Source organism: Amycolatopsis sp. NPDC004368, from assembly GCF_053602515.1.
The window spans coordinates 1-57671 of sequence record NZ_JBSGDT010000034.1; the positions used below are offsets into that span (position 1 = coordinate 1).

Below are 57671 nucleotides of genomic sequence, written 5' to 3' on the forward strand. Positions count from 1 at the left end.
CGCCACCAACGACGACGAACACGCCGTATCCACCGTCACAGCAGGACCCTCAAAACCAAACGAATACGCCACCCGACCCGACAACACACTCGACAACTTTCCAACCAGAGGGCTAGTGCCAGGCTCACTGCCGTCGTGTGGCAAAATCGGGCGGTATTCCGAGTTCATTGCGCCGATAAAAACACCGGTCCTACTTCCGGAAAGTGATAATGGATCGATTCGGCCGCGTTCCAAAGACTCCCAGGCCACCTCAAGTACCAGGCGCTGCTGCGGATCCATTGCCAGCGCCTCATGCGGCGAGATACCAAAGAACCCAGCATCGAAAAGATCCGCTCCCGAAAGGAACCCACCTTGATCGGTTGACAAGGAATCCGACTCACGGCTCCGCAATTCCGCGAGGTCCCAGCCTCGATTCTCAGGCAAGGGTCCGACCGCATCGCGGCCGTCGGCGACCAGATCCCAGAGCTGCTCCGGCGACTCGACACCACCCGGAAAGCGGCAAGCGATCCCTACTATTGCGACAGGTTCTTTCTGCCGGTATTCCACAGACTTCAGCTTCCGCCTAGCCTCGTAGAGCTCGGCAGCAGTCTGCTTCAGAAAGTGCCGCAGCTTGTCGTCGTCATTCATTGTCGCCTCATTCGATAACCTCGCGCCTCGACCTGGAGGCGACAGCAGTGCTCATAAACTCAGGAAATGCCAAGTTCTTTCCCAAGGAAGTCGTACATCTCGTCGTCGGAAGCCCCCGCCAGCCTGTCGGCGACCGCCGGCCCAGGGGCTGCCGCGTCTCCCTCAAGCGCAGCAAGCAACGACGTCAGCCTGCGGATCACTGCGGGCCGTTCCTCGGGGGCAAGTTTTCCGGACGTGACGGCGGTTTCCACTGAAGCCAGCCCGACGTCCGCGGTCACCTGCCGCGGCCCTACAGCGCCGGTTCCGGCGGTGGATTCGATCAGTAGATACCGAGCCAGGGCCGCCGGGTTGGGCTCGTCGAAAAGGAGCGTCGCCGGTAGTTTCAGACCGGTCTCGGCAGCGAGCCGGTTCCTAAGTTCTACTGAGGTTAGGGAATCAAAACCCATGTCGTGAAAAGACCGTCCATGATCGATCACGCTGTCGCCGGTGTGACCCAGCACGACTCTCGTTTGGTCGGCGATCAGCTCGAGCAGAGCGTGGCGACGTTCCGGTTCTGACAGCTCGGTGAGTTTCTCCATCAACACACCGCCACCTGTTCCGGTAGCCGTCGGCCGACGCAGTGAGCCCGATGGCAAGAGGCCGCGCAGAACGAGCGGAGCGTGCTCCCCTCCGGCACGCAACACCGCCGAATCGAGCTCCATCGCGACTACGGTGGCAGTTTCCGACTGCAGCGCGGAGTCGAACAAGGCGAGTCCTCGCTCGTCGTCCAACGGCGACATACCCGATCGGACTGACCGCTGAACGTCGCGGTCATTCAATGAGGCCGTCATCCCCGTCGGCTGTACCCAGAGTCCCCAAGCGATCGCGAGTGAGGGCAAGCCGAGCCCGCGCCGGTACTCGGCAATCGCGTCCAAGCCCGCGTTGGCAGCTGCGTAGTTCGTTTGGCCCGGAGTTCCCAAAGTGCCGGCAACTGAAGAAAACATGACGAAAGCGGCCAGATCCAGATCCGCTGTCAACTCGTGTAGATGCCAGGCCGCATCGACTTTGGGACGTAGCACAGTATCCAGGCGCTCATCGCTCATCGACGCGACCACGCCGTCGTCGAGCACACCGGCGGCGTGAATCACCGCAGTCAGTGGATGCTCAACCGCGATCGTGGACAACAGCCTCTCTACCTCGCGTCGTTCTGCCAGATCACAGGCAATCACTGAGACCTCGGCCCCTGCGCCTCTCAGCTCGGCTACGAAGTCGGCGGCACCTTCTGCCGTGTCACCGCGGCGGCTGGCCAACACAACGTGACGGGACCCGTGGTGATCGACCAAATGCCGCGCGATGACCCGGCCCAGCCCACCGGTGCCACCGGTGATCAGCACCGTGCCCGCAGAGTTCCAAGAACGAGAGTCTGGCCTCGGCCGAGGTAACCTCGCCAATCGGCCAACACGGACTTCCCCACCTCGGACGGTCAATTGCGGCTCACCAGAGGCCATGGCTTCGGCCAGAACGTCCCGTCGCAATGACTGGGCTGCCGATTCGGGTTCGGTGTCGATCAGCGTGAAACGACCCGGATGCTCGGCTTGAGCGGCGCGAACCAGGCCCCAAACCGCTCGGGCCGCGATACGGGCCGACGAGCAGCCCTCATCCCCGCCGATCGCGCCTTGCGTGAGAAAGGCAAGGCGCGAGCCGCTGAACCGCTCGTCAGCCAGCCAAGTCCGGAGGTGGGCCAACACACGCGTAGTGGCATTCCGCACTGCCTCGGAGATTCCTCGGTCACCTCCGCCCTCGACCGGAATGAGCACCACTTCTGGCGGCTCTCCGTCCGTGCCGAGCACCGCCTCCAGCTCGCTGAGACTCGCCACGGTCCGCGCCCCAGCGACCGCGACGGCGCGGCCGGGAAGCCGAGCGTCGACGACGACCCACGGCGCTCGCCGGTTTGCACCCCACGCGGAGCGAGATGCGCCGTCACCACGGAATCGGATCCACTGCAAATGGAAGAGCTGATCCTGACTGTACTGTGCGGCCGCCAGAATTCGGCGAGCCTCGAATTCTCGGGTAACCAGTGAATCGATCGACGCCACGAGGCGGCCATCAGCGTCGGTCATTCGCACCGCGACCGACCCGGTCCCGTCAGTGCTCAAGTGCACACGCAGAGCAGTGGCGCCTTGGGCGTACAGCCGGACTCCATTGAAGGAGAACGGCAGGTGCCGAGCCTCATCAGCTGTCCCGGTGAGCAAATGTACCTGGAACGCCCCGTCGAGCAGAACTGGATGCAAGCCGTACCGCGAGGCACTGTCTTGCTCTGTCTCAGGAAGTCGCACTTCGGCGAACACGTCGGAATCGGCGCGCCAAACTCGCCGCAGGCTTTGGAAAACCGGGCCGTAAGTAAGCCCGACAGCGGCGAGATCCTGATAGCAAGTATCGAGTGGAACGGCTTCCGCACCGACCGGCGGCCAAGGCCCTTCCTGCGGTCCGAAACGCGTTGCGTCCACCGCCGGCAGTTCCTGCGCGAGCACACCTGTGGCGTGCTCGATCCACTCCGAGGTCGACCCGTCGGTGTCCGGTCGGGAATGTAGACGCATAACCTGCCGACCCCGCTCATCCGGACTTTCGAGCACGATTCGCAGAGACAGGCCGCCCTGATGCGGAATGATCAGCGGCGCCTGGATCGTCAGTTCTTCGATGCCCGCGCAGCCGAGCTGGTCACCAGCCCTGGTGACCAGCTCGAGAACCCCTGCGCCGGGTAGCACGACCACACCGGCCACCACATGATCGGCCAACCACGGATGAGTCGCGAGCGACAACCGGGCAGTGAAGACGATCTCGTGCCGGCCCGGCAGTTCGACTGCGGCGTCGAGAAGCGGGTGGTCCATCGCCGTCTGACCGGCGGCAGTCACGTCACCGGCGCCTCGGTCGGTCTCAGGCCAGAACCGCTCGCGCTGAAACGGGTACGTCGGCAAGTCGACCCACTCGGCGCCCGCGACGGGGTCCAGCTCGCCGAACAGCGCCGGCCAATCAATGTCGGTGCCCAGCACGTGCAGCTCGGCGGCCGACTGCAGCAAACGATCCAGCCCGCCGCGCCCGCGCCGCAACGTTCCGACGACACTCGCGACCGCGCCGGCCTCTTCGATGGTCTCTTCCAGCGCCGAGGTCAAGACCGGGTGCGGGCTGACCTCGACGAACACCTGGTGCCCGGATTCCAGCAGAGTCCGAGCCGCCTGGTGTAAAAGAACCGGCTCCCGCAAATTGGCGTACCAGTAGTGTGCGCCCATCTCGGCGGGCTCGATCGGCGCGCCCGTGACCGTCGAGCACAGCGCGGTTCGAGAACTCCCCAGTGACACCGATCCCAACGCCACGAGTAGCTCCTCGCGGATGGCGTCCACCTCTGTTCCGTGTGAGGCGTAATCCACCGCGATCTTACGCGCTTCAACTCCTCGTTCGTTCAAGTACTCGACCAGCTCTTCGACCGACGGAGCGTCGCCGGACACCACCGTGGAGTCGGGGCCGTTGAGCGCCGCGACGGCTACCCGTCCTCGCCATTTCGCCAGCAGCTCCACTGTTTCTTCGCGACTGAGCCGCAACGAAGCCATCGCCCCGCGCCCGCTCAAGACAGTCAACGCCTGCGAGCGCAGCGCCACGATTCGTGCTGCTTCCTCAAGGCTCAAAACGCCTGCCACACACGCCGCTGCAATCTCACCCTGTGAATGTCCCATCACTGCATCAGGACGAAGCCCGGCCGACTGCCATAACTCGGCCAGGCTCACCATCATCGCCCACAGCGCGGGTTGCACCACGTCCACCTGCTGCAGTGCTACCGGATCAGCCAGCACCTCACGCAACGACCACGACACCCACGGGCTGAGTGCACGCTCGCAGGCCTCCAGCGCCATGCGGAACACCGACGAGGACTCACAAAGATCTTCGGCCATACCAGCCCATTGCGAACCTTGCCCCGCGAATACGAACACCACCCCGCTCATCTCACGGGCAATTCCTGACACCACTCGCGCGTCAGGCACACCCTCGGACAGAGCGGACATCCCTTCCACCAGGCCATCCCGATCATGAGCCAGGACCACCGCACGATGTTCGAACGCAGAGCGCTCTGTCACCAACGCACGCCCGAGATCCGCCAAGCCGAGGCTGTCGTGCTCCACGACATGTTCGACGAGGTGCGCTGCCTGAGCTCTCAACCCTGCCGGCGACCGAGCCGACACCACCCATGGCACCGCGACATCCGTGCTTCGGTCGGCGTCGAAGCGCTGGCCGGTCCTGCTGTGGCCTTCCGGCCGTACAGCCGCGAGAGCCGGTGGTTGTTCGATGATCACGTGGGCGTTTGTCCCGCTGATACCGAACGAAGAAACGCCGGCACGACGCGGGTGGTCGGTGCTGGGCCAAGGCACCGTTTCAGTCAGCAGCCGGACGTTGCCAGCGGTCCAGTCGACCTGCGACGTTGGCGTGTCGACGTGCAAGGTTCGGGGGACCAAGCCCTGCTCCATGGCCATCACCATCTTGATCACACCTGCCAGACCGGCCGCGGCCTGGGTGTGCCCGATGTTCGACTTCACGGAGCCCAGAAGGAGAGGACGATCAGCCGGCCGATCCTGCCCATACGTCGCCAGCAACGCCTGAGCCTCAATCGGATCACCCAATCGAGTGCCCGTGCCGTGGGCTTCGACTACGTCGACCTCAGCCGCGGAAATACCCGAGGCGGAGAGGGCCGTCCGAATCAAGCGTTGCTGTGAAAGCCCGTTAGGCGCCGTCAGCCCGTTCGACGCTCCATCCTGGTTGACCGCCGAGCCCCGGACCACTGCCCGAACCCGATGGCCACGCCGTCGAGCATCGGACAGTCGCTCGACTACGAGCACCTCCACGCCCTCCGACCACGCGGTGCCATCCGCCTCCTCCGCGAATGACTTGCACCGGCCGTCGGCAGACAGCCCGCCTTGCCGGTCGAACTCGACGAACATGCCCGGCGTGGACATGACCGCGACCCCGCCCACCACCGCCAGATCACAGTCACCCGAGCGCAACGCCTGACCCGCCTGGTGCAACGCCACCAACGACGACGAACACGCCGTATCCACCGTCACAGCAGGACCCTCAAAACCGAAGACGTAGGCCACCCGGCCCGACAAGACACTAGGTGAGATACCGGTCAGGACAAAACCTTGAGAACTCCCCGCAGTCTCGAGTCTCGGTCCGTATTCCTGCGGGCTAGCTCCGATATAGACACCCGTCGAGGTTCCACGAAGCGATTCAGGCTTGACTCCCGCCCGTTCCAACGCCTCCCACGTGGCTTCAAGAAGCAAGCGCTGCTGCGGATCCATCGCCAGTGCCTCGCGCGGCGCGATGTTGAAGAATTCCGCATCGAAGGTAGTCGCGTCGTAGAGAAACCCGCCCCGCCGCGCAGGAGCGGTCGCGCCGGCCAGGTCGTACACCGAGTCCAAGTCCCAGCCCCGATCCGCTGGAAATTCGCCGATCCCCTCGCCTCCTGCGGCTACCAGCTGCCACAGTTCCTCTGGGGACGAGACCCCACCGGGAAGCCGACAGGCCATGCCCACGATCGCCAGGGGGTCGTCTTCCGCCACAGCAAGGGCGTCTCCCGGTGCGCGCGGGGCTTCATCACCGCCGTTCGGCCCCGCAAGCTCGCTGAGAACACGGCCGGCCAGGGAAGCTATGGTCGGATTTTCGAAGACCACAGTTGCCGGCAATTTCAACCCGGTCGCCGCGTTGATGCGCCCGCTCAGCTCGACGGTCATGACCGAGTCGAAGCCCAGCTCTTTGAACGCGGTCTTCATCTCGACGAGTCTCGCGCTCGTGAATCCCAAGATGACAGCTGCTTCCTCACGGAGCAGATCGACCAGAAGCGCTTCTTGTGCTTTTCGGCTCATCCCGGTCAGCCGCGCCTTCAGGCCGTCGGTCTCCGGCAGGGGATCGTCGTGCGAATCACTCTGACGCGAATCCGGTACGCTGACGGCGGTGGGAGAAAAGTCGCGATTTGTTAGAGGCTTGTCCGACCAATACCGTTCACGCTGAAAGGCATAAGTCGGTAAGTCCACCCACGGTTCACGTCCGGACACCTCGGGCGCCGTCAACACAGCGGTCCAGTCCACACTCGCACCGTGCACGTGCAGCTCAGCCAGAGCGCTGAGCACCGTCACCGCGTCGTCGCGATCTTTGCGCGCGACCGGAACGACCAAAGCACCATCGATGCCACTCTGCTCGATCGTCTCGGTGGTCAGCGCCGACAGCGTGGCATCCGGACCCAGATGCACGAACCGAGTGACGCCCTCACCGGCCAGAGCGCGGATGCTGTCGGCGAACCGCACTGTGGCCCTGACCTGCCCGACCCAGTAGCCCGGATCCGACAGGTCCGCACGCCGTCCGGTCACCGTCGAAATGATCGGCAGAGCGGGAGTTTGGAACGACAGCTGTGATACAACGTCGCCGAATTCCTGGAGCATCGGTTCCATCAACGGCGAGTGGAAAGCGTGAGAGACCCTCAGCCTGCGAGTCTCGAATCCACGAGCAGTAAAATGCGCTTCGAGCTCATCGACCGCGGTTTGCGCGCCAGACAGCACGACCGCGCTGGGGGCGTTGACCGCTGCGACGGACACTTGATCCGCCCGCTCGGCCACCAGGTCTGCCACAGCCCGTTCATCGGCCCGAACCGCAAGCATCACCCCTCCGGTCGGCAACTTCTGCATCAACCGACCCCGGGAAACCACCAGCCGGCACGCATCCGGAAGCGAAAGCACCCCCGCGACATACGCTGCCGAGATCTCACCGATCGAATGCCCGGCCACAAAGTCCGGCGACACGCCCCATGACTGCAGCAAGCGGAAAATCGCCACTTCAAACGCGAACAGCGCAGGTTGCGCGAACTCGGTACGACCCAGGGTGGGAGCGTAAGCCGCATCGCCGAACATCAGCTCGCCGAGCGGTCGCGGCAGCGCTTCGTCGACCAGACGGCAGACGCTGTCGAAGGACTCGGCAAAGACCGGGAACCTGGCGTGCAGCTGGCGGCCCATCCCGATCCGCTGTGAACCCTGCCCCGCGAAGACGAACGCGACAGCGCCCGCGTCATAGGTAACCCCGGAAGCAACCCGCGTGTCGGCCTTACCCTCGGCCAAAGCCGACAATCCCGACAACAGATCGGCACGATCGCGGCCTACCACAACCGCCCGGTGCTCGAGTGTCGAACGCCTGGTGACAAGTGCCAAACCGACGTCGACGGGATCCACCGCTGAATGCCGTGTCACGTGTTCAGCCAAAGACGCTGCCTGTCCTCGCAACCCGGCTTTCGACCGCGCCGAGATCACCCACGCAGAGACTCGGCCGCTTACAGAGCGGCCGAGGTTTGCCGTCGGCGCAATTCCCGGCTCCACAACCTCTGCCTGCGGCCGACTGGATACCACAACGTGGCAGTTCGTACCGCCCATGCCGAAGGACGACACTCCCGCCAGTAGTTCGCCGGTGCTGCCGTTCTCGCGGTACGGCCAGGCTTGGAGCCGATCCGCAACGCGAAGATGCCATCCGCCGAAGTCGATACCGGGGTTCGGCTGCCGAAAGTTCAGGCTCGGTGGAACGGTGCGGTGGCTTAGGGCCAGCGCTGTCTTCACCAGCCCGGCGACACCCGCCGCGCCCTCCAGGTGACCGATGTTGGTTTTCACCGAACCGACAAGCAAGGGGCGGCGCGGATCGCGCCGAGCGCCCAGGACCGCACCCAGCGCGCCTGCCTCGATCGGATCTCCCACCCCCGTTCCGGTTCCATGCAGTTCCACGTAGTCAACCTCGCACGGGTCGACTCCGGCCCTGCGGTAAGCCTCTCGCAAGACCTCCCGCTGAGCATCCAGGCTCGGGGTCAGCAGACTGTCGCCGCCGCCGTCGTTGTTCACTGCGCTGCCCCGGATCACGCAGTACACTCGATTGCCGTCTGCCATAGCCTGAATCAGCGGCTTCAATACGACGAAAGCACCCCCCTCGCCGCGGACGAAACCGTTGGCCCGTGCGTCGAATGTGTAGCACTGCCCGTCCGGCGACAGGCCACCCATCCGGGCCAGCGCCAGTGTGCTTTGGGGAATCAGGTTCAGATTCACGCCGCCCACCAGCGCAAGTCCGCAGTCGCCGGCACGCAAACTCTCCGCAGCCATGTGCACGGCCACCAGGGATGACGACTGCCCAGTATCGATAGTCAAGCTCGGACCGGTCGCCCTCAGGAAGTAGGATAGACGGTTGGCGATCATGCCACGACTGATGCCGGCGGCACTGTGATGCCCGATGCTCGAGCCGCCCTGCGCGAAGGTCAGCGCGGCATAGTCGTTCCCCATCGAGCCCACGAACACCCCAGCCCGCTCACCGCGCAGGTTGGCAGGAATGATGCCAGCATCTTCGAGAGCCTCCCAGCCCAGTTCCAGAACCAGGCGCTGCTGCGGATCCATCTCCGCCGCTTCGCGGGGTGAGATACCGAAGAAGCCTGCATCGAACCACTCGAGGTCATCGACGAATCCGCCCCACCGCGCATGCAGAGGCTCCGACGCGAACAGGTCGTCGCCGAAAGAACCGACCATCTCCCGTCGAGACTCGGGAAGCAAGCCGACCCCGCTCATTCCTCTGCTCAGCAGGTTCCAAAACGCATCAGGACGGTCCGCTTTGGGCAACCGGCACGACACACCAACGACAGCGATCAATCCACGATCAGAGGAAGAGTCAGAACGAGGCAACATCACACTCACCTGAAGGTTCGACAGCAGCGGAGCCGAGAACACGATACTTGCGCTAAAAGCACATTCAAACAGAGAACCCAAAATGAGCCATTCCCCGATACGCATGACCCATTTTTACCAGCACCGTGTTTTTGCTTTAAGATTTCACATCTTCCTGTATCCGAAATAGTGACGCGCACATATTACCAATATTCCCATTATGCATGAAACCGAAAGTTTCCAACCACCAACTGTGACTCAGATCACCGGGGATATTTGGTGCAAAATCTATTACAAATTCGAATGACAAGTTCCAACCCTTATGTCAAGGGGATTATCGTTCAATTTTTCTTGACCGATAGATCAATCTTCTCGGCCCACCAGCAATCGCCCACCACAGCTGACGGTGTCACCCGGCCGTGGTTCGAGAGCGGCAACTTCAGCTGCCGGCCGGCGTTCGCCCATCTCATCGCACGAATCAAACTCCACGACCAGAGCCTGGCGTCTCCGCGCCCACCGAGCGGATAGCCCCCAGCAGAGCTATCGGCACCCACCAGCGTCGATCACACACCCCGGCCATCGTTTCAGGCTGTCACCCGCCGCGTACCGAGGTCACAGATGACGAAGCCGCCCGAACGGCAGTCTTGTCGACGAAGGTGCGGAAGGCCGTCCGCATGCGGCGTAGCATCGGGCACACACGATCAGCCGGAGTCGTGGCGGCAAACCTCGACCAAGCCCCATTGGGTTGTTTTGGTGTTGTAACGGGGGAGTGGTGGCGGGACGGGGTGGTCTTGCTGGGTATGGGTGAAGCCCTCGGCAAGATCGAGATGTGGGTCAATCACCCGCCGAGGGCTTCGAGCCTCTTTCCTACCAGGTGAGTCTTCCCCTGTCGCGGCAGACCCTGTCCATGGTCGCCGAGCTGATCCGTGTTCACCGGGGCCGGGTGCGCTCACGCTGGCGCAAAGCCAGCCCGGGCGGGCAGGCGCTGGTGGTGCTGGCCGTGTTGCGTCACGATCCGCGTCTGGCCGACCGGGGTGGCGGCATGGGGGTGTCGGCCTCCACGGTGCGGCGCTGGGTGCTGGAAGTCATCGGCCTGCTGGCCGCACGTGCCGCACGGATGGCCCGTGTCCTGCGCCGGCTGAGCGGCCAGGGCGCGGCCGTGGTGCTGGTGGACGGGACCCTGATCCGGACCCGTCGCCGCACCGGCCGGGCCAACCGCGCGAACTACAACGGCAAACACAGACACCACGGCCTGATCGCCCTCGCCCTCACCGACGAGAACGGCCGCCTGTTGTGGATCTCGGCCGTGCTGGCGGGCAAGACCGCCGACATCACCGCCGCCCGCCGGCTACGCCTGCGTGAACGCCTCCACCACCACGGCCTGACCCCGGCCGCGGACAAAGGGTTCCCGGGCTGGCACAAAGACGTCCGCACCACCCGCCACTGCCCCATCTGCGGTGGGGTCGCTCAGCAGATCGTGCTCACCCCCTACAAAGCCGAAGCCCGCCGGCCGCTGACGAGAGCGCAGAAACAGGCCAACACGGCGTTCGCCGCGATGCGGTGCGCGGTCGAAGGCGGCTTCGCCGCCCTCAAACACTGGCGCATCCTCACCAAACTCCGGATGGCACCACGGCATGCCACCACATTGCTACGCGCTCTGCTCGTGCTCACCCAGCACGAACAAAACGTCCGCGATCGCGCCCGGGCCAGGACAGTCTGACCACTACCACACCCAACCACCCCACCCCGACCAGCCCAAACCACGATGAAAAACCCCATTGCCGGTCCGCGAGGGCGCCGCGCGAGGGCAAGCCGGCCTGCCTGGCGGTGCCGGCGATGGCCACCCACGAACCGTTCTACGCCTTCAAACCCCCGTCGAGAGCAAGTCGATCCTTACCCTGGCAACTCGCAGAGAAAGCCAGCTTCGGCATCGCGAGGCGAGTCCCCGCCGGCCCGCCGCGTGACCAGTCCAGCCGAGGCCGATCACCTTCAGCGGCCGTCGCACCGGCCTCTTCGGCCCGACGACCTGACCGATAGCCATGCCGCGCCGCTGCAGTACCAGCAGATCGATTCACCTCTGCTACAGCGTGTGGCACCGCGCTGCCCCAGCCCGCCGGCGAGACTCCCCGCTCGGAAGCGGACCTCTGCCAAAGGCGCCACAGGCGGACGTTATCGGCCACGAACGTCGAATGCGGGGACAGGCTCACGGGCACAAGCCGGGGATCAAGTCGAGCGGCGAAGCTGAGCCGGCCGGCACGATCTGCGTCCGCTTCGGCCGAGGCAAGGCCGCCCCGTCCAGGACTGCCTTCTCCGGGGCGCTGAGCCCCGGGGCGCCAGAGTGAGCCCGCAAGCTGATCACCGAGGACTGCCGGTGCCCGCGCAGTGGGCGTCCTGCCGCGTCGGCACCAAGCTCAAGGACTTCCGACGGGAATCCGTTCGCTACCGTGCCTCACGCCCGCGAGGCGATTCCCGAACTGATCGCCGCCGGAATGGGACCCTCGTGCCGCGTATCGGAATCACCGGGCGCCCCACCCTGGCCGAGGCGGCAATCCCCGTCGTCGCCGACGGCATCAGCAACGCCCTCACCGACCATCGGCCCGAAGACACCGTCGGAGTGACCTGCCTGGCCCCGCGGAGCCGACCAGGTCTTCGCCCGCGGCGTGCTGGAGCTCGGCACCTCGAGGTCGTGTTCCCCGCCGCCGGCGACCGCGAACGCAAGGTCAAACCGGACAACCTCGCCGAGTTCGGCGAGCTCCTCGCCAAGGCCGACACCGTCACGACGCTGCCGTTCGACGAGCCCAACCGAGCCGCGTACCGCCAGCGAACACGTCCTCGACACCGTCGGCAGCATGGTCGCGGTCTGGGACGGCGGCCTCTCCGGCGGACACGGCGGCGCCGCCGTGAAGGTGAGGAGGCCCCGGCACCACGCGAACCTTCACCGCGCGTTGTCGTACCGGCAGCTATCCGATATCAATCGCGTCGCTTCGACCGGAAACGACCCGCATCTCGATGCGCTGTCGATCCGCCTCCACACGCCAGACGCTTGCCGCCGCGGTGAAGCTCCGGCCCCTGCGAGCGATCGATCTCACTCACGCGGACTGCACGGCCCGGCTGTACGAGAGGGACGCCTCCAGCCGGAACAGCCGGGGTCGCCCAGACTGCTGGCCGCTCTGGCCGAGCACACCGCACAGCGAAACCCTGACGGCAATGGCGGTGAACGGCTCCTTCGCGCACGCAGGGGCACACCGATGCAGAGCTCACGTCACGAAGCCCTGTGGTCACGGCCGGGCCAGCACTTGCCCTGGATCGGCGCAGCCGGGATCACGGCGCACTGGCTCACCTGCACCACGTTGACCTGGGTCGAGCGCAACTTCGGCGACCATCGAGGAGCTCGCGGCCGCGGTGGCGGCTCTGACCGGTGAGCCCCACCCGCTCGCACTCTGCCCCCTTGAAGGCCCGCGTCCACGCCTGGCGCGAACCATCATCGCGAGCCTCGATCGTCAGCCGTCGTCGCTGTCACGACGCCACGCGGGCCTCCTGGGCACCTCGAAGCGGCGCGATCTTCTGGCTTCGAATGCGCCGTAGACATCCGATCAATGTGTGCAGTTGGCCCCTAGCCGACCCTTCACACCTACCTCTTGTCGCCCAATCTTCGGGCGACAAGAGGTAGGTGACGAGCGCCCAATCGAGCCACCTCCCTCGGGTCCGCAGCTTGGCGTCGGCTAGGCTTCCTCGTATGACATCCCCGATTCGGGGATCTATCACCGGATCTCTCTACAAAGCGACTGCTTAGAATGCAGGGTAACGGCGATCCGACGAGACTCAAGTCCGCGGCCCGGAGAGACCGGCTGCGCTGCTCTGCGCGCCCGGCGTCAGCGCGGCAGCACCCGCACCAGCCCGCGATCGGCGTCGACCTCCACGAGGTCGCCCGTGGTGATGTGGGTGACCGGGTCGGCGTCGAGGTCCGTGACGGCCGGGACGCGGGTCACGATCGCGCCGAGGGCGGCCTTCGTGGTGAGGCGGGTGAAGACCATGGCCAGGGGTGCGGTGCCGAGCAGGCGCGTCGACTGGAAGAAGCCCGACCAGCCCGAGGAGCCCTTGGCGCCGGGGAACACCAGGACCTTGCCGGTGAAGCAGACGCCGAACAGTTCGTGCCGGCGTTCGATGATCGTGCCGGTCGCGGGGTCGATCCCGCCCCAGCCCGAGATCGTTTCGTGCGACACCAGCGCCTCGCCGAGGACCCGGCCGGGCACGATCCCGCGGCCGCGGAGCACTGCCCCCGCCGCCGTCATCGGCCGGCCTTCGCGAGCGAGCCGCGCCACCGGCCGGTGACGGCGGCGTCGACGCATTCCTCGAGCGTGCCGAACCACGCCTCGATCCCGAGGATCGCCGGCAGGTAGTGGGCCTGCTTCGCGGAATCGGTCGCGAACACCCTGGTCCCCTTCGGCGCCACGCGCGACATGGCCGGGCAGGAGTCGGTGAGGACGCGGCCGCCGGCGCGCCGGATGGTGTCGGTCCAGCCGTTGCGGTCGGCGACCGTGCGCAGCGCCCGCGGGGTCATCAGCCACAGTTCGCAGCTCTCCGACAGCGTCCGGCCTTCGAGCGCGCGGGCGACCCGGCCGATCTGCTCCAGGGAGGCGTGCGGGCAGCCGATGAGCACGAAGTCGACGTCCTCGCTCTGCCCGATCGAGTTCAGCGACTCGTACACCGCACGACGTTCGGCTTCGCCGTAGCGGATCGGCTCCGGGATCGGGCCGCCACCGAACGCGGCTTCGAGCGTCGGCGCGTCGGGGGTCCGGCCCGGCAGGTGGTACATCTCGACCCCGCCCGAGGACGCGGCGGCGGCACCGAAGTGCTTGAGGTCGGCCAAATCCGGAGACCCGAGGTCGCCGATCACCACGGGCCGCTCCTCCTGGACGACGTCGCCGGCGAAGTAGCCGAGCAGCCCCCAGTCCTGGAACCCGTCGAGGGCCAACGTGGTCTCGATCAGGTGCGTGCCGAAGCGGTTCTCCCGGTGGTGGTTGCCCCAGCACGGGATCCGGCCGGTCAGGCTCGCGGCACCGGTCGACGCACCGCCTTCGCAGTTGGTGCGCGCGCCCAGCACGGAATTGGCGTAGACGACCGCCGAGGACTCCATCCACGCGATGTGCTCGCCGTAGGTCGGGAGGTTGCCCACCTGGTACGGCGTGCAGGTCGCCAGCACGTTCACCCCGCGGCTGGTGGCGAACGCCTCGGCCTCGGCCTGCAGGTCGATCTTGTGCTCGGGGTAGGGCATGATGCCGCGGGCGTCCTCGCCGAACCCGTGCTGCAGCTGGCAGGTCGGGACCGCCATCGGCGGGATCTCCAGCTCGTCGTCGCAGTCGAGGCTGATGACCGAGAACGCCTTCGCCCAGCCCCCTTCGGCCACGAGCTTTTCCTTGGCCGGTGAGGGTTGTGTCGTCGTGCCCGCGACATTGCGGGTCTCGCACAGCCGCTCGGCGCCGAGCGCGTCGGCGTACCGGATCAGCAGGTCCATTGCCGCCGCGACCGCGCCGCCCTCGGCTCCGTCACGCATCCGCTTCTCTTCGTCGGTCAGCCACACCACCGCTCAGCCCTCCACGTTGTCGCGGATGCGGTCACGCAACGCCGCCAGGTCGACGTCGTGGACGTCGCCACCGAAGGTCAGGTCCAGCGCGTGCGCGGCCGCGCTGCCCATGGCCGAGCACGGACCCATGACCCGGACACTCGACAGCGCCGCCGCATCGCCGTCGACGCACCGGCCGGCCGCGACCAGGTTCCGGGCGTGCGGCGAAGTCAGGCTGCGCAGCGGCACGTAGTGGACGTGGTCCGGCTCGAACGTCTCCCACGCGTAACCCGACGCGCGGTCGTGCAGCTCGACCGGCCACGCCGTGCGCGCCACCGCGTCCTCGAACGCGGTGCCGGCGCGGACCTCGTCGAGGGTGAGCTGGTGGTCGGCGGCCAGCCACCGCGTCTGCCGGCGGCCCGGAAACCCGTACGCCAGCACGGAAGCGTCCTTGAACGCGGCCGGGAACTCGGTGCGCAGGAACTCCACGACCCGGTCCGCCTGCGCCCGGCCGCGCAGCTGCGCCTCGGTCGCCTCGACCGCGCTCAGCGGCGCCTCGACGTGGGTCATGTTCATCACGGCGGTGTTGCGCCCCGGGAAGAAGAAGGCAAGTCCGTCCCGCCGGATGAGGCCGTACTCGTCGGCCTTCTCGTCGATGCGGGCGACCAGCTCGGCCGGATCGGGTCTGGCCGACTCGACGAGCCCGGTGAGCCGGATCTGCTGCGAGCCCCACACGGTCCGCTCCGGCACCCGGCACGGCAACCCGGCCTCCCAGGCCAGCGCGGCGTCGCCGGTGGCGTCCACAAAACCCCGGGCGCGCACCGAGACCGGGCCGTAGCGGGTCGCGAAGTCCACCTGCTCGATCACCTCGCCATCGAGTCCGACCGCGCTGATCGACGCCCCCAGCACCACCCTGATCCCCAGCTCCGACACGAGGTTCTCGAACCAGCGGCCCAGAGCCACCTCGTTGTAGGGCACGGTCTGGGTGTGCGTGCGGTTGTACGCGATGTCGCCGGTGCGCTCCAGTGCCGGGAACATCTCGTCGAAGATGCCGTGGGTCAGCTGGTGGTATTCGGGCGCGTTGCCGTAGATCCCGCAGAACAGCCCGATCATCGAGTTCACGCACTGTCCACCCAGGACCGGCAGCGCGTCGACGAGCACCACGTCGCGGCCGAGCCGTTTCGCGTCGATCGCGGCCGTGAGGCCGGCGATCCCCGCGCCGACGACGAGGAGGTCGGCCTCGAGCGTTTCGGCGGAGCGGTCGGCGGGCCGGGTGACGGTGTCGATCCGCAGCGTGGACAGTGCGTGAGGCAAGAAGAACTCCTTAGGACGAGGTGGACGAACGGCGCAGCGTCGCGCCCCGGTCGAGCGGCACGACGGCGTCGGCGTACACACCGAGCCACGAACCGGGGCGAGCGGGCCACGTCTGCGGCGCCCGGGTGCCGAAGTAGTCGGCGAGCCGGCGGTCGAGTTCGGCCGGCGCCACGAGCAGGTCGACCGTGCGGGCCGGCACGTCGATCGCGATCTCGTCGCCGGTGCGCACGACCCCGAGCGGGCCGGGCACACCGCCTTCGGGCGTGACTTCCCCGACGACGATGCCTTTGTTGACCAGCCCGGAGAGCTGCCCGTCGGTGACGAAGGCGACCTGTTCGCTCAGCCCGGCACCGTTCAGCGCGAACACCACGGCCGACGCCATGCCCATCCCGGGTGTTCCGGTGACGCCCAGTCCGCGGAGCACGAGCACCTCACCGGGTTGCACCTCGCCGCGCTCGATCGCGGCGGTGGCCTCGGGCGCCGACTCGTAAACCCGCGCCGGGCCGCGGAAAGCCCGCGCCCGCGTCTCGGTCACGGAGAGTTTCACGATCCCGGTGCCGGGACAGAGAGTGCCGCGCATCAGCACGATCGTCGACTCCGGCCGGATCGGCTCGGCCCGGATCACGGTCGCGTCGACCACCGCGCCGGCGAGGTTCTCGGCCATCGTGCGGCCGTTCATGGTCTCCACCGAGCCGTCGACGACGTCGCCGAGCTGGGCCAGCACCGCGCGGGCGCCCCCGGCGTCGTCGAACTGCTCGATCGAGACCGGGCCGTTGGGCCGCACGGCCGTGAGCGGGCCGACTTCGCGGCCGAGCTCCTCGAAGAGGCCGTGCACGTCGAAGTCGCCGGGCAGCTCGGCGGCGATCGCCTCGAGGTGCTTGACCGCGTTGATCGATCCGCTCACCGCGATCACCGCGGCCACCGCGTTGCGGACCGCACCGGCCGTCATCACGGTGCTGGGCCGCCGATCGGCCGCCACCGCAGCCAGAATCGCGGCACCCGAGGCGCGGACCGCGGCCCACATCGTGGCGCCGTTGGCGCGGGTCGGCGCCGTGCCGGGCAGCGCCATGCCGAGCGCCTCGGCGACGATGTGCATCGTGTTGGCTGTGCCCATGCCGGTGCAGACGCCGGGGCTGGTGATCGCGCGATCCGACTCGGCGCACAGGTCCTCGAAGGTGATCGCGCCCGAAGCCAGCTTCCCGGCGTCCACGAACACGTCCTCGATGTCCACGCGCCGGCCGCTGTCGAGGGCCCCGCAGCTGTGGTAGCCGCAGGCGATGACCAGCGTCGGCACATCGGTGCGCGCGGCGGCCATCAGCTGCCCCGGCGTGGTCTTGTCGCACGAGGCCAGGCAGACCATGCCGTCGAGCTGGGCGCCCTCCACGACGGCTTCGATGTCGAAGGACACCAGGTCACGGCCCGAGAGGACGTAACCACCGCCGCGGCCGGCGGCCATGATGAAATCGGTCGGCGCCACCGTGCGGATCTCGAACGCCAGCCCGCCCGCGGCGTCGATCGACTCCCGCACCGCGGCGGCGATCGGGTCGAGGTGCGAGAAGCACGGGGCCAGGCCGGACGACGAGTTGACCACGGCGATCTTGGGCCGCCGGATCTGCTCGTCGGTGTAGCCCATCGACTTCCACTGCGTCCGGGTCGTCGCCCAGCGGGGCGAGCCGACCGGGTGGTTGCTGCGCGTGGCTCCTCCTTCGGTTCGCGGCGGGGTCATTCGGCCGCCTGCGTCGCCCGGCCCGATTCGACCGGCGTGCCGAGCAGCACGGTGCCCTTGGTCTCCGGGCCGATCCACGCGCCGATGAAGAAGAGCACTCCGCCGAGCACGATCAGCACCACCGCGGTGTACTCGTACGGCAGCACCGTCTGCAGCACGGTGATCCAGACGCTGTAGAGCGCGGGCAGGATGAGGCTGAGGGTGTAGACGGTGCCGTAGCCCGAGGAGCGGACTCCGGCGCCGAAGCGCTCGTTGAGGTACACGACCAGGCAGCCGAGCGGCGCGTTGGGCAGCACGAAGGCGACGAACGCGACGATGCCGATCGGCAGGAACCCGGCGCCGGACCGCGCGAGCAGCACGAGGACCACGTACGCGACGCTCGCCCCGACGGTGATGGCGACGGCGCACCCCAGCAGCAGTTTCCGGCGGCCGATCCGCTGGCCCAGCACGCCGGCGAGGATCATGCCGATGATCGTCGCGACGTTGGCGATGATCTCCAGCGTGCTCACGTTGGACGGGTTCTGGTGCAGCACGCCGACGAGGAGCCCGGGCATGAAGGACAGCACGATCTGGGCGGCGAACCACATACCGGTCATCAGGAGGAAAACCTGCCCGAAACCGCGGATGTTGCGCCGGCTGAACAGTTCGAAAAGCGGCGCGCGATTTCCCTTGCGCGATTTCTTGAGCTCTTCGAGGTCGACCTCTTTGACCCGCGAATAGTAGGCGACGTACGCGATTCCGAGCACGAAGCCGAAGAAGAAGGGAATGCGCCAGCCCCAGGATTGCAGGTCCGGGCCGGAGAACCGTTCCAGCACCACGAGCTGGATCACGCTGATGAGAGTGATGGCCGCGGGCGCGCCGGCCGCCATCACACCGCCGACCAGCCCGCGCCGGCTCATCGGCGAGCGTTCGATGGCCAGCGGCACCGGCCCGGCGTAGCCGCCGCCCAGGAAGACGCCGCCGATCAGGCGGAGCAGGATCAAGCCGACGATCGAGCCATAACCCCAGGTCGCGTACCCCGGCATCAACCCGATGAGCAGCGTGACGATCGTGAACCCGACGCCGGTGATCAGGGTGACGCGGCGGCGTCCGATCTTGTCGGCCAGGTTGCCGAAGATCGGCCCGCCGATCGGCCGGCCCAGCAGGGTGACGACGAAGATGACCGTCACCAGCGTGACCTTGGTCGTGGCCGGCATGGAGGGCGGTTCGAAGTAGTCCATCACCGCCGGCAGCACGAGTGCGGGCAGATAGATGTCGAAGCTGTCGACGAACAATGAGAGGATGCCGCCGACGATCGATCGTCGTGCTTCCGGAGTCAGTCGCTCGTCTGGCGTGGATACGGTCGTCGACATCCAGGGAATTCCTTCCGATCACGAATACCGCTCCGCTGCGATATGTCGCTGACAACGAAGGAGTCTAGGAATCCCCGTCGGAGCCCGGAAGTCAGAAATCCTGATCCCGATAATCAGCCTGGGTTATGGTTGGCACCCCCAGCCCAGCCGCTCAGCCCAGCGCCTCGCCGATGCCGCGCAACGCCTCGCGCAGCCAGGCGTGCGCGGGATCGAGGTCGAGATCGTCGTGCCACCACAGCGTTTCGACGATCCCCTCCGGCTCCCCGGGGCACTCCAGCACGGAGATGTCGGAGTGCTGCGCGAACTCGGCGGCGAGCCGGCGCTGCACGAGCGCGATCCGGTGGGTGCCGACCACGAGCGCGGGCACGGCCTGGTAGCTCTCCACGCTCATCGCGACGCGCGGCGCGAGCCCCAGCGCGGCGAGCCGGCGCGACACCGGCGGCAGCGGCACACCCGGCTCCCGGTGGTACGGCACGACCCAGTCGAGCCGCTGCAGGTCCGCCAGGGTGAGCCCGGCGCTGCCGAGGTCGTGGCCGGCCCACACGACGCAGACCCACTCATCGCGGAACAGCTCGGCCGAGCGCAGCCGCGGCAGTTCCTCCAGCTCGATCGGCGGCGCGACCACCCCGTCGACGAACCGGACGACCCGCGGCAGGTCCGCGCTGAGCGACTCGCGCACGAGCCGGATCCGCAGCCGGGCCCGCGGCGCCTCCCGCTCGAACAACTCGGCCAGCGGCTGCCCGATCACGGCGAGCGTGTAGTCGGCCATCAGCAACGTGAACTCGCGCACCGACGTACCGGGCGCGAAGCTCGACCCGGTGGCGAACAGCTGCTCGGCCGCCGCGCACACGTCCTCGACCTGGCGTCCGAGCTGCCGGGCCAGCGGGGTCAGGACGTAGCCGCGGCCCTCGCGGACCAGCAGCTCGTCGTCGAAGTGCCGGCGCAGCCGCGCCAGTGCCGCGCTCAACGCCGGCTGACTGACCCCGACCCGCTCCGCCGCGCGCGTCACATTCCGCTCGCGCAGCAGCTCCCGGAGCACCACGAGCAGGTTCAGGTCGAGCCCGGCCAGCTGCGTCGTCCGCCTGCTCACCCGGCTCCACCCGCTCTGTTCCCGGCCATTCCGGAAACCTTACGGTGCCGCGTGAGGCCACTGCCGCAGGATCGTTCAGGTTGACCCGCTGTGGTCGGACTGGTCATACTCGCAGGCCGGTCGGGGTCTGTGCGCCGGGCATGCCGAAACGTCCCGATCCGAGCGGCTACCGGACTCCGGGGAAGGAAACGGCCGGCGCGGCGAGGCGGCCCGGTGGTCAGCCGGCCAGCTCGACGACGATCTTGGCGATGCGGCGCTCCCGCGTCTCCGGCCGCTTGGCCGAGGCCACCCCTTCGGCTCGCTCCCGTTGCGCGGTATGGGAAAGCCGGTCGAAGGCCGCCCGGGCGCCGGGGTGTGCGCCGAGTGCGGCGGCGAGGTCGTCCGGGAGCTCGACGGTGCGCTGCGCGGTGTCGAGCTCCACCGTGACCTCGACCTCGTCGCCCGCGGCGACGCCGGCGGCCTCGCGGTTGGCCACGCTGAGCGGCAGCATGAGCGCGCCGCCGTACACCGCGATCGTGCTGCGGTAGGTGTGCGCGCCGAGCGTGACCAGGACCCGCGGCCGCTTGCCCGAGTCCAACGCCGCGACCACGTCGGCCGGCACGGTGAACCCGGTCGCCGTCCTGCCGCCCAGCTCGATCCGGGTGACGAACGTTGCGCTCACGGCTTCCCCAGCGGTGACGACGGTGCGCCCCGAGCGCACCCCCGCGAAGAGCCGCGCGGCCGACACCGGGCTCGGGTGATGAGCAAGCGCTTAGAATGAGCAGCGGTTCACGCACGCCGGGCGCGGCAGCAGATCTGGGAGGATCGCCGGATGACGACTTCGCTCTCGGCCGAGCTGTGGCCCGACGTGCAGCCCGAGACCGCGCGCCGGCTCATGCTCGCCGGCGTGGAGTCCTTCGCCAAGCGTGGTTACCACGCCACGACCACGCGCGACATCGCCGGCGCCGCGGGCATGAGCCCCGCCGCGCTGTACGTGCACTTCCCCTCGAAGGCCGCGCTGCTGTTCGAGATCAGCCGCAGCGGCCACGAGCAGACCCTGGCGCTGGTGGAGAACGCGCTGGAGCGGGCCGAGGACCCGGTCGGGCGCATCCGGCTCGTCGTCGAGGACTTCGTGGCCTGGCACGCGCGGCGGCACACGGTGGCGCGGGTCGTGCAGTACGAGCTCAACGCCCTGCCGGAGAAGGAGTTCGAGGTCGTCACCGAGCTGCGGCGGCGCATCGAGCGCATCGTGCGGGACGTGATCAGCGCGGGCGCCGCGTCCGGCGCGTTCTCCGTCGCCGACCCGCACACGGCGGCGCGGGCGGTGCTGTCCCTGGGCGTGGACGTGGCCCGCTGGTACAGCGAGCGCACCCGCCAGACGCCGGCCGCGCTCGGCAAGGAGTACGGCGAGCTGGTGCTGCGGATGCTCGGGGTGCCCGAGAGCTCAGTCTGAGCGCCGGCTGCCGGCTGCTGCCGCGGCGAAGCGTTCGGCGACACGGGCCAGCCGGTCGACCAGACCCGGCGGGGCGTCCTCCACCACGAAGTCGTAGTCCCACTGCGCCAGGTAGAAGGGCGCCGCGGCGAGGTCGGTCAGGCCGGTGCGCAGCCGGCAGGTGTGCGCGTCCACGGGCTCGACCACGCCGGCGGTCGGCGGTACGCGCGCCGCGAGCACCTCGGCGGGCACCGCCACGCGCAGGGTCACCTGATGGGGATAAGGGGCGGCGGAGATCGCCTGCGACACGTACGCGGCGAGGTCGTGCGCGGGCGGTTCGCGCGGGGTGAAGCGGAACCCGGGCACGGGCACGTCGTCGAGGCGGTCGACGCGGAACGTGCGCCAGCCGTCGCGGCCCAGGTCGTAGGCAACGAGGTACCAGCGGCGGCCGGTGTGGACCAGGCGCAGGGGCTCGACGTCGCGTTCGGTGACCGTGCCGGTGTGGTTGGCGTAGGTGAAGCGCAGCCGTTCGTGGTCGCGGCAGGCCGCGGCGATCACGGTGAGCACCTCGGCGTCGACGACCGGTCCCCCGCCGCCGAGCTGCAGCATCGCCGAGCCCATGGCGCTCACGCGGTGGCGCAGCCGCGCGGGCAGCACCTGCTCGAGCTTGGCCAGCGCCCGCACCGACGTCTCCTCGATGCCCGACACCGTGCCGTTGGCCGCTGTGCGCAGGCCGACCGCCACGGCCACGGCCTCGTCGTCGTCCAGCAGCAACGGCGGCAGCGCGGCTCCCGCACCCAGCCGGTAGCCACCGGCGACACCCGGCGTCGCGTGCACCGGGTAGCCCAGGCCACGCAGACGTTCGACGTCGCGGCGGATCGTGCGCACGTCGACGCCCAGCCGGTCGGCCAGGTCCGGCCCCGGCCAGTCGCGGCGGGCCTGCAGCAAGGACAGCAGGCGCAGGAGCCGCTCCGAGGTTCCGTACATGCGGGTCACTCTGCCAGACCTCGAGGACAGATCCCGTCCGCTTTCGGCGTGGACTTGCCTCCGGCCGAGGGGAGGCGGTGAAGTGTGGACCATGCAGATCGATCCGCACGCGTTGCTCGCCGTCGCCCGCGAGGAAGCCGAGCTCGGGAAGGCCGAGGGCGGGGTGCCGATCGGCGCCGCCCTCTTCGACAGCGCCGGTGCGCTCCTGGGCCGCGGCCACAACCGGCGCGTGCAGGACGGTGACCCGTCGCTGCACGCGGAGACCACGGCGTTCCGCAACGCCGGGCGCCGGCCCCACTACCGCGACACGATCATGGTCACCACGCTCTCGCCGTGCTGGTACTGCAGCGGCCTCGTCCGCCAGTTCGGCATCCCGCGGGTGATCATCGGCGAGGCCGAGACGTTCTCGGGCGGCCACGACTGGCTCGCCGAGCACGGCGTGCGCATCGAGGTCCTCGACGATCCCGCGTGCACGGCGCTGATGAAGGAGTTCATCGAGACCCGGCCGCAGCTGTGGTTCGAGGACATCGGCGTTCCGTCCACTTCGGGCTGAAACGCTCACTCGGCGGAGACGGTGCGGTTGCGGCCCTCGGTTTTCGCGCGCCGCACGGCTTTCACGGCGGCCGCGAACACCGCGTCCGGCGTCTCGCCGACAGCGGGACAGGACGCGACCCCGACGGACACCGTCGCCCAGGCGAACTGCGGGCTGCCGTAGGGCGCCTTCACCGCGACGGCCGTGGAAGCCACGCGCAGGCGGATGCGTTCGGCGATCGCGAGGGCGTCGAACGGCCTGGTACCCGGCAGGAGCACGGCGAACTCGCCGCCGCCCGAACGACCGACGAGGTCGGCGGCGCGGACCTCGGCGCGCAGGGCGTGGGCGATGGCCCGCAGCACGGCGTCGCCGGTGCGGCGGCCGTGGCGGGCGTTGACGTCGCCGAAGCGGTCGAGGTCGAGCACCAGCACGGAGTACGCGGGCGCCGGCTGCACGCGGACGGCAGCCCACCAGGCGCACGCGGTGAGGGCGCCGGTGCCCGCGTCGGCCGTCGGCTCGCCCCGGGGCGTGGCGCCCACGCCGCCTCGGTAGAGCACCACCAGCGCCGCGACGAGCAGCGGTACCACCAGCGGAGCGTCGACCACGGCCCACGCGAGCGCGATGCCGAGGCCGACCATCACGGCGTCGAACAGCAACCCGGCCCGGGCCTGCCGGTAGCCGCGCACGACTCCGGTGAGCGCGCCGGCGGCGAGCGTGAACACCAGGGCCGCCACCACGAGCAGTCCCATGAGCCGCACGTCGCCCAGCGAGCTCGGCGGCATCGGCACCGTCAACGCGAGGAACCGGCCGGCGAGCAGCACGGCCAGCGTCGTCGCCGCGACCTCGAACACCTGCCGGTACGGCGCGTGCCGGCGCACCCGCAGCCACCGGTGCAGGCCCGACACCGCCGCGAGCCCCACCGCCGCCACCGGCGGCAGCACCACCGCGCCGGCGAAGACCCAGGGCGTGCCGAAACCGGGTCCCAGCAACGTTTCCCCGCGGCCCCGCTCGGCCGACCGGCTCAGCTCCACACTCACCACCAGCCCGGCCACCAGCACGGCGAACCGCGCCGTTCCCGTGACCGGCACCGGAACCAGCACCGCGACAGCGATGGTCGCCCCCAGCGCCACGACGTCCACCAGCAGCACGAGCGCGCAGGTCCGCACCCGCCACAGCTCCCAGCCCGCGAGCCGGCGCCACGGGCCCTCTCCGGCCGCCGCCGGATCCCCCACCATTGCGGCAAAATAGCGGGTTCACCGGGGTTTAGGCACCTTCTTAAGTGGGGGCCGGGCGTTCCCGGGTGCCGGTGATCGGCGCGTCGGACGTGGGGGCGGTCGTTCGGAGCCGGGACGCGGCGGGATGGGTCGCGACTGCGGTGAGAGTGATCACCGGGAGAACGTGATTGGCCGGCGGCGGAGTCGGCAAGCCTTCGAACTGAAGCCGATCACGGTTTCGACCGACGAGAAGAGGAGCTTCCCATGAAGACGACCATTCGCCGTATCGTCGCCGCCGGTGCGATCGCGCTGCCGCTCACGCTCGGGGCCGCCGGGATCGCCTCGGCCGACACGTACACCGACACCAGCGTGTCCGCCGGGCCGGACGGCGTGAGCACCAGTTCCACGCATGCCAGCACGGGCGACCACGGCGGAGGCGGCGCTTCCTACCAGCAGCACAACAGCATGGCAGGCCCGGACGGCGCGACCAGCGACCACACGACGGCGACCACTGGCGGCCACGGTGACAACGGTGGCGCGAGCTTCGACCAGGGCCAGAACTGGGCCGGGCCGGACGGCGCGTCGTCGAGCCACACCAGCTCGAACACCGGTACGGGCACGGACAGCGGCTCGGGCCACGGGGTCCTGACCGGGATCGTGGGCAGCCTGGGGCTGTAAGCCCCGGCCCACAGGGGGAAGGTGGCCGGCTGCCTGGCGCAGCCGGCCACCACTCGTGTCACCGACCGTCGCCCGACCACGGGTTTCCCGCTCACCGGCACATGCGGAGTTCACCCGCTCGACACCGGCCGTCCCGGATCGCGTCACGGAGCGCGTGTCTACTGAGCCGTCCTTTCACCCAGACGAGACAGCGGGGTAGCTCGATGAGACGTGTTGTGGCCGGAGTCGGCGGAGTCGCGTTGGCGTTGTCGGGGTTGTTGGCCCTGCCGGCGCAGGCGCACGAGGGCCACGAGGTGCAGGACGCGTTCACCACGAAGACCGCGTACGAGCCGCAGGGCAACCTGAACTCCTACGAGCGGCTGCCGTCGTCGTTCAAGCCGGTGTTCACGGAGAACGTGTCGCGCCACGGCGCGCGCACGCTTTCCGACCGCGACGACGGCGACGCCTTGCTGGCGCTGTGGAACTCCGCGAAGACCGAGGGCGCGCTGACGTCCGTCGGCCGGCAGCTCGGGCCGGAGGTGGAGTCGCTGCTCGCCGCCAACGCCCGTGACGGCTACGGCCTGCTCACGCAGGAAGGCCGCGACGAGATGCGCACCACGGCGCAGCGGATGGTGCGGCGGCTGCCGTCGCTGTTCGCCGACGCCGCGAAGGGCAGCGCGCCGAAGATCGACGTCGTCGCGTCGAGCCAGCAGCGCACGGTGGACAGCGCCAACGAGTTCGTGGCGGGCCTGAAGGCGGCGAAGCCGGGGCTGACGACCACGTCGACCCGCACCGACGACGCCCTGCTCTACTTCCACAAGTCGAACGTCGAGTACAACGACTACGTCGACAACGACCCGCGCGTGGCCGCTGCCGAGAAGGCCGCGACGGACCAGCCGCGCACCCACGCCGTGGCGCGATCGGTGCTGCAGCGCAGCTTCTCGAAGAAGTTCGTGGACGAGATCGCGGCCGGCGAGCACGCGGAGTTCAAGGACGAGATCGCCGCGGCCGACGCGCTGTACGCGATGGATCAGGTGACCGGTGACCTGGCGGGCGAGGGCCGCTGGCACTTCGACCGCTACATCACCACGGACGAGGCCGCGTGGTTCGGCTACCTCGACGACGTGACCTCCTTCTACGAGAACGGTCCCGCCTTTACCGGCAGCGACATCACGTACAAGATGGCCGGTGGCCTGCTCTCCGACATGTTCGCCCAGCTCGACGCGAAGCGCGCCGGCACCACCACGCGCGACGCCGAGCTGCGCTTCACCCACGCCGAGGAGATCTTCCCGCTCGCGTCGCTGCTCGGGCTGCCCGGCAGTACGAAGCAGCAGCCGGAGAGCAAGCTGTTCACCTACGCGAACAACCCGTTCCGCGGCGCGCAGGTGGCGCCCATGGCCGCCAACATCCAGTGGGACCTCTACACCGACGGTCACACGTACCTGGTTCGCATGCTGTACAACGAAAAGCAGACCGCCTTCAAGGCCGGCTGCGCGCCGGTGCACCGCGGCAGCTACTTCTACCGGCTCGACGAGCTCGAGCGCTGCTACGCCTGATCACCGATTGTTCGAGCGAGCCCGTGGCGGATCCTTCGCCACGGGCTCGTTTCCGTTTCAGAGCACCACAACGGCGCTCGCTGCTGGCGACGCTCACCCGTCTGGTGCGCCGCCGAGTCCGGCCGAACCAGCGTGAACTGGCCGATCACATGAGCCTCGCCGCCGCGGCGTCGCGGTCCCTGCTCACGGCGTTGCTGGACCGCGAAGGACTGGACTCCACCACGTACGTGGTCCTGCGCACGGTCTGCACCCAGCCGCACAGGTGGACACGCTTGTGGCGACCATCGCCGCGACGGCCGTCGCGTCCGCCGACGCGGTGCGTGCGGTCGTCACCGACCAGATCACGGCGGGCCGGCTGGTCGACGGGAATCTCGTGGACGGCACGCCGGCCACCCGCACCCTGGTCGAGCGCCTCACGGTCGACTCGACGCGCGCCGGCGACAGCTGTTCGCCGGCATCGCGCCGAAAGACCTGGGGGCGGCCAAACGCGTGCTCGACACGGTGACCGCCCGGGCGGCCGAGGTCCGGTCACACCTCTGCCGGTGCGGCGGGTTCAGGTCCGTGGGGACGGGGTGGATCTCACCCGCCGCTCGCCGGCGCGAAAGCGCGACGGACCGTGATCGGCGGGTTCCCGTCGTGGCCGGGCGAAGGTGGTTCGCACCTCGACGCCTGTGCCGCACGACTGGACACCCACCAGCGTGAACTCGCCGAAAGACTTACCCGAACGGGCGGGCGAAACCCTCACCCTTTCGTGACCCTGCGTGGACAACGCTGCGTGGACAACGCTGCGTGGACAACGCTGCGTGGACAACCTTGCGTGGAGAACCCTCAGGCGGCGACGGTGATCGCCAGCGCGGCGTGCCCGGCCTCGGTCAGCTCGGCGGGCACGCGGCCCGCGGCGTCCTGCACGGCGGGGCGGATGTAACCGCCGTGGGCGAGGGCGTGGGCGGTCATCTGGTCGCAGCAGGCGAAACCGTCGATGAAGAGGTCGGGTTCGCTGCTGGTGGTCATTTCCGCGCGGTGGGCTGCGACCGCCCGCAGCATCGCCATCGCGCGGTGCGTCAGCTCGACTGAGGCATCTTCTGAACCGGACACCGGTACCGACCTTCTTCCTGATGGAGCCACTTACTCGGAGTCATCGCCCGTTGGGCCGAATGTGTTAACAGCCACATCTTATTAGGCCGAACTTGTGACGTGCACTAGGCCTGGCCGGTTCCGGACAGTCGCGTCTCCAGGGTCTGGGCCCACTCCCGGACGATCTGGCGCCGGCGGCGGGTGTCGTCGGTCAGGAGGTTGGCGAGGCCGAGGCCGCGGGCCAGGTCGAGAGTGGCTTGGACGAGCTCGCGGACCCCCGGCCGGGACTCGTCGACGCCCAGCAGCTCCACGGTCACGCGGTGGGCCTCGCGCCCGACGCGGGCTTCCAGGGGCACCAGCGTGCCGCGCAGCTGCTCGTCGCCCGCCGCCACGGCCCACAGCTGCAGCGCGGCGCGGAACATCGGCCCGGTGTAGAGGTTCAGCACCATCTCCACGACACCGAAGATCCGCGACGCGCCGTTCGGCAGCCCGGCCGCCTTCGTGCGCAGCTCGGCGATCTGCGCCTCGCCGATCAGCTCCACAGCCGCCGCGACCAGGGCTTCGCGGGTCGGGAAGTGGTGCTGCGCGGCGCCGCGCGACACGCCCGCGCGTTCGGCGATCACGGCCACCGTGACGCCGTGCCAGCCCCGCTCGCCGATGCAGTCCATGGCGGCCTCGATCAGCCGCCGGCGCGTGGTGCGGCTGCGCTCCTGCTGCGGTTCCCGGAGCATCAGGCCGGATCGACCCAGAAGTCGAGCTGCAGGTCCGCTTCCGACCCGCCGATGCGGTACTTCGCGAAATCCGTGACGCCCTCCGCACGCAGCACCTCGTCGTCGAGGAAGAAGTTGCCCGTGGTCGAGCGGCTGGGCCGGGTGAGGATGGCGTACGCGGCGTCGGCCATGATCTCCGGCGTCCGGCTGCGGTCGGCCAGCTCCGCGCCCACGACGTTGCGGATCGCCGCGGTGTCGATGGTGGTGCGCGGCCACAGCGAGTTCGCCGCGATGCCGTCCTTCTTCAGCTCCGCCGCGAGCCCCACCGTGACGAGGCTCATCGAGTACTTCGCGATGCTGTACGCGAGGTGCCCGGCCGTGAACCACTTCTCGTCGAGGCTGATCGGCGGCGAGAGCGTGAGCACGTGCGGGTTCGCCGACTTGCGCAGGTGCGGAATGGCCAGTTTGGACAGCAGGAACGTGCCCCGCGCGTTGATGTCCTGCATCAGGTCGTAGCGCTTCATGCTCACCTGCTCGGTGGGCGTGAGGTCGATCGCGCTGGCGTTGTTCACCACGATGTCGATGCCGCCGAACTGCTCGACGGTCTTCGCCACCGCGGCGGCCACGCCCTCGTCGTCGCGCACGTCGCCGAGGATCGGCAGCGCCTTGCCACCGGCCTTCTCGATGGCCTCGGCCGCGGTGTGGATCGTGCCCGGCAGCTTCGGGTGCGGTTCGGCGGTCTTGGCCAGCAGCGCCACGTTCGCGCCGTCGGCGGCCGCGCGCACGGCGATGGCCTCGCCGATGCCACGGCTGCCGCCGGACATGATGATCGTGCGGCCCGCCAAGGGTTTTTCGGGCACAAGCTTTTCGGACACAGTCACTCCTAATAGGACTTCGGCAGCCCGAGGCTGTGCTGCCCGACGAAGTTGAGCACCATCTCGCGGCTCACCGGCGCGATCCGCCCGAGCCGCACGGCCGTGACGAGCGTGCCGAGGCCGTACTCGGACGCGAGCCCGTTGCCACCGTGGGTCTGCACCGCCTGGTCCACGGCGTGGATCGCGGCCTCGGCGGCGGCGTACTTGGCCATGTTGGCCGACTCGCCCGAGGCGAAGTCGTCACCCGAGTCGTACAGCGAAGCCGCCTTCTGCGTCATCAGCTTCGCCAGCTCCAGCTCGATCTTGATCTGCGCCAGCGGGTGCGCGAGCCCCTGGTGCGAGCCGATCGGCGCGCCCCACACGTTGCGCTCGTTGGCGTAGGCCACGGCCTTGTCGAGTGCGTAGCGCGCGGTGCCGAGCGAGAACGACGCGCCCATGATGCGTTCCGGGTTCAGCCCCGCGAACAGCTGCGCGATCGCCGCGTCCTCCTCCCCCACCAGAGCTTCGGCCGGCAGGTGCACGTCGTCGAGGAAGAGGCCGAACTGCTTCTCCGGCGAGATCAGATCCATCTCGATCTGCCTGTACTCGAAGCCCGGCGTGCCGGTGGGCACGATGTACAGCGCGGGCTTGAGCCGGCCGGTCTTCGCGTCCTCGGTCCGGCCGACCACCAGCACGGCGTCGGCCTCGTCCACGCCGGAGATGTACACCTTCCGTCCACTCAGGACCCAGTCGCCGCCGTCGCGGTGCGCGGTGGTGGTGATCTTGTGGGAGTTCGACCCGGCGTCGGGCTCGGTGATGGCGAAGACCATCTTCTTGCTGCCGTCGGAAAGTCCCGGCAGCCACTGCTTCTTCTGCTCGTCGGTGCCGAAGCGCGAGATCACCGTGCCGCAGATGGCCGGCGACACGACCATGAGCAGCAACGGCGAACCGGCGGCCGCGAACTCCTCCAGGACCGCCGCGAGGTCGGCGATCCCCGCGCCCCCGCCGCCGTACTCCTCGGGCAGGTTCACGCCGAGGTAGCCCAGCCGGCCGGCCTCGTTCCACAGCTCGGTGGTTTTTTCGCCCGAGCGGGCCTTCTTCGAGTAGTACTCGTGCCCGTACTTGCGAGCCAGCTCCGAAGTCGCCTTCCGCAGCGCGACGCGCTCCTCGGGTTCGGCGAAGTTCATCGCGTTCATGCTCGTTCTCCCACCACAGCTTCTCCCACCACAGCCAGAATCGTGCCGACCTCGACCTGCAACCCGACCTCCACCGGCAGTTCGGTGACCACGCCGTCGGCGGGCGCCGAGATCCGGTGTTCCATCTTCATCGCCTCCAGCCACAGCAGCGGGTCCCCCGCCACCACGGCATCACCCACGCCGACCGCGAGCCGCACGACCGTGCCCGGCATCGGCGCCACGAGCGAACCCGCCACCAGTGCGGCCGAAGGGTCGGAGAACCGGGGTTCGGCGGTGAACGACACCGGGCCGAGCGCGGAATCCACAAAGGACTCATCGCCGTGCCGCGCGACCTCGAACGTGCGCCGTACGCCGGCGACGTCCAGCACCACCCGGCCCGGGTCCGCGGACACCAGTCGCACGTCGTCGTAGCCCTCGGCCCGCAAGCCGTCGCGGCTGAGCGAGTAGGTGACCTCGTGGGTCGTGTCGCCGCGCGTGAACGCCTTGCGCTGGCCCGCCGAACGCACGTTGCGCCAGCCGCTGGGCAGTCGGCCCAGCGTGGTCGCGGCGGCGCGGTTGCCCGCGGCGTCGGCGAGCGAGGCGGCGAGGGCCGACAGCTTCTCCGCGTCGCCGCCGGCCAGCGGCTCGGCCAGCGTGTCGAGTCCGTGGCGGTCGAAGAACGCCGTGTCGGTCTCGCCGGCCAGGAAAGCCTCGTGGCGCAGGATGTTCACGAGCAGGTCGCGGTTGGTGACCACACCGTGGATCTTCGCCCCGGCCAGTGCGGTGGCCAGCCGGCGGGCGGCCTCGTCGCGCGTCGGCGCCCACGTGACGACCTTGGCGAGCATCGGGTCGTAGTGCACACCGACCACGGATCCGCTCTCCACGCCGGAATCGAGCCGCAACCCGGCGCCGTGCGTGAACTCGCGGTCGACACCGGGCACCTCGAACGTGTGCAGTGTGCCGCTCTGGGGCTGCCAGCCCGCGCCCGGGTCCTCGGCGTAGAGCCGGACCTCGATCGAATGCCCTCGGGGCGCGGGCGGTTCCGGCGGCAGCTTCGCGCCCTGCGCCACGGTCAGCTGCAGCGCCACCAGATCGAGCCCGGTCACGTTCTCCGTCACCGGGTGTTCCACCTGGAGCCGAGTGTTCATCTCCAGGAAGTAGAACCGGCCGTCCTCGCCGGCCAGGAACTCGACCGTGCCCGCGCCGACGTAGTCGATGGCGGAGGCGGCCTTGCGCGCCGCGTCGAACAGTTCCGCGCGCATGCTCTCGGAGACGAACGGCGACGGCGCCTCCTCCACCACCTTCTGGTGGCGGCGCTGGATCGAGCACTCGCGCTCCCCCACCGCCCACACCGTGCCGTGGCTGTCCGCCAGCACCTGAACCTCGATGTGCCGGCCCGTTTCGAGGTAGCGCTCACAGAACACCGTCGGATCGCCGAACGCCGAACCCGCCTCGGCCCGCGCGCTCTCCACGGCCTCGGCCAGCTCGCCGAGCTCACGCACCACGCGCATGCCGCGGCCACCACCGCCGGCGGAAGCCTTCACCAGCAACGGAAGATCGGCCTCGGTCACCGAACCGGGGTCCAGTTCGGACAGCACCGGCACGCCGGCCGCGGCCATCAGGCGCTTCGACTCCACTTTGGAGCCCATCGTCTCGATCGCCGCGGGTGGCGGACCCACCCACGTCAACCCCGCGTCGAGCACGGCCCGCGCGAACTTGGCGTTCTCCGAAAGGAACCCGTAACCGGGGTGCACCGCGTCGGCTCCCGCGTCGGCGGCGGCCTTCACGATCAGCTCCGCACGCAGGTACGTCTCGCCGGGAGCGTCGCCCGGCAGCCGAACCGCGACGTCGGCCTCGCGCGTGTGCGGGGAAGCCGCGTCGGCGTCGGAGAACACGGCCACCGTGCCGATGCCCGCGTCGCGGCAGCTGCGGAAGACCCGGCGGGCGATCTCGCCCCGGTTGGCGACCAGCAGGTTGTGGATCACGACAGCACCCCTACATCCGGAAGACGCCGAAGCCACCCTCGGCGCCCTTCACTGGTCCGTTGTGGATCGCCGACAGGCTCAGCCCGAGCACCGTGCGGGTGTCGCGCGGGTCGATGATGCCGTCGTCGTAGAGCATGCCGGAGAGGAACATCGGCATCGACTCGGCCTCGATCTGGTTCTCGACCATGGCCCGCATCGCCGCGTCGTTCTCCTCGCTGTAGTCCTGTCCGCGGCTCGCGGCGGCCGCGCGGGCCACGATCGACAGCACGCCCGCCAGCTGCGCCGGGCCCATCACGGCCGACTTCGCGCTCGGCCAGGCGAACAGGAACCGCGGGTCGTAGGCGCGCCCGCACATCCCGTAGTGCCCGGCGCCGTAGGACGATCCCATGAGGACGGACAGGTGCGGCACCTTCGAGTTCGACACGGCGTTGATCATCATCGCGCCGTGCTTGATGATGCCGCCCTGCTCGTACTCCTTGCCGACCATGTAGCCGGTGGTGTTGTGCAGGAACACGAGCGGGGTGTCGATCTGGTTGGCCAGCTGGATGAACTGCGCGGCCTTCTGCGACTCCTCGCTGAACAGCACGCCCTGTGCGTTGGCGAGGATGCCGACGGGGTAGCCGTGGATGTCCGCCCAGCCGGTGACCAGGCTCGATCCGTAGAGCGGTTTGAACTCGTCGAAGTCGGACCCGTCGGCCACGCGCGCGATCACCTCGCGCGGGTCGAACGGCACCTTGAGGTCGCTCGGCACGATGCCGAGCAGGTCTTCGGGGTCGAACAGCGGCTCGGCGTACCCGGCCTTGGGCGCCTGGCCCTTCTTGTGCCAGTTGAGCCGCTTGATGATGCCACGGCCGAGTCGGATCGCGTCCTGCTCGTCGACCGCGAGGTAGTCGGCCAGGCCCGACGTGCGGGCGTGCATCTCGGCGCCCCCCAGCGACTCGTCGTCGGACTCCTCGCCGGTGGCCATCTTCACCAGCGGCGGCCCGCCGAGGAACACCTTCGCGCGTTCTTTGACCATCACCACGTAGTCCGACATGCCCGGTAGGTACGCGCCACCCGCGGTCGAGTTGCCGAACACCAGCGCGACGGTGGGCACCTTCGCGGCCGAGGACCGCGTGAGATCGCGGAAGATCCGCCCGCCGGGGATGAAGATCTCCTTCTGCGTCGGCAGGTCCGCACCACCCGACTCGACGAGGTTGATCACCGGCAGCCGGTTCTGCGCGGCGATGTCAGCCGCGCGGAACGACTTCTTCGTGGTCCACGGGTTGCTCGCACCGCCCTTCACCGTCGGGTCGCTCGCGGAGATCAGGCACTCCACGCCCTCGACCACACCGATGCCGGTGATCACGCTCGCGCCCACGCGGTAGTCCGAACCCCAGGCCGCCAGCGGCGAGAGCTCCAGGAACGGCGAATCCTCGTCGAGCAGCAGCTCGATGCGTTCGCGGGCCAGCAGCTTGCCGCGCTTGCGGTGGCGCTCCACGTACTTCTCGCCGCCGCCGGCCACGGCCTTGGCGTGCTCCGCGTCGATCTCGGCGAGCTTCTCCAGCATGGACTCCCGGTTCGCGGCGAACTCGCCGGCCCGGGTGTCCACAAGGGACCTCAATGCGGTCATGCGGTGTATCCCAATCGCTTGGCGGCCAGGCCGGTGAGGATCTCGGTCGTGCCGCCGCCGATGCCGAGGATGCGGACGTCACGGTAGTGGCGCTCCACTTCGGACTCGCGCATGTACCCGAGCCCGCCGTGCAGCTGCACGGCCTCGTTCACCACCCACTCGGCGGCTTCGACGGCGGTGTTCTTGGCGAAACAGGCTTCGGCGATCACCTCTTCGCCGGAAACGTGGCGCACGGCGGTCTGCCGCGCGTAGGTGCGGGCGACGTCGGTCCGGCGCGCCATCTCGGTGAGCTTGTGCTGCACGACCTGACGCGAGATGAGCGGCCGGCCGAACGTCTCGCGCAACCGGCACCAGTCGAGCGTGAGGTCGAGCGCGCGCTGCGCGTGCGCGTAGGCCTGCACGGCCAGCGACAGCCGCTCGGTCACGAACTGGGTGGCCACCTGCGCGAAGCCGCTGTTCTCGGCGCCGACGAGGTTCTCCACCGGCACCCGGACGTCCACGTAGGACAGTTCCGCGGTGTCGGAGGCCGCCCAGCCCATCTTCTCCAGCTTGCGCGACACCGTGAACCCGGGCGTGCCGCGTTCGACCACCAGCAGCGACAGGCCGTGCGCGCCCTCACCGCCCGTGCGGACCACCGTGGTCACGAAGTCGGCGCGGCAGCCGGAGGTGATGAACGTCTTGGCGCCGTTGACCACGTACTCGTCGCCCTCACGCACGGCCGTGGTGCGGATGCCGGCGACGTCGGACCCGCCGTCGGGTTCGGTGACGGCCAGCGAGCCGATCTTGTTGCCTTCGAGCGTCGGGCGCACCCAGCGTTCGATCTGCACCGGGTCGCCGGCGTCGGCGAGGTGCGGCACGGCGATGCCGCAGGTGAACAGCGACGCGAACAGCCCACCGGACCCGCCGGCGTAGTGCATCTCCTCGGCGACGACGAGCGCGTCGAGGTAGTTGCCGTCGCCGCCGCCCACGGACTCGGGGAACGCGACACCGAGCAGCCCGAGCGCACCGGCCTTGCGGTGCAGCTCACGCGGCAGCTCGCCGGCTCGTTCCCACTCGTCGAGGTGCGGCAGCACGTCCTTCTCGACGAACCGCCGCACGGTCGCACGCAGTTCGGTGCGTTCGGGCGTCGTGAACGGGTCCACGATCACAGCAGCGCCTCCGGCACGTCGATCTCGCGGGCCCGCAGCCATTCGCCGAACGCCTTGGCCTGCGGGTCGAAGCGCGCCTGCGACGCGACGCCCTCGCCGAGGATCCCCTCGACCACGAAGTTCATGGCCCACAGGTTCGGCAGCAGGTGCCGGGTCACCGCCAGCTCCGCGGTCTCGGGCAGCAGCAGACGGAACTCGGCGACGGTGAGCCGGTGCACGAGCCAGCGCCAGGCCTGCTCCGAACGGACCCACACGCCGAGGTTGGCGCTGCCGCCCTTGTCGCCGCTGCGCGCGCCGATCACGCGACCGAGCGGAACGCGGCGCACCGGCCCGTCCGGCAACGGCTCGGGCAGCGCGGGTTCGTCCACTTCGGTCAGGGCGAGTGTCGTGACCGACGGCGCCAAGTCGACACGTCGACCGTCCGGCAGGCCCGCGACGTGGGGCACCAGGGCGGCGTCCACATAGGCCGCGGTGTAGACGCCGTACGGCGAGGCGTCCGAAGGCGGGGCCGTGACGTGGAAACCGGGGTAGCTCGCCAAGGCCAGCTCCACCGCCGCGCCGCTGAACGCGCGGCCGGCGATCTTCGGGTCGGCGTCCTTCACCGCGACGTGCAGCAGCGCGCTCGCGGTCTCCTCGGTATCGGCGTCGCGGTGGTCCGTGCGCGCGAGCGTCCAGCGAACCTCTGCGGGCGGCTTGCGCCTCAGCGCCGTCTCCAGCTGCTCGCGCACCAGCGCGGCCTTCTCCTCGATGTCCAGTCCGGTGAGGACGAACGTGGTCTCGTTGCGGAAGCCGCCCAGGCGGTTCAGCGCCACCTTGAGCGTGGGCGGCGGCGCTTCACCGGTCACACCGCTGATGCGCACGCGGTCCGGCCCGTCGGCGGTGAGCGAGAGCGTGTCGAACCGGGTGGTGACGTCCGGGTTCGCGTAACGCGCGCCGGTGATCTCGTACAGCAGCTGCGCGGTGACCGTGCCGGTGTTCACCACACCTCCGGTGCCCGGGTGCTTGGTGATGACGCTCGACCCGTCGGCGTGGATCTCCGCGATCGGGAAACCCGGCACGCCGATCGGCTGCTCGTGGAAGAATGCGTAGTTGCCGCCGGTCGCCTGCGCGCCGCACTCGATCACGTGCCCGGCCGCCACGGCACCGGCCAGCGCGTCGTAGTCCTCGCGCCCCCAGCCGAAGTGCGCGGCGGCGGGCCCGACGATCACCGAGGCATCGGTGACGCGGCCGGTCACGACCACGTCGGCGCCCGCGTTCAGGCATTCGACGATGCCCCACGCGCCCAGATATGCGTTGGCGGTCAACGGCTTCTCGAACCCCAGCTCGTCGGCGCGCGCGATGAGGTCGTCTCCCTCGACGTGGGCGATCCGCACGTCGAGGTTCAGCTTCGCCGCCAGCTCACGGAGCGCGTTCGCCAGCCCCGCGGGGTTGAGGCCCCCGGCGTTGGCGACGATCTTCACGCCTTTTTCCTTGGCCAGCGCCAGGTTTTCCTCCATCTGGCGCAGGAAGGTCTTGGCGTAGCCGCGCTCGGGGTCTTTCATGCGGTCGCGTCCGAGGATGAGCATGGTGAGCTCGGCGAGGTAGTCGCCGGTGAGCACGTCGAGCGGGCCGCCGGTGAGCATCTCGCGCACGGCCGAGAACCGGTCGCCGTAGAAGCCCGACGCGTTCCCGATCCGGATCGGCGCCACGCTCACGCGAACTGCCCCGGCTTGCGGCCGGCCCCGGGCGGACCGGCGAAGGCCTGCGCGATGCCGAGCCACTCCTCGACGTCGGCGCCGGTCGCGACCAGGTCGGTGTCCGCCGGGTGCCGCCGCTGCGTGATGACCAGGCAGAAGTCCACGGCGCTGCCGGTGAGGCGCTGCTCGGCGTCCTCGGGCCCGAACGCCCACGTGGTGCCGTCCGGTGCGGCCAGCTCCACCCGGAACTCCTCGGCGGGCGGGGCGAGCGAGTTGAGTTTGTAGGCGAAGTCGCGGGTGCGCGTGCCGAAGCGCGCGATGTGCCACAGCCGCGCGGTCGGTTCCCGGGTGAGGCCCAGTGCGTCGAACACGTCCTGGCCGTGGGCCCAGGTCTCCATCATCCGCGCGGTGGCCATCGACGCCGCACTCATCGGCGGCCCGTACCACGGCAGCTTCTGCCCCGCGGGCACGTTCGCGAGCGCCTCGGCCAACGCGACCCGCCCGGCGCGCCACCGCTCGAGCAGTTCCGGCGGCGGCGTGGCGGCACCTTCTTCCGCAGCGAGGTCGACGTAGTTCTCCCCCACGCTCAGCAGGTTCTCGACTTCGGCCTGCCACTGCTCGGGCCGCGCCGCGGCGATCAGCGCCTTCGAGTCCGTCCAGGCCAGGTGCGCGATCTGGTGCGCGACCGTCCACCCCTCCGCCGGGGTCGGCCGCGCCCACCCCTCGGGTGGCATCCCGGCCACCACGTCGTCGATCGCCTGCGATTCGGCCGCCAGATCCCCGAGGATCACGCCGAGATCAGCCATCCTGCGCCTCCGTGCGTCTGCGTGAGTGCGGGCGTCTCCGTCCGCGGGCAGCGTCCCTGGCCCCAGCGTGGCACCCTGGTGTGGAAAAAAGCAAGCACGCCTGATTGTTTTCTCCGATCGCGGCCCCAGGGCCACTATTGACACATTGCCAGTAGCTCCCCGTTGACCTAGCGTTCTGCCCATGACCCCCTACGCGGACATCACCTACGAGGTCGCCGGGCGGATCGCCACGGTGAAGCTCGATCGGCCTCAGGCGCGAAACGGCTACACCGTGCGGATGGCCGACGAGCTGAACGACGCGATGGACCGCGCGGACCGCGACGAGGACGTGCGGGTGGTCGTGCTCACGAGCGAGGGCAAGGACTTCTCCGTCGGCGCGGACCTGTCCTCCGGCGGGTTCGACTTCGAGCTGGGCGAAGGGCCGCCCGATGGCTGGCAGGAACCGGCCGGGCGGTGTTCGAAGCGGATCTTCGCCATGAACAAGCCCGTGATCGCCGCGATGCGGGGCGCGGCGGTGGGCGGCGGGATCACGATCACGCTGTCGTGCGACTACCGCCTGGCGGCCGACGACTCGAAGTTCGGGTTCGTGTTCACCCGCCGCGGGATCTACCCCGAGGGCGCGTCCGCGTGGTTCCTCCCGCGGCTCGTCGGTATGGGCACGGCGCTCGACTGGATGGTGAGCGGCCGCGTGTTCGGCGCGCTGGAAGCCTTCGAGAAAGGTCTGGTCCACAGCGTTCACGCGGCGGACGAAGTACTGGACAGGGCGTACGAGCTCGCGCGCGACCTGGTGGCGAACACCGCGCCCGTGTCGGTCGCCGTGACGCGGCAGCTGCTGTACCGCATGGCGTCGGCGCCTTCGCCGTTCGAGGTGCACGAGCTGGACTCGAAGCTGATCGGCGGGCTGCCGACCAACCAGGACGCGGTCGAAGGCGTGCTGTCGTTCCTCCAGAAACGCCCGCCGGAGTTCAAGCTCCGCGTCGACCACGACCTGCCGGACTACCTGCCCTGGATCGAGGAATGACCGCGTACCCGCCCGAACCGTGGCACCTCGCCGGCCAGGCGTACGTCTCCGTGTGGCCGCTGCCGGTCGGCAGGCTCCCGAAACTGCCCGAAGGCGCCGAACCCGTCACCACCGGCGGCCACGCCTGGGTGTTCACCGCGTGGATCGACTATCGCGCCCCCGGGCAGCTGAGCTACCACGAGCTGCTCGCCGCCGTCGCCGTCAAGGGCGGGCTCGCCGCCTCGATCACCGACATCTGGGTCGACAGCGAGGTTTCCCTGCACGGCGGGCGTGAGCTGTGGGGCATCCCGAAGGACCTCGCGACGCTCGAGTTCACCGGCGGCCGCGAGCTCACCGCCGCCACCGACGAGGACTGGATCGCCACCGCCGCGTTCTCGCGCCGCGCCGGGCTGCCGGCCGCGTTGCCCGCGCGATTCGAGATCGCCCAAACGCTCGGCGACCGCCTCAAGCGCAGCCCGGTCTCGGCGCGCGCGAAGCTCTCCGCGGCGGCCGCCGACTGGTCGGTGAACCCCGCCGGGCCCCTCGGTTTCCTGGCCGGACGTCGCCCGATCGTGAGCACGAACCTGCGCGATTTCACGTTGGTGTTCGGCGGCTGAACCGGCCCCGACCAGGCGCTCTGAGTGATCGACTAACCCGCGAGGGTGAGCCCACGACACGCCACCCCTTGGGGCCCGTGCAAGGCCTGACCCCTAGATGTAGTCTCTCAGGACCGGCAGCCCCCAGCGACGGGGAGACCGCTCAGGAAGGGCTACCGGGCCGTTTCGGAGAAGGAGCAGCACACGGCCTCGTCAGGCCGTGTGGCGATCCTGCGCGCCCATTTTCGACTTTGTTGGAGACACGCATGTCAGTGGAAACCGGTCAGCGTCCGCCGTCGTCGGCGGACTCGGCACCGAGCGCGGTCCGTGTGATCCGCCGGGACGGCAGCGTCTCGCCGTTCGACGCCGGCAAGATCAGCGTGGCCCTCACCAAGGCCTTCCTCGCCGTGGAGGGCGGCGACGCGGCCGCTTCCTCCCGCGTGCACCACGTCGTCGCCGAGCTGACCGAGCAGGTCGAGGCTTCCCTGCTGCGCCACGCCGGCCCCGAAACCGCCCTGCACATCGAGCAGATCCAGGACCTCGTCGAGCTCGCCCTCATGCGCGGTGAGCACCACAAGGTCGCCCGTGCCTACGTGCTCTACCGCGAGGAGCGCGCGAAGGCCCGCGAGTCCGCCGCGCCCGCGCCCGCCGAGGCCGCCATCAACGTCAAGGGCACCGACGGTTCCCTTCGGCCCCTTGACTGGGCACGGGTTTCCCACGTGGTGGGCGAGGCCGTGGCCGGGCTCGAGGACGTGTCCGCCGAGCCGGTGCTGGCCGAGGCCAAGCGCAACCTCTACGACGGCATCAGCGCCGACGAGCTCGCGCTCGCGCAGATCATGGCCGCCCGCGTGCTCGTCGAGCAGGAGCCGAACTACTCGTACGTGAGTGCGCGGCTCCTGCTGGACAAGCTGCGCGGAGAGGCCCTGAGCTACCTCGCGCGCTCGCCCCGCCAAGCCAGCCAGGACGAGATGGCCGCCGAGTACCCCGCGTACTTCCGCAGCTACCTGCGCCGCGCGGTCGAGCTGGAGCTGGTCGACGGCGAGCTGCTCTCCTTCGACCTCGACAAGATCACCGCGGCCATCCACGCCGAGCGTGACCTCGACTTCGGTTTCCTGGGGCTGCAGACCCTCTACGACCGGTACTTCCAGCACCACAACGGCACGCGGTTCGAGCTGCCGCAGGCGTTCTTCATGCGCGTGGCCATGGGCGTGGCCATCCGCGAGGACAACCGCGAAGACCGCGCGATCGAGTTCTACGAGCTGCTCTCAACGTTCCACTTCATGGCCAGCACCCCGACGCTGTTCAACTCGGGCACCACCCGCGCCCAGCTCTCGTCGTGCTTCCTGACCACTGTGGACGACGACCTGGACTCCATCTTCCAGGCGTACAAGAACAACGCGCTGCTGGCCAAGTACTCGGGTGGCCTCGGCAACGACTGGACCCCGGTCCGCGGCCTCGGCGCCCACATCAAGGGCACCAACGGCCAGTCGCAGGGTGTCGTGCCGTTCCTCAAGATCGCCAACGACACCGCCGTCGCCGTGAACCAGGGCGGCAAGCGCAAGGGCGCGGCGTGCGCGTACCTCGAGACGTGGCACGTGGACATCGAGGAGTTCCTCGACCTGCGCAAGAACACCGGTGACGACCGCCGACGCACGCACGACATGAACACGGCCAACTGGGTGCCGGACGAGTTCCTGCGCCGCGTGGAGGCCGACGCGCAGTGGACCCTGTTCTCCCCCAACGAGACGCCGGACCTGCACGACCTCTACGGCAACGCCTTCGCCGAGCGCTACCGTGAGTACGAGGCCGCCGCCGACCGCGGCGAGATCAAGGTGTTCCGCCGCCTGCGCGCCGTGGACCTGTGGCGCCGCATGCTCACGATGCTGTTCGAGACCGGCCACCCGTGGATCACGTTCAAGGACCCGTGCAACCTGCGCTCGCCGCAGCAGCACGTCGGCGTGGTGCACTCCTCGAACCTGTGCACCGAGATCACGCTGAACACCAACATCGACGAGGTCGCGGTCTGCAACCTCGGCTCGGTGAACCTGCTCAAGCACGTCACGCCGTCCGGTTTGGACACGAAGCGCCTCGAGAAGACCGTGCGCACCGCCGTGCGCATGCTCGACAACGTGATCGACATCAACTTCTACACGATCCCGGAAGCGCGCCGCTCCAACTTGCGCCACCGCCCGGTGGGCCTGGGCATCATGGGCTTCCAGGACGCGCTGTTCGAGCTCGGCCTGCCGTTCGCGTCCGAGGGCGCGGTGAAGTTCGCCGACGAGAGCATGGAGCACCTCTCCTACTACGCGATCTCGGCGTCGGCCGACCTCGCCGAGGAGCGCGGCGCGTACCAGACGTTCGAGGGTTCGCTGTGGAGCCGCGGCATCCTGCCGATCGACTCGATGCAGCTGCTCATCGACGCGCGCCAGGGCGACTCGCTCGACCTCGACACCACCACCACGCTGAACTGGGCGCCGCTGCGCGAGCGCGTGAAGACCGTGGGCATGCGCAACTCCAACGTGATGGCGATCGCGCCGACGGCCACGATCTCCAACATCTCCGGCGTCGGCCAGTCGATCGAGCCGCTGTTCCAGAACCTGTACGTGAAGTCGAACATGTCCGGCGACTTCACCGTGGTCAACCCGCACCTGGTCAAGAGCCTCAAGGCCCGCGGCCTGTGGGACGAGGTCATGGTCAGCGACCTGAAGTACTTCGACGGCAGCCTCGGCCAGATCGACCGCGTGCCCGACGACCTCAAGGCGCTCTACGCCACCGCGTTCGAGATCGAGTCGAAGTGGATCGTGGACTCGGGTTCGCGGCGCCAGAAGTGGATCGACCAGGCGCAGTCGCTGAACCTCTACATCGCGGCGCCGAGCGGGCGCAAGCTCGACGAGCTGTACCGCTACGCCTGGCACAAGGGCCTCAAGACCACGTACTACCTGCGTGCGCAATCGGCGACGCACGTGGAGAAGAGCACCCTGCGCGGCACCGACGGCAAGCTGAACGCGGTCTCGGCCGCCGCTCCGACCGCCACCGCCGCCACTGCTGCCGCTCCTGCCGCGACACCGGCCCCGTCGCCTTCGCCCTCGGCCGCCGTCCCGGCGAGCCCGGCCGCGACCGTGCCCGCCGCGGTGCCGGCCACCGCGCCCGCCGCGAAGCCGGAGCCGAAGGACCTGCCCCAGGTCGACGACATCGACTTCGTCGCCGCCGAAGGCGCCTCCTGCCGCATCGACGATCCCGACTGCGAAGCCTGCCAGTGACCTCCTCGCCGGCGGTGCGGCCGAAGAGCACCGGCCGTACCACCGGCGAGCCTTTTCTTGGAGCCTTTCGATGACCAACGTGGAGACCACGGACGCCACCGGCCTCGGCGAGATCGAGGTCGGCGCCGCCCGGATCAACGTCGACGACAAGCGCATGATCAACGCGCGCGCCGACGTGAACCAGCTGCTGCCCATGAAGTACCGCTGGGCGTGGGACAAGTACCTCGCGGCGTGCAACAACCACTGGATGCCGACCGAGGTCGCCATGCAGGCCGACATCGCGCTGTGGAAGTCGCCCGAGGGCCTCACCGAGGACGAGCGGCAGATGCTCAAGCGCAACCTCGGCTTCTTCGCCACGGCGGAGTCGTTGGTGGCCAACAACATCGTGCTCGCGGTGTACCGCCAGATCACCAACCCCGAGTGCCGCCAGTACCTGCTGCGCCAGGCGTTCGAGGAGGCCGTGCACACGCACACCTTCCAGTACATCTGCGAAAGCCTCGGTCTGGTCGAGGGCGAGCTGTTCAACATGTACCGCGAGGTGCCGTCCATCTCCGAGAAGGACGCGTGGGCGCTGAAGTACACGCAGAACCTCGAGAACCCGGACTTCGAGACCGGCACGCCGGAGGCCGACCAGGCGTTCCTGCGCGACCTCGTGGCGTTCTACGTGATCTTCGAGGGCATGTGGTTCTACACCGGCTTCGCGCAGATCCTCTCGCTCGGCCGGCGCAACAAGATGGTCGGCATCGCCGAGCAGTACCAGTACATCCTGCGTGACGAGTCGATCCACCTGAACTTCGGCATCGACTGCATCAACCAGATCAAGATCGAGAACCCGCACCTGTGGACCGAACAGTTCCAGGCGGAGATCCGGCAGATGCTGACCGACGCGTGCGAGCTGGAGGTGCGCTACGCGCGCGACACCATGCCGCGCGGCATGCTGGGCCTCTCGGCGCAGCTGTGCGAGCAGTACATGCACTTCATCACCGACCGGCGCGCACAGCAGATCGGCCTGGCGCCGATCTTCGGGGAGACGGAGAACCCGTTCCCGTGGATGTCGGAGGCGATGGACCTGAAGAAGGAGAAGAACTTCTTCGAGACCCGCGTGATCGAGTACCAGTCGGGCGGCGCGCTCGACTGGGACTGATCAAAGCGGACTGATCAAAGCGGACTGATCCCGGACTCCGGAACTTCGGCCACGTCACCGGTACGCCGGGGCGTGGCCGAAGTCGTTCCCGGCCTTCCTGGGCGCTTTCACGGCTCCACGAACGGGTGAACATGACGGCGTCGTCAGCGTTTCGAGCCGGCGATCCGCTCGGTCCGTGACCCGGCTCACCTCTGTTTCGCAGCTCCGGGCAGCTGTGATCATCTCGACCAGTCACCGGCCGAGAGCCCGAGATGGCCGAATCAAGAACGTCTTACGGCTACGTGATCGTCGGCGCCGGAACCGCGGGCTGCGTGCGCGCCGCGCGCCTGTCCGAAGATCCGGCCGCGCAGGTACTCCTGCTCGAGGCCGGTGGCGCCCGGCTCCCTGAGCTCGTGGCGGAGCCCTCGGCCTGGCCCGCGCTCCAGGGCACCTCAGCAGCACCGGCGGCGCGGTGACCGCAGCACGCACCACCACGGAAGTCGTGCTGACCGCCGGCGCCATCGGCACCCCGCACCTGCTGCTGCTCTCCGGTACCGGCGCCGAAGCCCAGCTGCGCGAACACGGGCTCGCCGTCGTCGCGGCGCTGCCCGGCGTCGGGCAGAACCATCACGACCACGTGATGTCGGGCGTCCGCGACGACGCCGGGCCGCGCGGCTACCTCGCCCACACCGGGCGCTTGCCGAGGATCACCCGGATGGATCGGACCGAAGGTATTGTCAATCGGTCAACAGCGCGGCACGGTGGAGGCGGACCGGGTTTCCGCCAGTGAAGGCAGGTCGCGATGACGAGCGCAGTCGGGAAGGTCGGCAGGGTCGCCGAAAGCCTGCGTGAGCGTGTCCCCACGCTGACCTCGATGCCGCTGCCCCGCACCGTCGACGCGCGCTGGCGGGCGGCCACCTACCCCGTGCGCGAGCTGGCGGCGCCGCCCGCCGGCAGTGGTCTGGAGCCGGTGCTGGGTGACGACGGACCGCCGGTCGTGGGCCACGCGCTGGAGATGATGCGCTTCGGCCTGGACTTCAGCTTCAGCCGCTACGAAAAGTACGGCCCCGTCTCGTGGATGGGCGGCTTCGGCCGCCGGATCGTGTCGCTCTCGGGTCCCGAGGCCACGCAGATCGCCCTGGTGAACAAGGACAAGGCGTTCTCGCAGGAGGGCTGGAAGTTCTTCATCGAGAAGTTCTTCGACCGCGGCCTCATGCTGCTCGACTTCGGCGAGCACCACCTGCACCGGCGGATCATGCAGAGCGCGTTCACGCGCGAGCGGCTCGTCGGCTACGTCGGGCAGATGGGCCCGGCCCTGCGCGCCGGGGTCGAAGCGTGGCCCGGCGGCACGCGGCCGCGGCTGTACTGGGTACTCAAGCAGCTCACCCTCGACGTGGCGACCCGCGTGTTCATGGACATGCGCTCACCGGACGACGCGATGCGGATCAACCGCGCGTTCGTGAACACCGTGCGCGCCGGCACCGCGCTGGTGCGCTACCCCGTGCCCGGCGGGCGCTGGAACGCCGGCCTGCGCGGCCGGCGGCTGCTGGAGCGCTACTTCGGTGAGACGTTGCCCGAAAAGCGCCGCGCGGGCGGCGACGACCTGTTCGCCGCGCTGTGCACCGCCACGACCGAGGACGGCGACCGCTTCACTGACGCCGACATCGTGAACCACATGATCTTCCTGATGATGGCCGCGCACGACACGACCACCATCACCAGCAGCGCCATGGCCTACTACCTGGCCAAGCACCCGCAGTGGCAGGAACGCGCTCGCGCCGAGTCGCTCGCGCTGGGCGACGACGTGCCCGACATCGAGGCGCTCGAGAGCCTGGAAACGCTCGACCTCGTGATGAAGGAGTCGCTGCGGCTGCGGGCGCCGGTGCCTTCGATGGCCCGCAAGACCACGAAGGACACCGAGGTCCTCGGCCACTACCTGCCCGCGGGCACGCTCATCGGCGTCTCCCCCACGCTCAACCACTTCACGCCCGAGTGCTGGACCGACCCGATGCGCTTCGACCCCGAGCGGTTCGCCGAGCCGCGGCGCGAAGACAAGTCGCACCGGTTCGCCTGGATGCCCTTCGGCGGTGGGGCGCACAAGTGTATCGGCCTGCACTTCGGCAGCCTCGAGGTCAAGGCGCTGATGCACGAGATGCTGCGAACTTTCCGCTGGTCAGTGCCCCAGGACTACACCGCGCGCTGGGACTACGTGTCGTTGCCGGTCCCCGCTGACGGACTGCCGGTGCGCCTCGAATATCGTTGACCGCTATCGCGGGAGGCGGGGAGCCGACTGTGCCGGACCGTGCTGGGTTCAAGCGCGGAAAATCGGACGAACCGGAAAAACACGTTCGAGCACTCAAGGTGACGTGCCGTCACCATTTGTGTACGAGTCATCACTCGTTCAGCCGGTAGACACCCCGATTCGCGCATGATGCCGTGGCATCACTCACGGCCAACTCATACCTAGTGTGGGTCCATGAACCTTCACACCAGGCCTGAGCTGGCCTTAGTCCGCGCATGAAGAGGTGGAGTGTGCCTGAGCCTGGTGCCGCGCCAGGGTTGGTCGACGTCGTGCGCGAGTTCGCGTCGACGCTGACCGACACGAAAGGAGTAACGCTTCCCCCTGCGGAACTGGAGCAGCTCCTGCTCGGGTTCGCCCGGGAGGTCGCGGAGATCCCGAACCCGGCGTACGAAGGTGCGATCCGGCGGTTCACCACGCTCTTCTCCGCCGCCCCGATCGGCATCGCTCTCGCCGACACCGACGGCGTGATCGTCGAGGTCAACGTCTCGCTGGTCAAACTGCTCGGTTCGACCCAGGTCCGGCTCAAGGGCCGGCACCTCGCCGACCTGGCCGCCACCGACCACGACGCCACCCGGATCCGCGCCGGCCTCGAGAAGCTGAGAACCACCGACGTCGGCCACCTCACCGAGCGCGGTGTGCACCTCGACCACTGCGTGGACGGCAGCCTCACCACCAACATCACGCTCGCGTGGTTGCCCGGTGACCGGTCCGACTCGCACTTCCCCGTGCTGATGGCCGCCGACGCCGACGACATCCGCCTGCTCGGCGAGCGCCTGATGCACCAGAACGTGCACGACCCGCTCACGGGCCTGCCCAACGCCCAGGCCTTCGCCACCCGGGTCGAGACCGCGCTCGGCGCGAGCCGCCCCGAGGAGATCGCGTTGGTGTACCTCGACATCGACGGCTTCAAGGTGATCAACGACGGGCTCGGTGCCGGCGTCGGCGACCGGGTGCTGAAGGAGGTCGCCAACCGCCTGGCGACGGCGTTCACCGGGCACCACGACGGGTACGTGGCCAGGCTGTCCGGCGACGGGTTCGGCGTGCTCATGCGTGGCGCCGACCTCAAGGCCCAGCAGGTGGTGCGCCTCGTGGAACGTGCGCTGGAGGACCTCAACGAGGCCGTGTACCTCGGTGGCCACGGGATCGGGGTGAGCGCCAGCGCCGGCATCGTCGTGGGTGCCTGCACCGGCGGCGGGCACACCGAGATGCGCCGGGCCGCCGAGCTCGCGCTGCACCGGGCCAAGGAGCGCGGCAAGGCGCAGTGGATGCTGTTCGACCCGGACGCGGACGAACGCGACCGCAGCCGCTACCAGCTCGGCGCGGTGATCGCCGGCGCGCTGGAGAACGGCGAGTTCTCCCTCGTGTACCAGCCCACCGTGAAGCTCGCGAAGCCCGACGAGATCGCCGCCGTGAACGCGGGCCTGCGCTGGAACCACCCGGAGAAGGGCGAGCTCGACTCCGAGGAGTTCTACCCGCTCGCGCAGATCACCGGCATGACCGTGCCGCTGGGCAAGTGGCTGCTCGCCGAATCGCTCAAGGCCACGGCCCGCTGGCGGTCGCGCCTGGGCGACGCGGCGCCCGACGTCTGCATCCGGCTGCCGCGGCGCTTCGCGAGCGACGCCGACCTCGTGCGGATGGTCAACGACGAGCTCGACCGCCAAGGCCTGCCCGCGCAGGCGCTGCGGCTGTGCATCGACCGGCAGTCGATGTTCGACTCGAGCGGCGAGGTGCACGATTCCTTCGGTCTGCTCGCCGAGCTCGGCGCCCAGCTCGTGCTCACGATCTCGGGTTCCGACGACCTCGAGCTGATCCCGCGGCTGCACCTGCCCGTGAAGCACGTGATCCTCAGCGGCGCGGTCGTCGACGCGCTGGCCGAGGGCGAAGCCGAAGCCGACGTGCGCCACCTGCGCCAGCTCGTGGAACGCGCGAAGGAGCTCAAGCTGCGCATCGGCGCCGAGGGCGTGCGCAGCGCGGAGCACGCAGCCCGGCTGCGTCAGCTCGGGGTCCTCGCCGCTCGCGGTTCGTTCGTCGCCGACTCGGCGACGGGCGACGAAGTGGACGAGATGATCGAGCGCCACGCCCACTGACCCATCCACCCGCGGTGCGGTTGCGAACGCCCGGGAGGATCATGACCCCCGGACCCCGCCCGAAAGGACCCCGATGGACATCGGCGCTCTCGTTCCCGACTTCACCCTGCGCGACGACCAGGGCGAGGACCGCACGCTGTCGGCCCTCCTGACGGCCGGCCCGGTCGTGCTGTTCTTCTACCCGGCCGCGATGACGAGCGGCTGCACCGCCGAGAGCTGCCACTTCCGCGACCTGGCCGCCGAGTTCGCCGAGGTGGGCGCCCAGCGCGTGGGCATCAGTCCCGACGCCGTGGCCAAGCAGCGCGAGTTCTCCGCCGCCAACGGGTTCGACTACCCGCTGCTGTCCGATGTGGACGGCGTGGTGGCGAAGCAGTTCGGCGCGTGGCGCAAGTTCATCCCGCTGCACACCAAGCGCACCACGTTCGTCATCGACACCGACCGGCGGGTGCTCGACGTGATCAAGAGCGAGCTGAACTTCACCGCGCACGCCGACCGCGCGCTCAAGGTGCTGCGCGAGCGCAAGAACGCCGCCTGAGCGGTTTTCCTTACCACGCAGGGGCTTCCGGCCGCCGGAGCCGCCACACGAAGTCGTTGCCCGAGCACGCGGGGGCGAGGGCGTCGGAGGCGGCTTCCTTGCGGTGCAAGGTGAAACCCAGCCTGACGGGCACGGCACCGCTTTTCGTGTTGAGCTCGTCGTGCAGGATGTCCACGTGCGGTGCGCCCAGGCGCCAGGCCTCGGCGACGAGTAGCGCGCTCGCCCGCGTGACCAGGCCGCGGCCGGTGAACGGTTCCGCCAGCCAGTAGCCGATTTCCCGGCCCTCGTCGCGGCGCATCAGGCCACAGCCGCCGGCGAGCGTGCCGTCGGCCGTGTGGATGCCGTACTCGTACCCCTCGCCGGAGTCCCAGCGTTCGGCGGTCGCTTCCAGGAACTCGGCGGCCTCCGCCGGACCGTAGCCGTGGGTGGCCCAGATCAGCCACGCGCCGATGTGCTCCAGCGACCCCGACACGGTGGCCACGAGCACGTCGAGGTCTTCGGGACGCCAGCGTTGCAGCGTCACCACGCCGTCGGTGAGGGTGTCCATGCCCCCATGGTGGCACCCGGACGCAGACGGGGCCCGCCGTTTTTCCGGCGGACCCCGTCGCTCGCTGTCTGCCGGTTACTGCACGACCACCGAGGCCGGCACCTCGGTGTCGTTCTTCAGCGCGTCGAACAACTGCTGCGACTTCGTCTTGTCCCAGTGCTCGGCCGAACCGTCGGTGACCGGCACCGTGCCGGTGAGCACGCCGTCGGACGAGATGCCGCGCATCGCGATCGCCAGGCCGGCGAGGTTGTGCACGTGGTCACCCGAGTCCATCGTCAGCGCGTCGGGCGCCGAGGACAGCAGCGGGAAGAAGTCGAACGGGTTGAGCAAGGTTCCCGGGCTCGCGATCTGGCTCACCAGGGCGCCGATGAACTTGCGCTGGTTCGCCACGCGGTCGAGGTCCGAGCGCGGGGTCGCGCTGCTGTGGCGCATGCGGACGAACCCGAGCGCCGAGCGGCCGTCCAGCGTCTGGCAGCCGGCCTTGATGTCGATGTTGGTGAACGTGTCGTGCATGTCCTTGTCCACGCACATGTCCACGCCCCCGATCGCGTCGACGATGTTCGCGAAACCGCCGAAGCCGATCTCCGCGTAGTGGTCCATGCGCAGGCCGGTGGCGCCTTCCACGGTCTTCACCAGCAGTGCCGGCCCGCCGAGCGAGAACGCGGCGTTGATCTTGTTCGCGCCGTGGCCCGGGATCTTCACCTGCGAGTCGCGCGGCAGGCTGAGCAGTGTCGGCTTGGTGTCGTTGTCCGGGATGTGGGCGATCATGATCGTGTCGGTGCGCTGCCCGCCACCGGCCGCCGCGACGTCACCCGTGGCGAGGCGTTCCTCGTCCTCGGCCGACAGCCCGTCGCGGCTGTCGGAACCCACGATCAGCCAGTTGGTGCCCGACGCGGCCGCGGGGCGGCCGTCGTAGTCGGCCAGCGCGTCGACGCGCTTGATCGAGAACTCCAGGTACGCCCAGATCCCGCCCAGGAACACGACGAAGATCAGCACCAGCGTCATCAGGACCTTGCCGAAGCTCCACCGGCGGCGCCGGCGCGGGGCGGGTCCGGGTGGCGGGGCCTGGCGAGGAGGAGCCTGGCGGGGTGGCGCGGGTGGCGGCACGGGAGCCTCGCCGCGCCGGCCCATGGGTCTGGTCCGCGCGTCGTACGGGCTGCTGCTCGTGCCCGGCAGCGGCATCATCTGGGCCCGCTGATGCTGCCGCGGGCGTGCGGCGGGCTGCGGTGGCCGGGGCGGCATCCGCCGCCTGCCGTCGTCGCCTCCGTACGTCATTGGCTTTCACCCAATCCCCGAATCCGGCAAAACTCGTGCGGCCCAGTAGACCGCACGTCCTCCAACCAAGGACGTGCGGCACCGGGCCCGGGTTCATCGGGCAGGGAACGGCCTGGTCAGCGCGGGTCGGCGAACCCGAACTGGTGCACCTTGATGTGCCCGGACCGGAAGCCGGCCTCCGAATAGGCGAGGTAGAACTCCCACATCCGGTGGAACACGTCGTCGAAGCCGAACCCGCGGATGTCGTCCCAGCGCTGGTGGAACCGCTCGCCCCACAGCTTGAGCGTGCGCGCGTAGTCCTGGCCGAACTCGCGCATGCCGGCCAGCTTGAGGCGGGTGTTGTCGCGCATGCCGTCCTCGATGGCCTGCACCGACGGGATGATGCCGCCCGGGAAGATGTACTTGTGGATCCAGGTGTAGGACTTGGCCGCCGCCAGCATCCGGTCGTGGTCCATGGTGATGGCCTGCAGGCCGAAGCGCCCGCCCGGACGCAGCCGCTTGCCGATCGTGGCGAAGAACGTGGGCCAGTACGACTGCCCGACGGCCTCGATCATCTCCACGCTCACCACCGAGTCGTACTGGCCGGTGGCGTTGCGGTAGTCACACAGCTGCACGTCGACGCGGTCGGACAGGCCCGCCTCGGCGATCCGGGTGTCGGCGAGGGTCTTCTGCTCCTGCGAGATGGTCAGCGACGTCACCTTCGCGCCGCGCGAGGCCGCGCGGATCGACAGCTCGCCCCAGCCGGTGCCGATCTCCAGAACCTCGCTGCCCTCGCGCACGCCGGCGTAGTCGAGCACGCTGTCGAGCTTGCGGTGCTGGGCCTGTGTGAGGGTGTCCCCGGGCCCGAACAGCGCCGAGGAGTACATCATCGACTCGTCGAGGAACGCGCTGAACAGGTCGTTGGACAGGTCGTAGTGCCGGTGGATGTTCGACCGGGACCCCTCGATCGTGTTCTCCTCGTGCGCCGGCTGCACCCTCTCGGCGAAGCGGCGGAAGCGCTGCAGGAACGGCGGCACGATCGTGGCGAGCTTCTCGGCGAACGGTGTCAGCACGCCGGCGAGGTCCTCGGCGGTCCAGTCGCCCACCATGTACGACTCGCCGAAGCCGATCTTGGCGTCGGCGCCGAGGCGGTGGAAGAAGTCCGCGGGCCGCAGGATGCGCATTTCCGGCGCCTCGGGGCCGCCGGCGCCCAGCACGGTGCCGTCGGGGAAGGTGACCCGCAGGTCGATGTTCTTCACGGCACGGCGGAAGAGCGCCTCCGCGGCCCGCGCGCGCAGCGGCGAGTGCGGCGGCGTGGCCAGCCCCGGCCACCGGGATTCGTCCGCGACCGGCTGCGAGGCGGGCCCCGCCGCCCGGTCAACACTTGAGGTGGACAAGACACTCCCTCCGGAAGGGGCCCCTCGGCCCGCATCTGATGGTATTCCCGGCACGCGCGACCTGCGCTGCTGGTTGCCGCAGGATCTGGTCACACGGGGATGCGCAGCCGTTCGGCCGCGGGCCGGGCCCAGGCCTCGCGCAGAGTCTCGTCGGTCTCGCCCGCGTCGATCACTTCCAGCACGAAGGCACACATCAGCCTGGTCCAGACCGCGGGGCGGTTGATCATGGCGTGCCCTTCGCCGGTGACGTCGAACCGCGCGAGCCGCTTGGCGAGCTCCCGCGCCCGTTCGGCGAAGGCGTGGGAGTCGCGGGGGGACGTGATCCGGTCACGCGTGCCGTGCAGGATCGCGACGGAGCGACCCGCGACGGCGTCCACGGGCTCGCCGGGCGGCGTCCACGGCGCGAGGGCGCACACACCCACCACGGCGGGGTCGTCGGCCACGCGCAGCACCACACGGCCGCCCATCGAGTGCCCCACGAGCACGACGGGCAGGCCCGGGTGCTCGGCCCGGATCCGCTCCAGGGCCCAGCGGGCGTCGTCGACGGGGTCCTCGGCGGGCGCGTTCCAGCCGTAGCGGCGGTTGCGCACCAGGCGCACCTCCAGGCCGGCCGAGCGGCCCGCGCGGTGCAGGGCGCGGGCCAGCGGCACCATCCGCAGGTACGCGAGCCGCCACCGGCTCACGGCCGCGGTGCCGCGCTCGGCGCCACCGTGCAGCACCAGCGCCACCGCCCTCGTCCGGCCGGCCGCGCGCCGCACCGAAACGACGGGTACTCCGTCCACCTGCCGCCTCCCAGTCACCGGAACGCCCGGATGATCAGCTCTCACGCTAATCCACCACGAAGCGTGTCCAAGCGATACATTCGGCGCCCGAACCCGCGACGAAGGGCAGGTGTGGTGAGCGCCACGGAAATCTGGAAGAGCACCTCGGACAAGCTCGCGGCGGCGGCCGAGGCCAACGCCGAGGCCCTCTCGGCCGCGGCCGACCTCGTGCTCGGGGTCATCCGGTCCGACGCCCTCGTGTTCACCGCCGGCGCCGGGCACTCGCTCGCCGCGGTCGCCGAGACGTTCTACCGCGCGGGCGGCCTCGCCTGCGTCTACCCGCTGTACCACCCGGAGCTGCTTCCCCTGCACGGCGCGCAGCACAGCACGAAGACGGAGCGGCGTAGCGGGCTGGCCGAGGAGGTGCTCGGTGAACGGGCGCCGGGGCCGGATGACGTGCTGGTGGTGTTCTCGACCTCTGGCGTGAACCCCTATCCGGTGGAGCTGGCTGCAGGAGCGCGGCGACGCGGGGCGGCGGTGATCGCGGTGACGTCGCGGGCTTGTGTGGCCGCGGCGCCGCGGCGGTCGGCCACGACGCTGGTGGAGGAGGGGACTGTGGTGCTCGACTCCCTGGTGGTTCCTGGTGACGCGAGCCATCCGGCAGGTGGGCCGCGTACGGCGCCGTTGTCCACTGTGGTCAATGCGTTCTTGTGGAACCAGATCCTCGCGCAGGTCTACGACCGCGGTACGGCGGAGGGCATCGACGTCCCGCTGTGGCGCAGCTCCAATGTGGAGGGCGGGGACGAGGCCAATGCGGCACTGTTGGCCAAGTACGGACCCCGCGTGCCCGCACTCCGATAGCCCAACGCAACGGACCCACCCGAACCCACGCAACGCACCACCACCGAACCAACGCAACGGCCATTACCAAGGCAGGGCCGGATCACCCAGGCCCCTCCCCGCACCCCGATCCGAAGCCTCACTGCGGCACAATCCAGCTTCGGGGTGCACGCCCACCGCAACCCGCCCCGCGAGGACAACAACTCACGCCACAGCAGTCGTCTCCTCATCGAACTGCGTGTGGTGCAGTTCGGCATAACGCCCGCCCCGAGCCAGCAACTCCTCATGCGTGCCGCGCTCGACGATCCGCCCATCCTCGACCACAAGAATCAGATCCGCCGCACGAACCGTCGACAGCCGGTGCGCGATCACCAACGCCGTACGCCCTTCGAGCGCACCTGTGAGCGCCTCCCCCACCGCGGCCTCCGACTCGGAGTCCAGGTGCGCCGTCGCTTCGTCCAGCACCACGACCTTCGGCTGAGCGAGCAACAGCCGCGCAATGGTCAGCCGTTGGCGTTCGCCGCCGGACAACCGGTACCCGCGCTCCCCGACCGTCGTGTCCAAACCGTCAGGCAGCGACCGCACGAGATGCTCAAGCCGAGCCTGCTTCAACGCGGCCCAAACCTCGTCGTCGGTCACGCCCGGGCGGGCGTAGGCCAGGTTCGCGCGGATGGTGTCGTGGAACAGGTGCCCGTCCTGTGTCACCACGCCCACCGTGGCGCGCAGTGTCGCGAAGTCCAGGTCGCGGACGTCCACATCGGACAGCTTCACCCCGCCCGCGTCCACGTCGTAGAGGCGGGGCAGCAGCGAAGCGATGGTCGACTTGCCGGCTCCCGAGGAGCCCACCAGCGCCACCATCTGGCCCGGTTCGGCGCGGAAGCTGATTCCGTGCAGCACCTCTTCGCCGCCGCGGCTGTCCAAGGTGGCCACGTCCTCCAGCGACGCCAGTGAGAAGCGGTCGGCCGCCGGGTAGCCGAAGCGCACGTCGGCGAACTCCACCGCCACGCCGCCCGCGGGCAGCGCCTTCGGCTTTTCCGGTTCCTTGATCATCGGTTCGAGGTCGAGCACCTCGAAGACCCGCTCGAACGACACCAGCGCGGTCATCACGTCCACGCGGACGTTGGCCAGCGCGGTGAGCGGCGCGTAGAGGCGGGTCAGCAGCAGCGCCAGCGCCACGACGGTGCCCGGCGCGATCTGGCCGGTGAAGGCGAGGTAGCCGCCGAGGCCGTAGACCAGCGCCTGCGCGAGCGCCGACACGAGCGTGAGGCTGGTCATGAACCAGCGCGTGAGCATCGCGGTGCGCACGCCGATGTCCCGCACGCGCCCGGCGCGGTCGCTGAAGTCGCCGACCTCCTGGCGCGGGCGGCCGAACAGCTTCACGAGCGTGGCGCCCGGTGCCGAGAAGCGCTCGGTCATCTGCGTGGTCATGCCGGCGTTGAGCTGCGCGGACTCACGCTGCAGCCCGGCCATCCGGCGGCCCAGCCGGCGCGCCGGCAGCACGAAGATCGGCAGGAGCACGAGCGCCAGCACTGTGACCTGCCACGAGAGCGTGACCATCACCGCGAGCGAGAGCACCAACTGGATCACGTTGGTGACCAGGCCCGACAGCGTGGCGGTGAACGTGCGCTGCGCGCCGATCACGTCGTTGTTGAGCCGGCTCACCAGCGCGCCGGTGCGGGTGCGCGTGAAGAACGCGATGGGCAGCTTCTGCACGTGCTCGAACACGGCGACGCGCAGGTCGAGGATGATCCCCTCACCGATGCGCGCCGACTGCCACCGCTCGGCCAGCCCCAGTCCGGCGTCGAGGACGGCGAGCACCGCGATCACCACGGCCAGCCAGATGATCAGCGGCAGGTCCCGGTGCCCGACGATCGCGTCGACGACCTTGCCCGCCAGCACCGGCGTGGTCACCGCGAGCACGGCGGAGATCACCGTGATCACCAGGAAGATCAGCAGCCGCACCCAGTGCGGGCGGGCGAAGCGCGCGACCCGTTTCACGGTGCCGCGGGTGAGCGCCCTCGGCGTGTCGGCCCCGCGCATCACGGAACCGAGCAACGCCCACGAGTTGTCCATACAAGCCCTTTCCCCCGACCGAAAACTTCTATATTACTCGAGCTTTTTTCGCGAGATGCCCGGCACAACGCCGGTCAGCCCGCGGTTCTTCCCGGCAGCCGGCACCAGGCTTGTTCACCGCTGGTGAACAACCGCCCACAACGCCTCGCGCAGCACCTGCTCCTCGCGTCCGGCGAGCGGACCGAGCAGCCGCCGTTCAGCCTCCTCCGATGCCTCGGTGGCGGCTGCCAGCACCCGTAGCCCCTCCTCCGTCGGCTTCACGATCCGCCGGCGACGGTCGGCGGGATCGACCTGGCGGCGCACGAGCGTCTTGTCCTCCAGCTCGTCCACGAGCTGCACCATCGTCGTCCGGTCCACACCGAGCCGGCCGGCCGCCTCCTGCTGCGACTGCGGCTCGCCGTCGGCCAGCAGCGCGAGCACGGCGACCTGACGCCCGGTGACCCCGTGCGGGGCCAGCAGCGGCTCCTGCACCTCCGCGAGGCGCAGCTGCGCGTGCTTGAGCAGATAACCGAGCCGGCGGGTCACGACGGCCGGCGTTTCGGGCGCACTCGACATGAGCAGCATCTTAGCTCTACGCTGATCATCAGTAACGCTGATGATTTCTCACGCTGACAATCAGGAGCCCCCCATGGTGACCTTCGGGCTGAAACCCGCGCAGCAGTTCACGACGATCACCACCCTGCGCGAGATCTGGGCGATCGCCGACGACGCGCGGTTCGACGGCCTCTGGACCTTCGACCACTTCGCGCCCATGGGCCCCGTGCGCACCGGCGAGGTGTTCGAGGCCTGGACACTGATGGCCGCGATGGCCCAGGCCACACGCCACGTGCGGATCGGCTGCCTGGTGTCCGGCAACACCAACCGGCACCCGGCCGTGCTGGCCAAGATGGCCGCGACCGTCGACCACCTCAGCGGCGGCCGGCTCGACGTCGGCCTCGACGCGGGTGGCGACGAGCTCGCCGACACGATGCTCGGCCTGCCGACTCCACCGGCTCGCGAGCGCGTGGCCCGGCTCGCCGAAGCGTGCGAAGTCCTCGGTCTGCTGTGGACCCGCCCGGTCGCCGATTTCCGCGGCACGCACTTCGCTCTGACCGCCGCGACCAGCGACCCGAAACCCGTGCAGGCGCCGAGGCCACCGCTGTGGCTCGGCAGCAACGGCGAGCGCCACGGCCTGCGGGTCGTCGCCGAGCACGCCGACGTGTGGGTCAACGCGAGCCTGCCCGGCACGCCCGTCGACGAGCTCCGGCGGCTCTCGGGTGTGCTCGACCGGCACTGCGCGGAGATCGGTCGCGACCCGGCGACGGTGCGCCGGGCCGTGCAGTTCCGCCTCGGCGCCACACCGGAGGAAACCCTGCGCGAAGCCCGGACCCACCTCGAAGCCGGGTTCACCGACCTCGTCCTCATGCTCCCGTCCGCCGGCGACACCGTGGGCCGGGCGAAGGAAGCGGCCGCACTGCTCCCCCGGCTGCGCGAACTGGGCTGAACGGGCCAGCACGGGTGATCCGGGCGTCCTCGGTAGCCTGACCCGACGGGGACGCCGGGTGATGAGGGGGAAGCGGTGCAGCTGCTGATGGCGCCGGCCCGGGCCACCACGGGCCGGGCGAGCCGGGTGCTCACCTGGGACGTGGTGTTCTACCTGGGCTGTTTCACCTTCGCGTTCATCAGCGCTCTGAAGTCGGAGTTCTACGGCTACCGGATCTGGGGCACGTTCGCCGCGGCCGGGTACGGCTTCGCGGCGGCGCACAGCGGCTGGCTGCTCGCGTCGGCCCGGCTCGGGCGCCCGCTCCGCGGCCCGCTCGGCTCGCGGTGGATTTCTCTCGCGGCGATCGGGTTGTTGGCGATGATCGTGCCGCTCACGGTGCTCGTGATTCGCCGACTGACGGGCGTCGACTGGCTCGTCACGCCGTTCTCGTGGGCCGCACAGCCCGAGGTGTGGGTGATCGAGCGCAGCGCGAGCCTGCTGTTGCACCACGGCACGCCCTACGTCGACGTAACCGCGCTCGGGCGCGCACCGGAAGTGAACGATTACACACCGTATGGACCCGTGATGACGGTGTTCGGACTTCCGCGCGCGTTGTTCGGCGGAAACCCGGTCACGAATGCGCTCACGGATGCCCGTTGGATG

44 protein-coding genes and 1 pseudogene (1 of these 45 running past the window's edge) are annotated in these 57671 nt (G+C 69.3%); 18 read left to right on the forward strand and 27 right to left on the reverse strand.

The window, feature by feature from the left end; genetic code table 11:
- Together ACWEOE_RS33480 and ACWEOE_RS33485 are read right to left on the reverse strand one after the other, a co-directional pair.
- The coding region (locus ACWEOE_RS33480; protein WP_452016308.1) for a beta-ketoacyl [acyl carrier protein] synthase domain-containing protein at positions 1 to 627 on the reverse strand (627 nt) is incomplete at its 3' end.
- Positions 628 to 686: 59 nt separating this feature from the next.
- Complete coding sequence (locus tag ACWEOE_RS33485) at positions 687 to 9455, reverse strand: type I polyketide synthase (RefSeq protein WP_452016310.1); 8769 nt, start codon at positions 9453 to 9455, stop codon at positions 687 to 689.
- Between the two features lie 781 nt (positions 9456 to 10236).
- Here ACWEOE_RS33485 and ACWEOE_RS33490 point away from each other — a divergent pair.
- A complete protein-coding gene (locus ACWEOE_RS33490) occupies positions 10237 to 11049 on the forward strand; it encodes a transposase family protein (RefSeq protein WP_452016312.1) in 813 nt (270 codons plus the stop codon).
- Positions 11050 to 11778: 729 nt separating this feature from the next.
- On the opposite strand, the gene ACWEOE_RS33495 is transcribed toward ACWEOE_RS33490, so the two are convergent.
- From ACWEOE_RS33495 to ACWEOE_RS33530, 8 genes are all read right to left on the reverse strand, one after another.
- Positions 11779 to 12180, reverse strand: a complete 402-nt coding sequence (locus ACWEOE_RS33495; protein WP_452016314.1) for a hypothetical protein — start codon at positions 12178 to 12180, stop codon at positions 11779 to 11781.
- Positions 12181 to 13201: 1021 nt separating this feature from the next.
- Positions 13202 to 13621, reverse strand: a complete 420-nt coding sequence (locus ACWEOE_RS33500) for an aconitase X swivel domain-containing protein (protein WP_452016316.1) — start codon at positions 13619 to 13621, stop codon at positions 13202 to 13204.
- Positions 13618 to 14913 carry an aconitase X gene (locus tag ACWEOE_RS33505; RefSeq protein WP_452016318.1) on the reverse strand — a complete coding sequence of 432 codons (1296 nt, stop codon included), beginning with the start codon at positions 14911 to 14913 and terminating at the stop codon, positions 13618 to 13620. Before ACWEOE_RS33505 ends, ACWEOE_RS33500 begins: the two co-directional genes overlap by 4 nt.
- Positions 14914 to 14916: 3 nt before the next feature.
- Positions 14917 to 16206 carry an FAD-dependent oxidoreductase gene (locus ACWEOE_RS33510; RefSeq protein WP_452016320.1) on the reverse strand — a complete coding sequence of 430 codons (1290 nt, stop codon included), beginning with the start codon at positions 16204 to 16206 and terminating at the stop codon, positions 14917 to 14919.
- Between the two features lie 10 nt (positions 16207 to 16216).
- On the reverse strand, positions 16217 to 17932 hold the full coding sequence (locus ACWEOE_RS33515) for a dihydroxy-acid dehydratase domain-containing protein (protein WP_452016322.1): 1716 nt from the start codon (positions 17930 to 17932) through the stop codon (positions 16217 to 16219).
- Complete coding sequence (locus tag ACWEOE_RS33520; RefSeq protein WP_452016324.1) at positions 17929 to 19284, reverse strand: MFS transporter; 1356 nt, start codon at positions 19282 to 19284, stop codon at positions 17929 to 17931. Before ACWEOE_RS33520 ends, ACWEOE_RS33515 begins: the two co-directional genes overlap by 4 nt.
- A 151-nt stretch (positions 19285 to 19435) precedes the next feature.
- Positions 19436 to 20374, reverse strand: coding sequence for a LysR family transcriptional regulator (locus ACWEOE_RS33525; protein ID WP_452016326.1), 939 nt, complete (start codon positions 20372 to 20374; stop codon positions 19436 to 19438).
- 217 nt (positions 20375 to 20591) lie between these two features.
- Positions 20592 to 21035, reverse strand: coding sequence for a YdeI/OmpD-associated family protein (locus ACWEOE_RS33530; protein WP_452016328.1), 444 nt, complete (start codon positions 21033 to 21035; stop codon positions 20592 to 20594).
- A gap of 150 nt (positions 21036 to 21185) precedes the next feature.
- Here ACWEOE_RS33530 and ACWEOE_RS33535 point away from each other — a divergent pair, with 150 nt between their 5' ends.
- Positions 21186 to 21806, forward strand: a complete 621-nt coding sequence (locus ACWEOE_RS33535; RefSeq protein WP_452016330.1) for a TetR/AcrR family transcriptional regulator — start codon at positions 21186 to 21188, stop codon at positions 21804 to 21806.
- On the opposite strand, the gene ACWEOE_RS33540 is transcribed toward ACWEOE_RS33535, so the two are convergent.
- Positions 21798 to 22772, reverse strand: a complete 975-nt coding sequence (locus tag ACWEOE_RS33540; RefSeq protein WP_452016332.1) for a helix-turn-helix transcriptional regulator — start codon at positions 22770 to 22772, stop codon at positions 21798 to 21800. The two genes, ACWEOE_RS33535 and ACWEOE_RS33540, sit on opposite strands and share 9 nt — an antisense overlap.
- 91 nt (positions 22773 to 22863) lie before the next feature.
- Between ACWEOE_RS33540 and ACWEOE_RS33545 the strand changes: the two genes are divergently transcribed.
- Positions 22864 to 23325 carry a nucleoside deaminase gene (locus ACWEOE_RS33545; RefSeq protein WP_452016334.1) on the forward strand — a complete coding sequence of 154 codons (462 nt, stop codon included), beginning with the start codon at positions 22864 to 22866 and terminating at the stop codon, positions 23323 to 23325.
- 5 nt (positions 23326 to 23330) lie between these two features.
- On the opposite strand, the gene ACWEOE_RS33550 is transcribed toward ACWEOE_RS33545, so the two are convergent.
- Complete coding sequence (locus ACWEOE_RS33550) at positions 23331 to 24539, reverse strand: diguanylate cyclase (protein ID WP_452016336.1); 1209 nt, start codon at positions 24537 to 24539, stop codon at positions 23331 to 23333.
- A gap of 243 nt (positions 24540 to 24782) precedes the next feature.
- On the opposite strand from ACWEOE_RS33550, the gene ACWEOE_RS33555 reads away from it, so the two are divergent.
- The 3 genes from ACWEOE_RS33555 to ACWEOE_RS33565 all read left to right on the forward strand — a co-directional run bounded on the left by ACWEOE_RS33555 (position 24783) and on the right by ACWEOE_RS33565 (position 27236).
- A complete protein-coding gene (locus ACWEOE_RS33555) occupies positions 24783 to 25196 on the forward strand; it encodes a hypothetical protein (protein ID WP_452016338.1) in 414 nt (137 codons plus the stop codon).
- Between the two features lie 203 nt (positions 25197 to 25399).
- Positions 25400 to 26731, forward strand: coding sequence for a histidine-type phosphatase (locus tag ACWEOE_RS33560; protein WP_452016340.1), 1332 nt, complete (start codon positions 25400 to 25402; stop codon positions 26729 to 26731).
- 274 nt (positions 26732 to 27005) lie between these two features.
- Positions 27006 to 27236, forward strand: a complete 231-nt coding sequence (locus ACWEOE_RS33565) for a hypothetical protein (protein ID WP_452016342.1) — start codon at positions 27006 to 27008, stop codon at positions 27234 to 27236.
- Between the two features lie 323 nt (positions 27237 to 27559).
- Here the strand turns inward: ACWEOE_RS33565 and ACWEOE_RS33570 are convergent, their stop codons facing one another.
- The 9 genes from ACWEOE_RS33570 to ACWEOE_RS33610 form a co-directional block, all read right to left on the reverse strand.
- Entirely contained in the window at positions 27560 to 27826 is a 267-nt protein-coding gene (locus ACWEOE_RS33570; protein ID WP_452016344.1) for a hypothetical protein, read from the reverse strand.
- 104 nt (positions 27827 to 27930) lie between these two features.
- Positions 27931 to 28536: a TetR/AcrR family transcriptional regulator gene (locus ACWEOE_RS33575; RefSeq protein WP_452016346.1), complete on the reverse strand. Its 606-nt coding sequence runs from the start codon at positions 28534 to 28536 to the stop codon at positions 27931 to 27933.
- Positions 28536 to 29390 (reverse strand): SDR family oxidoreductase, encoded by an 855-nt coding sequence (locus tag ACWEOE_RS33580; protein ID WP_452016348.1) that lies wholly within the window; start codon positions 29388 to 29390, stop codon positions 28536 to 28538. The genes ACWEOE_RS33575 and ACWEOE_RS33580 overlap by 1 nt, the downstream gene beginning before the upstream one ends.
- Before the next feature lie 8 nt (positions 29391 to 29398).
- Positions 29399 to 30565 carry an acyl-CoA dehydrogenase family protein gene (locus ACWEOE_RS33585; RefSeq protein ID WP_452016350.1) on the reverse strand — a complete coding sequence of 389 codons (1167 nt, stop codon included), beginning with the start codon at positions 30563 to 30565 and terminating at the stop codon, positions 29399 to 29401.
- The gene (locus ACWEOE_RS33590) at positions 30562 to 32529 is read right to left on the reverse strand and encodes an acetyl/propionyl/methylcrotonyl-CoA carboxylase subunit alpha (protein WP_452016352.1); all 1968 of its coding nucleotides are present in this window, start codon (positions 32527 to 32529) and stop codon (positions 30562 to 30564) included. Before ACWEOE_RS33590 ends, ACWEOE_RS33585 begins: the two co-directional genes overlap by 4 nt.
- A 10-nt stretch (positions 32530 to 32539) precedes the next feature.
- Positions 32540 to 34141 carry an acyl-CoA carboxylase subunit beta gene (locus tag ACWEOE_RS33595; protein ID WP_452016354.1) on the reverse strand — a complete coding sequence of 534 codons (1602 nt, stop codon included), beginning with the start codon at positions 34139 to 34141 and terminating at the stop codon, positions 32540 to 32542.
- On the reverse strand, positions 34138 to 35286 hold the full coding sequence (locus ACWEOE_RS33600) for an acyl-CoA dehydrogenase family protein (RefSeq protein WP_452016428.1): 1149 nt from the start codon (positions 35284 to 35286) through the stop codon (positions 34138 to 34140). Before ACWEOE_RS33600 ends, ACWEOE_RS33595 begins: the two co-directional genes overlap by 4 nt.
- Positions 35286 to 36911 (reverse strand): acyclic terpene utilization AtuA family protein, encoded by a 1626-nt coding sequence (locus tag ACWEOE_RS33605; RefSeq protein ID WP_452016430.1) that lies wholly within the window; start codon positions 36909 to 36911, stop codon positions 35286 to 35288. Before ACWEOE_RS33605 ends, ACWEOE_RS33600 begins: the two co-directional genes overlap by 1 nt.
- Before the next feature lie 68 nt (positions 36912 to 36979).
- Positions 36980 to 37771: a TIGR03084 family metal-binding protein gene (locus tag ACWEOE_RS33610; RefSeq protein ID WP_452016355.1), complete on the reverse strand. Its 792-nt coding sequence runs from the start codon at positions 37769 to 37771 to the stop codon at positions 36980 to 36982.
- A gap of 181 nt (positions 37772 to 37952) precedes the next feature.
- Here ACWEOE_RS33610 and ACWEOE_RS33615 point away from each other — a divergent pair, with 181 nt between their 5' ends.
- From ACWEOE_RS33615 to ACWEOE_RS33655, 9 genes and pseudogenes are all read left to right on the forward strand, one after another.
- Positions 37953 to 38792, forward strand: a complete 840-nt coding sequence (locus ACWEOE_RS33615; RefSeq protein WP_452016357.1) for an enoyl-CoA hydratase-related protein — start codon at positions 37953 to 37955, stop codon at positions 38790 to 38792.
- Positions 38789 to 39388 (forward strand): acetoacetate decarboxylase family protein, encoded by a 600-nt coding sequence (locus ACWEOE_RS33620; RefSeq protein ID WP_452016359.1) that lies wholly within the window; start codon positions 38789 to 38791, stop codon positions 39386 to 39388. The genes ACWEOE_RS33615 and ACWEOE_RS33620 overlap by 4 nt, the downstream gene beginning before the upstream one ends.
- Positions 39389 to 39633: 245 nt before the next feature.
- Positions 39634 to 42627, forward strand: a complete 2994-nt coding sequence (locus ACWEOE_RS33625) for a ribonucleoside-diphosphate reductase subunit alpha (protein ID WP_452016361.1) — start codon at positions 39634 to 39636, stop codon at positions 42625 to 42627.
- A gap of 70 nt (positions 42628 to 42697) precedes the next feature.
- The gene (locus ACWEOE_RS33630) at positions 42698 to 43771 is read left to right on the forward strand and encodes a ribonucleotide-diphosphate reductase subunit beta (RefSeq protein ID WP_452016363.1); all 1074 of its coding nucleotides are present in this window, start codon (positions 42698 to 42700) and stop codon (positions 43769 to 43771) included.
- A 251-nt stretch (positions 43772 to 44022) separates the two neighbouring features.
- A pseudogene (locus tag ACWEOE_RS33635) lies at positions 44023 to 44193 on the forward strand (choline dehydrogenase); the annotation flags it as partial.
- A gap of 29 nt (positions 44194 to 44222) precedes the next feature.
- The gene (locus ACWEOE_RS33640) at positions 44223 to 44540 is read left to right on the forward strand and encodes a GMC family oxidoreductase N-terminal domain-containing protein (RefSeq protein ID WP_452016365.1); all 318 of its coding nucleotides are present in this window, start codon (positions 44223 to 44225) and stop codon (positions 44538 to 44540) included.
- 12 nt (positions 44541 to 44552) lie between these two features.
- A complete protein-coding gene (locus ACWEOE_RS33645; RefSeq protein ID WP_452016367.1) occupies positions 44553 to 46013 on the forward strand; it encodes a cytochrome P450 in 1461 nt (486 codons plus the stop codon).
- A 269-nt stretch (positions 46014 to 46282) separates the two neighbouring features.
- Positions 46283 to 48139: an EAL domain-containing protein gene (locus ACWEOE_RS33650; RefSeq protein WP_452016369.1), complete on the forward strand. Its 1857-nt coding sequence runs from the start codon at positions 46283 to 46285 to the stop codon at positions 48137 to 48139.
- A 73-nt stretch (positions 48140 to 48212) separates the two neighbouring features.
- Positions 48213 to 48674: a peroxiredoxin gene (locus ACWEOE_RS33655; protein WP_452016371.1), complete on the forward strand. Its 462-nt coding sequence runs from the start codon at positions 48213 to 48215 to the stop codon at positions 48672 to 48674.
- 10 nt (positions 48675 to 48684) lie between these two features.
- Here ACWEOE_RS33655 and ACWEOE_RS33660 read toward each other — a convergent pair whose 3' ends face one another.
- From ACWEOE_RS33660 to ACWEOE_RS33675, 4 genes are all read right to left on the reverse strand, one after another.
- Positions 48685 to 49221: a GNAT family N-acetyltransferase gene (locus ACWEOE_RS33660; RefSeq protein ID WP_452016373.1), complete on the reverse strand. Its 537-nt coding sequence runs from the start codon at positions 49219 to 49221 to the stop codon at positions 48685 to 48687.
- Positions 49222 to 49296: 75 nt separating this feature from the next.
- Entirely contained in the window at positions 49297 to 50496 is a 1200-nt protein-coding gene (locus ACWEOE_RS33665; protein ID WP_452016375.1) for an LCP family protein, read from the reverse strand.
- Positions 50497 to 50612: 116 nt separating this feature from the next.
- Complete coding sequence (locus ACWEOE_RS33670; RefSeq protein WP_452016377.1) at positions 50613 to 51872, reverse strand: class I SAM-dependent methyltransferase; 1260 nt, start codon at positions 51870 to 51872, stop codon at positions 50613 to 50615.
- 89 nt (positions 51873 to 51961) lie between these two features.
- On the reverse strand, positions 51962 to 52654 hold the full coding sequence (locus tag ACWEOE_RS33675) for an alpha/beta hydrolase (protein WP_452016379.1): 693 nt from the start codon (positions 52652 to 52654) through the stop codon (positions 51962 to 51964).
- A 111-nt stretch (positions 52655 to 52765) separates the two neighbouring features.
- Here ACWEOE_RS33675 and ACWEOE_RS33680 point away from each other — a divergent pair, with 111 nt between their 5' ends.
- On the forward strand, positions 52766 to 53494 hold the full coding sequence (locus tag ACWEOE_RS33680) for a sugar isomerase domain-containing protein (protein ID WP_452016381.1): 729 nt from the start codon (positions 52766 to 52768) through the stop codon (positions 53492 to 53494).
- 183 nt (positions 53495 to 53677) lie between these two features.
- Here ACWEOE_RS33680 and ACWEOE_RS33685 read toward each other — a convergent pair whose 3' ends face one another.
- Both ACWEOE_RS33685 and ACWEOE_RS33690 read right to left on the reverse strand, forming a co-directional pair.
- Positions 53678 to 55546, reverse strand: coding sequence for an ABC transporter ATP-binding protein (locus ACWEOE_RS33685; protein WP_452016383.1), 1869 nt, complete (start codon positions 55544 to 55546; stop codon positions 53678 to 53680).
- A gap of 114 nt (positions 55547 to 55660) precedes the next feature.
- Positions 55661 to 56101, reverse strand: coding sequence for a MarR family winged helix-turn-helix transcriptional regulator (locus ACWEOE_RS33690; protein ID WP_452016385.1), 441 nt, complete (start codon positions 56099 to 56101; stop codon positions 55661 to 55663).
- A gap of 73 nt (positions 56102 to 56174) precedes the next feature.
- Between ACWEOE_RS33690 and ACWEOE_RS33695 the strand changes: the two genes are divergently transcribed.
- Both ACWEOE_RS33695 and ACWEOE_RS33700 read left to right on the forward strand, forming a co-directional pair.
- Positions 56175 to 57029, forward strand: a complete 855-nt coding sequence (locus ACWEOE_RS33695) for an LLM class flavin-dependent oxidoreductase (protein WP_452016387.1) — start codon at positions 56175 to 56177, stop codon at positions 57027 to 57029.
- A gap of 87 nt (positions 57030 to 57116) precedes the next feature.
- On the forward strand, positions 57117 to 57671 hold the start of the coding sequence (locus tag ACWEOE_RS33700; RefSeq protein WP_452016432.1) for a glycosyltransferase 87 family protein. Its footprint extends 762 nt past the window's final position; only the first 555 of its 1317 coding nucleotides appear in the window; the start codon lies at positions 57117 to 57119; its stop codon lies off the right edge, out of view.

Excerpts from the sequence above, each read along its gene's own strand:
- ACWEOE_RS33485 (WP_452016310.1), bottom strand. The coding sequence starts at position 9,455 with ATGCGTATCGGGGAATGGCTCATTTTGGGTTCTCTGTTTGAATGTGCT.
- ACWEOE_RS33490 (WP_452016312.1), top strand. The coding sequence starts at position 10,237 with ATGGTCGCCGAGCTGATCCGTGTTCACCGGGGCCGGGTGCGCTCACGC.
- ACWEOE_RS33495 (WP_452016314.1), bottom strand. The coding sequence starts at position 12,180 with ATGCTGCCGACGGTGTCGAGGACGTGTTCGCTGGCGGTACGCGGCTCG.
- ACWEOE_RS33500 (WP_452016316.1), bottom strand. The coding sequence starts at position 13,621 with ATGACGGCGGCGGGGGCAGTGCTCCGCGGCCGCGGGATCGTGCCCGGC.
- ACWEOE_RS33515 (WP_452016322.1), bottom strand. The coding sequence starts at position 17,932 with ATGACCCCGCCGCGAACCGAAGGAGGAGCCACGCGCAGCAACCACCCG.
- ACWEOE_RS33520 (WP_452016324.1), bottom strand. The coding sequence starts at position 19,284 with ATGTCGACGACCGTATCCACGCCAGACGAGCGACTGACTCCGGAAGCA.
- ACWEOE_RS33535 (WP_452016330.1), top strand. The coding sequence starts at position 21,186 with ATGACGACTTCGCTCTCGGCCGAGCTGTGGCCCGACGTGCAGCCCGAG.
- ACWEOE_RS33540 (WP_452016332.1), bottom strand. The coding sequence starts at position 22,772 with ATGTACGGAACCTCGGAGCGGCTCCTGCGCCTGCTGTCCTTGCTGCAG.
- ACWEOE_RS33545 (WP_452016334.1), top strand. The coding sequence starts at position 22,864 with ATGCAGATCGATCCGCACGCGTTGCTCGCCGTCGCCCGCGAGGAAGCC.
- ACWEOE_RS33550 (WP_452016336.1), bottom strand. The coding sequence starts at position 24,539 with ATGGTGGGGGATCCGGCGGCGGCCGGAGAGGGCCCGTGGCGCCGGCTC.
- ACWEOE_RS33555 (WP_452016338.1), top strand. The coding sequence starts at position 24,783 with ATGAAGACGACCATTCGCCGTATCGTCGCCGCCGGTGCGATCGCGCTG.
- ACWEOE_RS33560 (WP_452016340.1), top strand. The coding sequence starts at position 25,400 with ATGAGACGTGTTGTGGCCGGAGTCGGCGGAGTCGCGTTGGCGTTGTCG.
- ACWEOE_RS33575 (WP_452016346.1), bottom strand. The coding sequence starts at position 28,536 with ATGCTCCGGGAACCGCAGCAGGAGCGCAGCCGCACCACGCGCCGGCGG.
- ACWEOE_RS33585 (WP_452016350.1), bottom strand. The coding sequence starts at position 30,565 with ATGAACGCGATGAACTTCGCCGAACCCGAGGAGCGCGTCGCGCTGCGG.
- ACWEOE_RS33595 (WP_452016354.1), bottom strand. The coding sequence starts at position 34,141 with ATGACCGCATTGAGGTCCCTTGTGGACACCCGGGCCGGCGAGTTCGCC.
- ACWEOE_RS33605 (WP_452016430.1), bottom strand. The coding sequence starts at position 36,911 with ATGCTCACCGGCGGCCCGCTCGACGTGCTCACCGGCGACTACCTCGCC.
- ACWEOE_RS33610 (WP_452016355.1), bottom strand. The coding sequence starts at position 37,771 with ATGGCTGATCTCGGCGTGATCCTCGGGGATCTGGCGGCCGAATCGCAG.
- ACWEOE_RS33615 (WP_452016357.1), top strand. The coding sequence starts at position 37,953 with ATGACCCCCTACGCGGACATCACCTACGAGGTCGCCGGGCGGATCGCC.
- ACWEOE_RS33620 (WP_452016359.1), top strand. The coding sequence starts at position 38,789 with ATGACCGCGTACCCGCCCGAACCGTGGCACCTCGCCGGCCAGGCGTAC.
- ACWEOE_RS33625 (WP_452016361.1), top strand. The coding sequence starts at position 39,634 with ATGTCAGTGGAAACCGGTCAGCGTCCGCCGTCGTCGGCGGACTCGGCA.
- ACWEOE_RS33630 (WP_452016363.1), top strand. The coding sequence starts at position 42,698 with ATGACCAACGTGGAGACCACGGACGCCACCGGCCTCGGCGAGATCGAG.
- ACWEOE_RS33645 (WP_452016367.1), top strand. The coding sequence starts at position 44,553 with ATGACGAGCGCAGTCGGGAAGGTCGGCAGGGTCGCCGAAAGCCTGCGT.
- ACWEOE_RS33655 (WP_452016371.1), top strand. The coding sequence starts at position 48,213 with ATGGACATCGGCGCTCTCGTTCCCGACTTCACCCTGCGCGACGACCAG.
- ACWEOE_RS33660 (WP_452016373.1), bottom strand. The coding sequence starts at position 49,221 with ATGGACACCCTCACCGACGGCGTGGTGACGCTGCAACGCTGGCGTCCC.
- ACWEOE_RS33665 (WP_452016375.1), bottom strand. The coding sequence starts at position 50,496 with ATGACGTACGGAGGCGACGACGGCAGGCGGCGGATGCCGCCCCGGCCA.
- ACWEOE_RS33685 (WP_452016383.1), bottom strand. The coding sequence starts at position 55,546 with ATGGACAACTCGTGGGCGTTGCTCGGTTCCGTGATGCGCGGGGCCGAC.
- ACWEOE_RS33690 (WP_452016385.1), bottom strand. The coding sequence starts at position 56,101 with ATGTCGAGTGCGCCCGAAACGCCGGCCGTCGTGACCCGCCGGCTCGGT.
- ACWEOE_RS33695 (WP_452016387.1), top strand. The coding sequence starts at position 56,175 with ATGGTGACCTTCGGGCTGAAACCCGCGCAGCAGTTCACGACGATCACC.